Source organism: Dickeya dadantii NCPPB 898 (assembly GCF_000406145.1).
In the GTDB taxonomy this organism is placed as follows: Bacteria; Pseudomonadota; Gammaproteobacteria; order Enterobacterales; family Enterobacteriaceae; genus Dickeya; species Dickeya dadantii.
The window spans coordinates 4358891-4416561 of the sequence record NZ_CM001976.1 but is presented as its reverse complement, the minus strand read 5'-3'; the positions used below and the strand labels follow the sequence as shown (position 1 = coordinate 4416561).

Annotated in this window: 45 protein-coding genes and 2 pseudogenes (1 of these 47 cut by a window edge); 25 read left to right on the top strand and 22 right to left on the bottom strand. The window is 57.0% G+C overall.

The window, feature by feature from the left end:
• The first annotated feature begins 134 nt into the window (after positions 1-134).
• Positions 135-347, top strand: a complete 213-nt coding sequence (cspE, locus tag DDA898_RS19835; protein ID WP_013319797.1) for a transcription antiterminator/RNA stability regulator CspE — start codon at positions 135-137, stop codon at positions 345-347.
• Between the two features lie 229 nt (positions 348-576).
• Here the strand turns inward: cspE and DDA898_RS19830 are convergent, their stop codons facing one another.
• Positions 577-2262: a LytS/YhcK type 5TM receptor domain-containing protein gene (locus DDA898_RS19830; RefSeq protein ID WP_038912122.1), complete on the bottom strand. Its 1686-nt coding sequence runs from the start codon at positions 2260-2262 to the stop codon at positions 577-579.
• Between the two features lie 378 nt (positions 2263-2640).
• On the opposite strand from DDA898_RS19830, the gene glgB reads away from it, so the two are divergent.
• The 5 genes from glgB (at position 2641) to glgP (ending at position 12074) form a co-directional block, all read left to right on the top strand.
• Positions 2641-4824, top strand: a complete 2184-nt coding sequence (gene glgB / locus DDA898_RS19825; RefSeq protein WP_013319795.1) for a 1,4-alpha-glucan branching protein GlgB — start codon at positions 2641-2643, stop codon at positions 4822-4824.
• Positions 4824-6794: a glycogen debranching protein GlgX gene (glgX, locus tag DDA898_RS19820; protein WP_038912121.1), complete on the top strand. Its 1971-nt coding sequence runs from the start codon at positions 4824-4826 to the stop codon at positions 6792-6794. Before glgB ends, glgX begins: the two co-directional genes overlap by 1 nt.
• A gap of 13 nt (positions 6795-6807) precedes the next feature.
• Positions 6808-8094: a glucose-1-phosphate adenylyltransferase gene (glgC, locus tag DDA898_RS19815; RefSeq protein ID WP_013319793.1), complete on the top strand. Its 1287-nt coding sequence runs from the start codon at positions 6808-6810 to the stop codon at positions 8092-8094.
• A 76-nt stretch (positions 8095-8170) separates the two neighbouring features.
• Positions 8171-9604, top strand: a complete 1434-nt coding sequence (gene glgA / locus DDA898_RS19810; protein ID WP_038912120.1) for a glycogen synthase GlgA — start codon at positions 8171-8173, stop codon at positions 9602-9604.
• Positions 9605-9626: 22 nt separating this feature from the next.
• A complete protein-coding gene (gene glgP / locus DDA898_RS19805) occupies positions 9627-12074 on the top strand; it encodes a glycogen phosphorylase (RefSeq protein ID WP_038912118.1) in 2448 nt (815 codons plus the stop codon).
• Between the two features lie 442 nt (positions 12075-12516).
• Here glgP and glpD read toward each other — a convergent pair whose 3' ends face one another.
• Complete coding sequence (gene glpD, locus DDA898_RS19800) at positions 12517-14016, bottom strand: glycerol-3-phosphate dehydrogenase (RefSeq protein ID WP_013319790.1); 1500 nt, start codon at positions 14014-14016, stop codon at positions 12517-12519.
• 401 nt (positions 14017-14417) lie between these two features.
• On the opposite strand from glpD, the gene glpE reads away from it, so the two are divergent.
• Entirely contained in the window at positions 14418-14738 is a 321-nt protein-coding gene (gene glpE, locus DDA898_RS19795; RefSeq protein ID WP_013319789.1) for a thiosulfate sulfurtransferase GlpE, read from the top strand.
• Between the two features lie 49 nt (positions 14739-14787).
• On the opposite strand, the gene DDA898_RS19790 is transcribed toward glpE, so the two are convergent.
• From DDA898_RS19790 to rbsK, 7 genes are all read right to left on the bottom strand, one after another.
• The gene (locus DDA898_RS19790) at positions 14788-15096 is read right to left on the bottom strand and encodes a hypothetical protein (protein ID WP_033112120.1); all 309 of its coding nucleotides are present in this window, start codon (positions 15094-15096) and stop codon (positions 14788-14790) included.
• A gap of 136 nt (positions 15097-15232) precedes the next feature.
• On the bottom strand, positions 15233-15991 hold the full coding sequence (locus tag DDA898_RS19785; protein ID WP_236616686.1) for an EAL domain-containing protein: 759 nt from the start codon (positions 15989-15991) through the stop codon (positions 15233-15235).
• Positions 15992-16022: 31 nt separating this feature from the next.
• On the bottom strand, positions 16023-16724 hold the full coding sequence (locus DDA898_RS19780; RefSeq protein WP_236616685.1) for an EAL domain-containing protein: 702 nt from the start codon (positions 16722-16724) through the stop codon (positions 16023-16025).
• Between the two features lie 335 nt (positions 16725-17059).
• The gene (locus DDA898_RS19775; RefSeq protein WP_038912114.1) at positions 17060-18355 is read right to left on the bottom strand and encodes an MFS transporter; all 1296 of its coding nucleotides are present in this window, start codon (positions 18353-18355) and stop codon (positions 17060-17062) included.
• Positions 18356-18360: 5 nt separating this feature from the next.
• The gene (locus DDA898_RS19770; RefSeq protein ID WP_038912113.1) at positions 18361-18840 is read right to left on the bottom strand and encodes a NanQ anomerase/TabA/YiaL family protein; all 480 of its coding nucleotides are present in this window, start codon (positions 18838-18840) and stop codon (positions 18361-18363) included.
• Between the two features lie 103 nt (positions 18841-18943).
• Positions 18944-19870: a dihydrodipicolinate synthase family protein gene (locus DDA898_RS19765; RefSeq protein WP_038912112.1), complete on the bottom strand. Its 927-nt coding sequence runs from the start codon at positions 19868-19870 to the stop codon at positions 18944-18946.
• Between the two features lie 57 nt (positions 19871-19927).
• On the bottom strand, positions 19928-21139 hold the full coding sequence (rbsK, locus tag DDA898_RS19760) for a ribokinase (RefSeq protein WP_038912111.1): 1212 nt from the start codon (positions 21137-21139) through the stop codon (positions 19928-19930).
• Positions 21140-21417: 278 nt separating this feature from the next.
• On the opposite strand from rbsK, the gene glpG reads away from it, so the two are divergent.
• From glpG to malQ, 4 genes and pseudogenes are all read left to right on the top strand, one after another.
• Positions 21418-22242: a rhomboid family intramembrane serine protease GlpG gene (glpG, locus tag DDA898_RS19755; protein WP_038912110.1), complete on the top strand. Its 825-nt coding sequence runs from the start codon at positions 21418-21420 to the stop codon at positions 22240-22242.
• A gap of 157 nt (positions 22243-22399) precedes the next feature.
• The gene (locus DDA898_RS19750; protein WP_012768014.1) at positions 22400-23158 is read left to right on the top strand and encodes a DeoR/GlpR family transcriptional regulator; all 759 of its coding nucleotides are present in this window, start codon (positions 22400-22402) and stop codon (positions 23156-23158) included.
• Between the two features lie 44 nt (positions 23159-23202).
• Positions 23203-25620, top strand: coding sequence for a maltodextrin phosphorylase (malP, locus tag DDA898_RS19745; RefSeq protein ID WP_038912108.1), 2418 nt, complete (start codon positions 23203-23205; stop codon positions 25618-25620).
• Between the two features lie 12 nt (positions 25621-25632).
• Positions 25633-27802 (top strand): annotated as a pseudogene (gene malQ, locus DDA898_RS19740) (4-alpha-glucanotransferase); the annotation flags it as partial.
• A gap of 225 nt (positions 27803-28027) precedes the next feature.
• Here the strand turns inward: malQ and nfuA are convergent.
• A complete protein-coding gene (gene nfuA / locus DDA898_RS19735) occupies positions 28028-28603 on the bottom strand; it encodes a Fe-S biogenesis protein NfuA (protein ID WP_038912107.1) in 576 nt (191 codons plus the stop codon).
• Between the two features lie 56 nt (positions 28604-28659).
• Positions 28660-29364, bottom strand: a complete 705-nt coding sequence (gntX, locus tag DDA898_RS19730; protein WP_038912106.1) for a DNA utilization protein GntX — start codon at positions 29362-29364, stop codon at positions 28660-28662.
• A 78-nt stretch (positions 29365-29442) separates the two neighbouring features.
• Between gntX and bioH the strand changes: the two genes are divergently transcribed.
• Entirely contained in the window at positions 29443-30216 is a 774-nt protein-coding gene (gene bioH, locus DDA898_RS19725; RefSeq protein ID WP_038912105.1) for a pimeloyl-ACP methyl ester esterase BioH, read from the top strand.
• Positions 30217-30371: 155 nt separating this feature from the next.
• Positions 30372-30848: an Hcp family type VI secretion system effector gene (locus DDA898_RS22590; RefSeq protein WP_071604574.1), complete on the top strand. Its 477-nt coding sequence runs from the start codon at positions 30372-30374 to the stop codon at positions 30846-30848.
• 91 nt (positions 30849-30939) lie between these two features.
• Here DDA898_RS22590 and DDA898_RS19720 read toward each other — a convergent pair whose 3' ends face one another.
• The 5 genes and pseudogenes from DDA898_RS19720 to greB all read right to left on the bottom strand — a co-directional run bounded on the left by DDA898_RS19720 (position 30940) and on the right by greB (position 36856).
• Positions 30940-31275, bottom strand: coding sequence for a DUF1493 family protein (locus DDA898_RS19720; RefSeq protein ID WP_038912104.1), 336 nt, complete (start codon positions 31273-31275; stop codon positions 30940-30942).
• Positions 31265-31726 (bottom strand): STM2901 family protein, encoded by a 462-nt coding sequence (locus DDA898_RS19715; RefSeq protein WP_038912103.1) that lies wholly within the window; start codon positions 31724-31726, stop codon positions 31265-31267. Before DDA898_RS19715 ends, DDA898_RS19720 begins: the two co-directional genes overlap by 11 nt.
• Positions 31727-31885: 159 nt before the next feature.
• Positions 31886-34231, bottom strand: a complete 2346-nt coding sequence (locus DDA898_RS19710; RefSeq protein WP_038912102.1) for a Tex family protein — start codon at positions 34229-34231, stop codon at positions 31886-31888.
• Between the two features lie 201 nt (positions 34232-34432).
• Positions 34433-36140: pseudogene (olsF, locus tag DDA898_RS19705) on the bottom strand (bifunctional ornithine lipid synthase OlsF).
• 215 nt (positions 36141-36355) lie between these two features.
• Positions 36356-36856, bottom strand: coding sequence for a transcription elongation factor GreB (gene greB, locus DDA898_RS19700; RefSeq protein WP_013319772.1), 501 nt, complete (start codon positions 36854-36856; stop codon positions 36356-36358).
• A gap of 270 nt (positions 36857-37126) precedes the next feature.
• Between greB and ompR the strand changes: the two genes are divergently transcribed.
• Positions 37127-37846, top strand: a complete 720-nt coding sequence (ompR, locus tag DDA898_RS19695; RefSeq protein WP_005969424.1) for an osmolarity response regulator transcription factor OmpR — start codon at positions 37127-37129, stop codon at positions 37844-37846.
• Complete coding sequence (envZ, locus tag DDA898_RS19690) at positions 37843-39246, top strand: two-component system sensor histidine kinase EnvZ (protein WP_038912101.1); 1404 nt, start codon at positions 37843-37845, stop codon at positions 39244-39246. The genes ompR and envZ overlap by 4 nt, the downstream gene beginning before the upstream one ends.
• A gap of 113 nt (positions 39247-39359) precedes the next feature.
• On the opposite strand, the gene pckA is transcribed toward envZ, so the two are convergent.
• The 5 genes from pckA to DDA898_RS19665 all read right to left on the bottom strand — a co-directional run bounded on the left by pckA (position 39360) and on the right by DDA898_RS19665 (position 46295).
• Positions 39360-40979, bottom strand: coding sequence for a phosphoenolpyruvate carboxykinase (ATP) (pckA, locus tag DDA898_RS19685; protein WP_038902262.1), 1620 nt, complete (start codon positions 40977-40979; stop codon positions 39360-39362).
• Positions 40980-41740: 761 nt separating this feature from the next.
• Positions 41741-42613, bottom strand: a complete 873-nt coding sequence (gene hslO / locus DDA898_RS19680) for an Hsp33 family molecular chaperone HslO (protein WP_038912100.1) — start codon at positions 42611-42613, stop codon at positions 41741-41743.
• A 239-nt stretch (positions 42614-42852) separates the two neighbouring features.
• Positions 42853-43266, bottom strand: coding sequence for a ribosome-associated heat shock protein Hsp15 (gene hslR / locus DDA898_RS19675; RefSeq protein ID WP_038902260.1), 414 nt, complete (start codon positions 43264-43266; stop codon positions 42853-42855).
• Positions 43263-43967 (bottom strand): GMP/IMP nucleotidase, encoded by a 705-nt coding sequence (gene yrfG, locus DDA898_RS19670; RefSeq protein ID WP_038902259.1) that lies wholly within the window; start codon positions 43965-43967, stop codon positions 43263-43265. Before yrfG ends, hslR begins: the two co-directional genes overlap by 4 nt.
• A 198-nt stretch (positions 43968-44165) precedes the next feature.
• Positions 44166-46295 carry an intracellular growth attenuator family protein gene (locus tag DDA898_RS19665; RefSeq protein ID WP_038912099.1) on the bottom strand — a complete coding sequence of 710 codons (2130 nt, stop codon included), beginning with the start codon at positions 46293-46295 and terminating at the stop codon, positions 44166-44168.
• 422 nt (positions 46296-46717) lie between these two features.
• On the opposite strand from DDA898_RS19665, the gene nudE reads away from it, so the two are divergent.
• Positions 46718-47269 (top strand): ADP compounds hydrolase NudE, encoded by a 552-nt coding sequence (nudE, locus tag DDA898_RS19660; protein WP_013319763.1) that lies wholly within the window; start codon positions 46718-46720, stop codon positions 47267-47269.
• A gap of 139 nt (positions 47270-47408) precedes the next feature.
• Here the strand turns inward: nudE and mrcA are convergent, their stop codons facing one another.
• Positions 47409-49967: a peptidoglycan glycosyltransferase/peptidoglycan DD-transpeptidase MrcA gene (gene mrcA / locus DDA898_RS19655; RefSeq protein ID WP_038902257.1), complete on the bottom strand. Its 2559-nt coding sequence runs from the start codon at positions 49965-49967 to the stop codon at positions 47409-47411.
• Positions 49968-50283: 316 nt separating this feature from the next.
• Between mrcA and pilM the strand changes: the two genes are divergently transcribed.
• The 9 genes from pilM to dam all read left to right on the top strand — a co-directional run.
• On the top strand, positions 50284-51198 hold the full coding sequence (gene pilM / locus DDA898_RS19650) for a type IV pilus biogenesis protein PilM (RefSeq protein ID WP_038912098.1): 915 nt from the start codon (positions 50284-50286) through the stop codon (positions 51196-51198).
• The gene (locus DDA898_RS19645) at positions 51192-51752 is read left to right on the top strand and encodes a PilN domain-containing protein (RefSeq protein WP_038912096.1); all 561 of its coding nucleotides are present in this window, start codon (positions 51192-51194) and stop codon (positions 51750-51752) included. Before pilM ends, DDA898_RS19645 begins: the two co-directional genes overlap by 7 nt.
• A complete protein-coding gene (locus DDA898_RS19640) occupies positions 51749-52303 on the top strand; it encodes a hypothetical protein (protein WP_236616684.1) in 555 nt (184 codons plus the stop codon). Before DDA898_RS19645 ends, DDA898_RS19640 begins: the two co-directional genes overlap by 4 nt.
• Positions 52300-52671: a HofP DNA utilization family protein gene (locus DDA898_RS19635; RefSeq protein ID WP_038912095.1), complete on the top strand. Its 372-nt coding sequence runs from the start codon at positions 52300-52302 to the stop codon at positions 52669-52671. Before DDA898_RS19640 ends, DDA898_RS19635 begins: the two co-directional genes overlap by 4 nt.
• Positions 52672-52674: 3 nt before the next feature.
• Complete coding sequence (gene hofQ, locus DDA898_RS19630; RefSeq protein ID WP_050570293.1) at positions 52675-53979, top strand: DNA uptake porin HofQ; 1305 nt, start codon at positions 52675-52677, stop codon at positions 53977-53979.
• A 416-nt stretch (positions 53980-54395) separates the two neighbouring features.
• Entirely contained in the window at positions 54396-54917 is a 522-nt protein-coding gene (gene aroK / locus DDA898_RS19625; RefSeq protein ID WP_013319756.1) for a shikimate kinase AroK, read from the top strand.
• A gap of 53 nt (positions 54918-54970) precedes the next feature.
• A complete protein-coding gene (gene aroB / locus DDA898_RS19620; protein WP_038912094.1) occupies positions 54971-56056 on the top strand; it encodes a 3-dehydroquinate synthase in 1086 nt (361 codons plus the stop codon).
• Between the two features lie 134 nt (positions 56057-56190).
• A complete protein-coding gene (locus tag DDA898_RS19615; protein ID WP_038912092.1) occupies positions 56191-57243 on the top strand; it encodes an SPOR domain-containing protein in 1053 nt (350 codons plus the stop codon).
• A gap of 76 nt (positions 57244-57319) precedes the next feature.
• Positions 57320-57671 carry the beginning of an adenine-specific DNA-methyltransferase gene (dam, locus tag DDA898_RS19610; protein ID WP_013319753.1) on the top strand. It continues 476 nt past the right edge of the window, so the window shows 352 of its 828 coding nt (coding positions 1-352); its start codon is at positions 57320-57322; its stop codon lies beyond the right edge, outside the window.

Below are 57671 nucleotides of genomic sequence, written 5' to 3'. Positions count from 1 at the left end.
AAGCAGTCCTCAGTCCAAGCGTTATCCTCGATATCACTTCCCCTGAATCTCTTTTTTTCTTGCTCATAAGTATTTCCTGCGATGCATACCTATATCGCCCTCTAACGGGCTGGAAAAAATTACGAGGTAATATAATGTCTAATAAAATGACTGGTTCAGTAAAATGGTTTAACGAAACTAAAGGTTTTGGTTTCATCACTCCGGCTGACGGCAGCAAAGACGTGTTTGTTCATTTCTCTGCCATTCAGAGCGATAGCTTCAAGACTCTGTACGAAGGTCAGAAAGTTGAATTCGTTATCGGCAACGGTCCGAAAGGTCCTTCCGCTGAAAACGTAGTAGGGCTGTAATTTCCCGGGTAATCATCACTTCCGATAGCGAAGATGGCGTTAGCCGGAGCAGTGAAGTTGATGTAATACCCAGGTTTGCCTGAAATAAAAAACGGCTTCCCCACAAGGGAAGCCGTTTTTTATTGTCGCTATACCCGCCATACTTCACGTTGCAGGTGCGTTGGCTGCCATTTCATGGGGCTCGCCCAAACGCTACGCTATAGCCGCCGTCCCCCGTCCCTTTACGCGTTTACCCCACCCGTAGCGGCACCCGCACCCGTACGCGGGTAAAGCGTTCCGGTTCGCTGATGACGGTGATGCCGTAGTGATGGCCGTAACGCGCCTTGATGCGCCGGTCTACCAGATTCATACCCAGCCCGTCGCCGCCGTTGCACGGGTGATAGGCCCCGGCGTTGTCCTCCACCGTCAGTTCCAGCATGTTGGCGTGGGTGCGGGCGTCAATGCGCAGGTAGCCGTTGTCCAGCATTTGAGAAATGCCGTGCTTGATGGCGTTTTCCACCAGCGGTTGCAGGGAGAAAGCCGGTAGCCTGGCGGCTCTGAGCGAGGGCGGAATGGCGATGTCCACCGTCAGCAGGTTGGCGAAGCGCGCCTTCTCGATTTCAAGGTAGGCGTCGACATGCTCCAGTTCATCGCTGAGAGCCACCTCGTCGCTGCTGCGCTTGAGATTTTTGCGAAAGAAGGTGGACAGCGACAGCACCAACTGGCGCGCCTGATCCGGATTGCGGCGGATAATCGCCGACAAGGTATTGAGGGCGTTGAACAGGAAATGCGGGTTGACCTGCGCGTGCAGTAACTTGATTTCAGACTGCGCCAGCAATTGTTTTTGTTGCTCGAAGCGGCCGGCGAAAATCTGGGCCGACAGCAAGTGGCCGATGCCTTCCCCCAGCGTCCGGTTGATGCTGGAGAACAGCTTGTTTTTCGGTTCATACAACTTGATGGTGCCGATCACCCGCTGTTCTTCGCCGCGCAGCGGAATCACCAGCGTGGAGCCGAGTTTACAGTGCGGCGAGATGGAACAATCGAAAGGCGCTTCGTTGCCGTCGGCGTACACCACCTGATTGTGGTCGATGGCCTGATGGGTGAACGGAGAGGTGATCAGCGAACCGGCCGTGTGGTGATCGTCACCGGTGCCGATGAACGCCAGCAGTTTTTCCCGATCGGTAATGGCGACCGCGCCGACGCCCAGCTCTTCATACAGGATGCGCGCCACCCGCATACTGGTTCTCGAATTAAACCCTTCCCGCAGCGCCCCTTCGGCGCGAGCGGCAATCTGCAATGCGCGGGCGGAAAACGCCGAGGTGTATTTCTCGAACATCGCCCGGCGGTCCAGCAGGATACGCATGAACATCGCCGCGCCCACGCTGTTGGTGATTATCATCGGCAGCGCGATGCTTTTGACCAGCGCCAGCGCGTCGCCAAACGGCCGCGACAACAGCAGGATGATGCTCATCTGCAACACTTCCACCAGCAGGGTGGCGGCGGCGATGACCAGCGGCTGGAACAACAGGTCGATGCGATGGCGACGGGTCAGGTAGCGGTGCAGCAGGCCGCCGGCCAGCCCTTCCGCAATGGTGGAAACCATGCAGGCCAGCGCGGTCATGCCGCCGAGGGAGTAGCGATGCAGACCGCCGGTCAGCCCGACCAGAACACCCACCGACGGCCCGCCCAGCACGCCGCCCAGCAGCGCGCCGATGGCGCGGGTATTGGCGATGGAGTCGTCGATATGCAGGCCGAAATAGGTGCCGAGGATGCAGAACATCGAGAAGGTCAGGTAGCAGATCAGTTTATGCGGCAGGCGGATGGTGACCTGCGTCAGCGGAATAAACAGCGGAGTTTTGCTCAACAGATAGGCAATGACCAGATAGACGCATGTTTGTTGTAGCAATGACAGAATCAGATCGATTTGGCTTATCATAAGCAGTACACCTCCCTGTTGATGCTTCCGATTTTACCCGTCGCGGTCGAACAATCTCCGGACAGGATCAACATTCGCTAACACTATGATTAATTATTTTTTCTTATAAGTCCCGACCGCAAAAATTTATCCATAATCTCAAATGTTTTCTCTTTTCTTTACTAAGCTGAATCTTAGGCTCATCTGAATAATGCTTCGCAGCCTCACTGGTTGCCACGAGGTATTTTCCTTCAGATTAGTTCTCTTTTATGGGGTCAGGCTGGTTCCTTTTCTGTTATTGACGCAGGGCATTTCCACATCAATAAGAATGCCGAAGAAATGTTCTGTCTCTTTAACATGTTTAACTTATTCAGATGGTTAATTCAGAGGATGGATGCCATGTCAGGGTTTTCCGATCAGAACATTATTAATCTCCTTTTTTCCGGCCATTACGCCGATCCTTTTGCCGTACTGGGTATGCATGACACGGCATCGGGGCTGGAAGTACGTGCCCTGCTTCCCGATGCTAGCGATGTCTGGGTCGTGGACGCACACAGCGGACGTAAAGTGGCGAACCTGCAATGTCGGGACCCACGCGGTTTTTTCGCCTCGGCGATTCCCCGTCGCAAAAAGCCGTTCAGCTATCGTCTGGCGGTGACCTGGCCGCAGGATACGCAGGTCATTGATGACCCTTATCGTTTTGGCACCCTGCTGCAGGAGCTGGATATCTGGCTGCTGGCGGAAGGGCGCCATTTGCGGCCGTTTGAAACGCTGGGGGCGCATCCGTCCACGCTGGATGGCGTCGTCGGCACCTGTTTTGCCGTCTGGGCGCCGAATGCTCAGCGGGTGTCGGTGGTGGGCGATTTCAATTTTTGGGACGGCCGCCGCCATCCGATGCGGCGGCGGCGCGAAAACGGCGTATGGGAACTGTTCGTGCCGGGCGTCGGGCCGGGCCAATTGTACAAATTCGAAATCATCGACTGTTACGGCAACGTGCTGGTGAAGTCCGACCCGTATGCCTTCGAATCCCAGATGCGGCCGGACACCGCGTCGGTGGTCAGCCGTCTGCCGCCCGCGCTGCCGGTGGATGAAGCGCGGCAGCATGCCAACGATCTGCAGTCGCCGATTTCCATTTATGAGGTGCACCTGGGGTCATGGCGGCGTCACACCGACAATAATTTCTGGCTCAGTTACCGCGAACTGGCGGACCAACTGGTGCCGTACGTGAAAGAGATGGGGTTTACCCATGTTGAGCTGATGCCGGTGCACGAACACCCGTTTGACGGCAGTTGGGGCTATCAGCCGCTGGGGTTATACGCGCCGACCCGCCGTTTCGGTTCGCCGGACGACTTCCGCTATCTGGTGTCGGCTTTTCACGAGGCGGGCATCAATGTGCTGCTGGACTGGGTTTCCGGCCATTTCCCGGCGGATAGCTATGGGCTGGCGCGTTTCGACGGCACCGCGCTGTACGAATACGCCGATCCGAAAGAGGGCTACCATCAGGACTGGAACACGCTGATTTATAACTTTGACCGTCACGAAGTCCGTAACTATCTGGCGGGTAACGCACTGTACTGGACTGAGCGGTTTGGCGTCGATGGGCTGCGGGTAGACGCGGTAGCATCGATGATTTACCGCGATTACAGCCGCCGCGATGGGGAATGGGTGCCGAACTACTTCGGCGGCAAGGAGAATCTGGAGGCGATCGGCTTCCTGCGTTACACCAATCAGATGCTGGGGCAGCACCACGCCGGCGCGGTCACCATCGCCGAAGAGTCCACCGATTACGCCGGGGTGACGCTGCCGCCGGAGCATGGCGGGCTGGGTTTCCACTACAAATGGAACATGGGTTGGATGCATGACTCGCTGGCCTACATGCAACTGGACCCGGTGCACCGCAAATACCACCACGACCTGCTGACCTTCGGCATGCTGTACGCCTATAGCGAAAACTTTGTGCTGCCGCTGTCGCATGACGAGGTGGTGCACGGCAAACGCTCGCTGCTGGATCGGATGCCCGGCGACGTCTGGCAGAAGTTCGCCAACCTGCGCGCCTATTACGGCTTCATGTGGGCCTACCCCGGCAAGAAGCTGCTGTTCATGGGCGGCGAATTCGCACAGGGGCGGGAGTGGAACCACGACACCAGTCTGGACTGGCACCTGCTGGACGAGCCGGAGGGCTGGCATGCCGGGGTGCAGCAACTGGTGCGCGATCTCAACCACTGCTATCGCCAGCACCCGCCGCTCTATCAGTGCGACTACCTGCATCAGGGCTTTGAGTGGGTGGTGGTGGACGATCGGGAAAACTCGGTGTTCGCCTTTATCCGGCGCGATGCCGACGGCAACGAAATGCTGATTATCAGCAACTTTACGCCGGTGCCGCGCGACAGTTATCGCGTCGGCATCAATCAGCCGGGGGCCTGGCGCGAGGTGCTCAATACCGATTCCTGGCATTACCACGGCGGCAACCTGGGCAATAAGGGGCTGGTGTATAGCGAAACGGTGGGCAGCCATTCCCGGCCGCAGTCGTTGGTACTGACATTGCCGCCGCTCGCCACCCTGTATCTGGTGAAGGAGGCGTGATGGGTGAACTGTTGGCGGGGCGCCCGCGACCGTTAGGCTCTCATTTCGATGGCGAAGGCGTGAACTTCGCCTTGTTCTCATCCGGGGCGTCGCGGGTGGAATTGTGCATTTTCGACGGCCTGCGCGAGCAGCGTTTGCCGCTGACGGCCCGTACCGGCGATATCTGGCACGGCTACCTGCCGGATGCGCAGCCGGGTTTGTGTTACGGCTATCGCGTCGATGGTGTGTTCGACCCGTCGCGCGGGCAGCGTTTCAACGCCAATAAGCTGTTGCTTGACCCTTGCGCCCGGCAGATGGACGGCTGGGTGGTGGATGACGAACGGCTGCACGGCGGCTACCACCAGCCCGACCCGTCCGACAGCGCCGAGGTAATGCCGCGCAGCGTGGTGGTGGACGAACATTACGACTGGCAGGATGACCGGCTGCCGCGCACCCCCTGGAGCCAGACGGTGCTGTACGAAGCCCACGTGCGCGGATTGACCCGCCGACATCCGGGCATTCCGGCGGCGATACGCGGCACCTATGCCGCGCTGGCTCACCCGGTGATGCTGGATTATCTGACGCAACTGGGCGTGACCGCGCTGGAGCTGATGCCTGTCCAGCAGCATGCCGACGAGCCGCGCTTGCAATCAATGGGGCTGCGCAATTACTGGGGCTACAACACGCTGCTGCCGTTCGCGGTAGACAGCAGCCTGGCGGCGAGCGACGACCCGCTCAACGAGTTCCGCGACACGGTGCGGGCGCTGCATCAGGCCGGCATCGAGGTGATTCTGGATGTGGTTTTCAACCACAGCGCGGAGCTGGATGTGGATGGCCCGACCCTGACGCTGCGCGGTATCGATAACGCCAGTTACTACTGGCTGACGGAGAGCGGCGATTATCACAACTGGGCGGGGTGCGGCAACGTGTTGCGGCTTGAGCACCCGGCGGTGCTGCATTGGGTGATCGAGTGCCTGACGTTCTGGCACGAAGTCTGCCATGTGGATGGTTTCCGTTTTGATCTGGCGACGATTCTGGGGCGCCTGCCGGATTTCTCCTCTTCCGCCCCGTTCTTTACCGCCCTGCGCAACCACCGGTCGCTGCGCGACTGCAAACTGATTGCCGAACCCTGGGACATCGGCCCCGGCGGTTACCAACTGGGGCAATTTCCGGCGCCGTTCGCGGAGTGGAACGACCGTTTCCGCGACGACATGCGCCGTTTCTGGCTGCATGGCGATTTACCCATCGGGGTGCTGGCCCGCCGTTTCGCCGCCTCCAGCGAGGTGTTTGAGCGCGGCAGCCGGCAGCCCTGGGCGTCGGTCAATATGTTGACCTCTCATGACGGTTTTACCCTGCGCGATTTGGTGTGTTTCAACCACAAGCACAACGACGCCAACGGGGAGCAGAACCGGGACGGCACCAACAGCAACTTTAGTTTTAATCACGGCACCGAAGGGCTGGAGGCGGATGAGGCGACGCAGGCGCGGCGGCGCGTCAGTCAGCAGGCGCTGCTGACCACGCTGCTGCTGTCGCAGGGAACGCCGATGCTGCTGGCGGGCGATGAATTCGGCAACAGCCAGCAGGGCAACAACAACGCCTACTGTCAGGACAACGCGCTGGCCTGGCTGCACTGGGATCAGGCGGATGACGCGTTGCTTGCGTTTACTTCCGGGCTGATCCGCTTGCGCCGGTCTATCCCCGCGTTGCAGCGGGGACGCTGGTGGCGCGACGACGAGGACGATGTGCGGTGGCTGAATGCGCAGGGAGAAGCATTAACGCCGCACGAATGGGAACAGGGAGCACACCAGTTGCAAATCCAACTCTCCGAACGCTGGCTACTGTTGGTTAATGCCACGCCGCAGGTCAGTGATTTCTCCCTGCCGGAAGGGGAATGGCGGGTCGCGCCGCCGTTTAGCGCGGCTGACCATCTACTCGACGGTCAGACCTGGCGCGGGCAGGCGAATGCGGTGTGCGTACTGGTAAAACAATAATAAGGAGCCTGACATGGTGAGTACTGACAAACACGATCCTCTGATGCTGGCCAGACAATTGCCCCTGAAGTCCGTCGCGCTGATTCTGGCGGGCGGGCGTGGCACCCGACTGAAAGATTTGACCGCATACCGCGCCAAGCCGGCCGTACATTTTGGCGGTAAGTACCGGATTATCGATTTTGCCCTTTCCAACTGCCTGAACTCCGGCATCCGGCGGATTGGCGTCATCACCCAGTATCAGTCGCACACGCTGGTACAGCACATCCAGCGCGGCTGGTCGTTCCTGAATACCGAAATGAACGAATTCGTCGATTTACTGCCGGCGCAGCAACGGCACGATGAAAACGATCACTGGTATCGCGGCACCGCCGACGCCGTGTGCCACAACCTGGATATTATCCGGCGCTATCGGGCGGAGTACGTGGTGATTCTGGCCGGCGACCACATCTACAAGATGGATTATTCCCGCATGTTGCTGGACCACGTGGAGAACGGCGCCGAGTGCTCGGTGGCCTGTATCCCGGTTCCCATCAAGGAAGCGCACGCGTTTGGCGTGATGAGCGTGGATAAAGACAACCGGATTATCAGTTTCGATGAAAAACCGGCCAAGCCGACGCCGATGCCGGATAACCCGGACATGGCGCTGGCCAGCATGGGGATCTACGTGTTCAACGCCGACTATCTCTATCGGCGGCTGGAAGAAGACGTGTGCACTTCGGACTCCAGCCACGATTTCGGCAAAGATCTGATCCCGAAAATCGTGGCGCAGGGGCATGCCTGGGCGCACCCCTTTACGCTCTCCTGTGTCACCTCTTCGGACAACGCGCCGCCTTACTGGCGGGATGTGGGAACGCTGGAGGCTTACTGGCGCGCCAATCTCGACCTGGCGTCGGTGATGCCGGAGCTGGACATGTACGACCATAACTGGCCGATTCGTTCGGCGATGGCGGCGTTACCGCCCGCCAAATTCGTGCAGGACCGCTCCGGCAGCCACGGGCTGACCATGAACTCGCTGGTATCCGGCGGGAGCATTGTCTCCGGCTCGGTGGTGACGCACTCGGTGCTGTTCCCGCGGGTGCGCATCAACTCCTTTTGCAGCATCGATTCGTCGGTACTGTTGCCGGATGTCAACGTAGGGCGCTCATGCCGTCTGCATCGCTGCATTGTCGATCGCGCCTGCGAGATTCCGGAAGGCATGGTGATCGGCGAGAACGCCGAGGACGATAGCCGCCGCTTTTATCGTTCCGAAGAAGGCATCGTGCTGGTGACGCGCGCCATGCTGGCCAAACTCAAACCTTAGCCGCGATGCCCGGTCGAGAGCGGCCGGGGGATTGATGTCGCCGCGCCTGAGGCGAGGCGGCTGAACGGGAGACAAGATGCGGGTATTACATGTGTGTTCAGAGCTGTTCCCCCTGCTGAAAACCGGGGGACTGGCGGATGTGGTGGGGGCATTGCCCGGCGCGCAGATCGCCGCGGGAATGGATGTGCGGGTGCTGCTGCCGGCGTTCCCCGACCTGAAAAAAGGCATCCCGGATGCGCAAGTGGTGCGGGAACTGGATACGTTTGGCGGTCGCGTCACGCTGCGTTATGGTCATTACAACGGCGTGGGCATCTATCTGATCGATGTCCCTCACCTGTATGAACGGGCGGGCAGCCCGTATCACGACACCTCATTGTTTGCTTATTCGGATAATTTTTTGCGCTTCGCTCTGCTGGGCTGGATGGGGGCGGAAATGGCCAGCGGCGTCGATCCGTTCTGGCGGCCGGACATCGTGCACGCTCACGATTGGCACGCCGGGTTGGCCTGCGCTTACCTGGCGGCGAAAGGCCGACCGGCAAAATCGGTATTTACCGTCCATAATCTGGCTTATCAGGGATTATTTGATGCCCGTCACATATCGGAGCTGCGGTTGCCGCCGGAGTACTTCAGCATGTACGGGTTGGAGTTCTACGGCCAGATCTCGTACCTCAAGGCCGGGCTGTACTATGCGGATCACATCACCACCGTCAGCCCGACTTATGCGCATGAGATCACCCAGCCTGAATACGGCTACGGCCTGGAGGGGTTGCTGAAGTCGCGGGAAGACGCCGGTCGTCTGTCCGGCATCCTCAACGGCGTGGATGACGATATCTGGAACCCGGCGCACGATTCGCTGCTGACCGCTACCTACAGCCGCGATGAGCTGGCGCGCAAGGCGGATAACAAACGGCATCTGCAAACGGCGATGGGGCTGAAGGTGGATGACCGGGTGCCGGTGTTCGCCATCGTCAGCCGTCTTACCAGCCAGAAGGGGCTGGATATCGCGTTGCAGGCGGTGCCGGATTTGCTGGAGCAGGGCGGGCAACTGGTGGTGCTGGGAGCTGGCGACGCCACCCTGCAGGAAGGCTTTCTGGCGGCGGCGGCGGAGTATCACGGCCGCGTCGGCGTGCAGATCGGTTATCACGAAGCGTTCTCGCACCGCATTATTGGCGGCGCGGATGTGATTATGGTTCCTAGTCGGTTCGAACCCTGCGGTTTGACCCAGCTGTACGGCCTGAAATACGGCACGTTACCGCTGGTCAGGCGCACCGGCGGGCTGGCGGATACAGTGGCAGATTGCTCGCTGGAAAATCTGGCTGATGGCCTGGCGAGCGGTTTTGTGTTCAGCGATTGCAATACAGCGTCGCTGTCTCGGGCGATTCGTCGGGTCTTTGTGTTGTGGTCGCGCCCTTCGCTCTGGCGTTATGTACAGCGTCAGGCAATGGCAATGGATTTTAGTTGGCAGGTTGCTGCCCAGGCCTATCGTGCGCTTTATCAACGTCTGTGGTAGTACGCATCAGTGGGAATGACATATGAACTCTCCATTTATCTACAACTCACCTACGCTTAGCGTAGACGCGCTGAAACACTCCATCGCTTACAAGCTGATGTTTACCGTCGGCAAGGATCCCAGCATCGCCAGTAAACATGACTGGTTGAATGCCGCGGTGCTGGCCGTGCGGGATCGCATGGTCGAGCGCTGGCTGCGCTCTAACCGCGCGCAGTTATCGCAGGATGTCCGGCAGGTTTACTACCTGTCGATGGAATTCTTGCTGGGACGCACGCTGTCCAACGCGCTGCTGGCGATGGGCATGTTTGACGATCTGAGGGACGCGCTGGAAGCGATGGGCCTCGATCTGAACGAACTGCTGGAAGAAGAGGACGACCCGGCGTTGGGCAACGGCGGCCTTGGACGGCTGGCGGCCTGCTTCCTCGACTCGCTCGCCACCATGGCGCTACCGGGGCGCGGTTATGGCATCCGTTACGAGTACGGGATGTTCCGGCAGAACATCGTCGACGGCAGGCAGGCGGAGTCGCCGGATTACTGGCTGGAATACGGTAATCCGTGGGAATTCGTCCGCCACAGCACCCGCTACAAAGTGCGTTTTGGCGGCCGTATTCAGCAGGAAGGCAGTAAAACCCGCTGGCTGGAAACCGAGGAGATCATTGCCTGCGCCTACGATCAAATCATCCCCGGCTTTGATACCGATGCCACCAACACCCTGCGGCTGTGGGCGGCGCAGGCCAGTAACGAAATCAACCTCGGTAAATTTAATCAGGGCGACTATTTCGCGGCGGTGGAAGACAAAAACCACTCCGAGAACGTGTCGCGCGTGCTGTATCCCGATGACTCCACCTATTCCGGCCGTGAGCTGCGTTTGCGTCAGGAATACTTTCTGGTGTCCGCTACGGTGCAGGATATCCTCAGCCGCCATTGGATGATGCACAAAACCTACGCCAATCTGGCGGAAAAATTCGCTATCCACCTCAACGATACCCACCCGGTGCTGGCGATTCCGGAACTGATGCGCCTGTTGATCGACGAGCATAAGTTCAAGTGGGACGCCGCCTGGGGAGTGGTCACCAAGGTGTTCTCCTACACCAACCACACCCTGATGGGTGAGGCGCTGGAAACCTGGCCGGTTGACATGATGGGCAAAATTCTACCGCGCCATCTGCAACTGATCTTCGAAATCAACGATCGCTTCCTGGAAGAGGTGCAGGAGCGTTTTCCCAATGAGCACGACCTGCTCAAACGGGTATCCATCATTGATGAAGATCACGGGCGCAAAGTGCGCATGGCGTGGCTGGCGGTGATCTGCAGTCATCGGGTGAACGGGGTGTCCCAGTTGCATACCGACCTGATGGTACAGTCGCTGTTTGCTGATTTCGCCCGCATTTACCCGGACCGTTTCTGCAACAAAACCAACGGCGTGACGCCGCGGCGTTGGCTGGCGCTGGCGAACCCGTCGCTGTCGAAAGTGCTGGATGACACCATCGGCAAAACCTGGCGTACCGATCTGAGCCAACTGGCGGATCTGAAGCCGCACATTGATTTTCCGGTCTTCCTGCAGAAAGTGCGCAAGGCTAAACAGGAAAACAAAAAGCGGCTGGCTATCTACATCGCGCAGCATCTGGACATTGTGGTCGACCCCAACGCGCTGTTTGATGTACAGATCAAGCGTATCCACGAGTACAAACGCCAACTGCTCAACGTGCTGCACCTGATTACGCTTTATAACCGTATCAAGGATGACCCGGAGCTGGATCGCGTGCCGCGCGTCGCCATCTTTGCCGGCAAGGCGGCATCCGCTTACTACATGGCCAAGCACATCATTCACCTGATCAACGATGTGGCCAGCGTGGTGAACAACGATCCGGAGGTGAAAGACAAACTGAAGATCGTTTTCATCCCCAACTACGGCGTCAGCCTGGCGCAAATCATCATTCCGGCGGCCGACCTGTCGGAACAGATTTCGCTGGCGGGCACCGAGGCTTCCGGTACCAGCAACATGAAGTTTGCCCTGAACGGCGCGCTGACCATCGGCACGCTGGACGGCGCCAACGTCGAAATGCGCGAACGGGTGGGGGAAGAGAATATCTTCATTTTCGGCAACACCACGGAGCAGGTGGAAGAGCTGCGGCGCAACGGTTACAACCCGCGTGAATTTTACAATCAGGACGAGGAGTTGCATCGGGTGTTGACGCAGATCGCCACCGGCGTGTTCAGCCCGGACGATCCGCGCCGTTATGCCGATCTGTTCGACTCGCTGGTCAACTTTGGCGATCACTACCAGTTGCTGGCGGATTACCGCAGTTATGTGGATAGCCATGACAAGGTGGACGACGTGTACCGCGACGAGGACGAATGGACGCGCCGTACTTTGCACAACATCGCCAACATGGGTTATTTCTCCGCCGATCGCACCATTCAGGAATACGCCGACGATATCTGGCATATCAAGCCGATACGGTTGTAGTTGAGCTGACTGTGTAATGGGGGAATATCGTGAAATGCTTCCCTTACAGGGCCATCAGACCGGGGGCTAATCGGTTCAACACGACAGGGCTTTCTGGCGTCAAAACTGCGCTGAGGTGGGCGACTTCGTCGGGTGAGCCGCATGGACGCGGCGAAAGCCCGTGCCGCGTCTGGAACGCGTCACGGGCGGCCCGAATAACGAAGGCGAACGCCGAAGGGACCGCGGCAGCGGCGCAGTTTAGCCTTCAGCCAGTGGTCAAGGAGAGGCGGCGTTTGAGCCTCTCCTTGTCGTGCGTGCGATGATGCTGCAAAGGAATAACCGATGTTATCAAGCACGAAATTTTTCACTGTTCTGACATGAATCGCTAGTGAAAAAACGACATCGTAGCTGCGGCTTCCTAGCTACGGAAGCCTCACGGAAGCCTATTAACCAACTTTGAGTATTAACCGGCCTTGGCTAACTGGCTGCGGTAGTCCGCCAGCCATTCACTAATACGCTGCTGCTGGGCGTCGTCCAGCCACATGCCGAGCTTGGTGCGGCGCCAGATAGCGTCTGCCAGCGTGACAACCCACTCATGTTCTACCAGATAACGTAACTCGGCTTCGTACAGGTTATGGCCGAAATGTTCACCCAGATCGCTCAGCGCCTGCGCGTTACCGAGTATTTTCTCGCTCTGGGTGCCGTAAGTGCGGCTGTAGCGACGCGCCAGCGCTTCCGGCAGGTTGTAGCGGCGGCGCAAGGTTGCGGCGTAATCTTCGCGGCTGCCGCTGATATCGCCGCCGGGCAGGATGGCGCGGTTGGTCCAGGCCTGGCCCGCTTGCGGGTAGTACTTCGCCAGCTTATCCATGGCGTGTTCCGCCAGTTTCCGGTAGGTGGTCAGCTTGCCGCCGAACACCGACAGCAGCGGCGCTTTACCGCTTTCATCCGCCACCGACAGCGTATAATCGCGGGTGATGGCCTGCGGCGAATCCGATTCGTCGTCGCACAGCGGGCGCACGCCTGAGTAGGTCCAGACAATGTCGTCGCGCGTCAGCTGTTTTTTGAAGTGATCGTTGTATACGTCCAGCAGATAACGAATTTCGTTGTCGTCAATCTTCACCTGATGCGGATCGCCGTGGTACTCCACATCGGTGGTGCCGATGATGGAAAACTCATCCTGCCACGGAATCACAAACACGATGCGGTGGTCTTTATTCTGCAGAATGTAGGCCTGCTCTTCCTGATGCACGCGCGGAACCACGATATGGCTGCCTTTGATCAGCCGGATGCCGTACGGCGACGGCAGCGCCAGACTGTCGTCAAAGAACTGGCGTACCCACGGGCCGGTGGCGTTGACCAGCCCTTTCGCCTGCCAGCGATGGGTCTCGCCGCTCAGGGCATCTTCGGCTTCCACCACCCACAGGCCGTTTTCGCGGCGGGCGCGGGTGACGGTCATGCGCGTTTTCACCTCGCCGCCGCGGCGCACCACTTCCTGCGCGTTCAGCACCACCAGGCGGGCATCGTCCACCCAGCAGTCGGAATATTCGAAACCGCGCGTCAGTTCTGGTTTCAGCACCGATTCGCGGCCGAATCGCAGCCCGTGGCTGGGCGGCAGGCTGACGCGTTTGCCCAGATGGTCGTACATGAACAAACCGGCGCGAATCATCCAGGCCGGACGCAGATGCGGCTGGTGCGGCAGGCGAAAACGCATCGGAAAAATGATGTGCGGCGCCATTTTCAGCAGTACTTCGCGTTCGGACAGCGCTTCCCCCACCAGCCGGAACTCATAGTGTTCCAGGTAGCGCAGGCCGCCATGAATCAGTTTTGAGCTGGCGGAAGAGGTGGCGCAGGCCAAATCCTGCGCTTCCAGCAACAGAACGGACAGTCCGCGCCCGGCGGCATCCGCCGCTATGCCGGTACCGTTAATGCCTCCGCCGATCACGATCAGATCTTTGGTTTCCACGTTTTCTCCTCCGCCACGTCAAAAGCAGTCATATTCGTTAAAAGCGACAATTTTGCCCAAAGCCACATTTTTGTTTGCCAAAAGCAACACTTTCGCCAAAAGCCATAATGTTCGTTTTCGCTCACGATATTAATCGAAAACAAACATGTTAGCCAAGCGTTAACCAATTAAAAACATTTACGCGTGATGCAGCTAACAGTTTCGCGCCTGATTTACTTAAAGATAACCGCTTTGGTACGGCTGGAACGGGGTTTTCCCGGTGATGTTTGGCCTGTAATCCCCTATATCCCTGTGGTTTATCCGGTCTATCGGCGCGGTGAGTGGGTTACAATGCGCGCAATGCAGTGCAAGGCACACCATTCGATAATAACCACCATTCATTAAGAAACATGAGGCAGGCAATGGAGCAGTTCGAGGCAATCGATATTGAACAGGCGTATCAGCGCTGGCAGCAAGGCAATGTGCTGGTGGATATTCGCGATCCGCAGAGCTTCGGCGCCGCACATGTGCCCGGCTCGACCCATCTGACCAACGAAACCCTGGCGGATTTTGTACGCGGCGCCGATTTTGAGCAGCCGGTGATGGTGATGTGCTATCACGGCATCAGCAGCCGCAACGCGGCGAATTACCTGTTAAGCCTTGGTTTTGAAGCCGTATACAGCGTGGATGGCGGTTTCGACGCCTGGCAAACACGTTTTCCGCAGGATGTCGCGGCGGGATGACGGTGAACCGGTACGGCGCGCGCCTTCGTTGTTGGTTAGCGTGCCGCCATTAACCGGTAACGGCGGTGGAAGAACGCTCTGGCTGGCGGTCTTCGATGAACTGGATAATGTCATGACATGCTTTGCGCAGATGCGCCTTGTCGTCATCATTCAGCTCAGACAGTTGGTTTACGTCGATTTTTATACGTTTCAGCCGGGTGGTCAGGAAACGGAATTCCTGCGAGTTTAGCGTCCGTATGTTCTGCTTACGCACATACTGGTTCATGCTGGCGGCCAAACAAAGATAGTTGATGATAGTCAACTCGCTAAGCAATGAATCGATGACGTCTCTGAGTGTCGCCTCTGCTGGTATATACATATTTTCCCCGGTGCGATAAAAGTGGTGCGATAAAATTAAAGTCATGCGGTATTTTCAGAGCGTGGTTTCCGCTTTTATTCCCGCCATATTTCCAGTCGCCGTTTCGCTGAAACTGGAATTATTAGGCGCGGTTATATTACCGGCGATAAGCCTGTATAAATGTTGTCAACCGACTGGCCTCGATGGGGTTGGAAATGATAAAGCCCTGTATACGATCGCACTGCAATGTTTCCAGCATGCGCAGTTGCGCTTCGCTTTCCACGCCTTCCGCCGTAACGGAAATATCCATCTTGTGCAAAACCCGGATTAACGATTCAACCAGTAGATCGTTCTTTTTGTTTTTACCGAGCTGGGCGATGAGGCTTCTATCCATTTTCACCTTGTCGAATTCATACTGGTAAAGATAATGAATGTCTGCGTAGCCTGATCCAAAATCATCCAGAGCGACGGTAATACCCAGATCGCGTAATTGGCGAATATTCTTTCTGACGTGGTTGGTATTATTCAGTTGATGGTTTTCGGTGATTTCGATTTCAATTTTTCCACCGTTGCAACGGGCGTGCTCCAGCGTCATGGCGATGTTATCGGCAAACCCTTCCTGCTCCAGCTGCTGAGGGGAAACATTGATTGAAAGGCTGCAATTCGGGATTTCCCTGTGCTGTCGACAGACTTCGGTGAGTACCCAGTCTCCCAGTTTGTTCATCAGCCCGGCCTGTTCGGCCAGTGGAATGATCAGCACCGGAGAGACGAGCCCCTGCTCGTGATGACGCCAGCGCAGCAGCGCCTCAGCGCTGTCGATTCGTCGAGTGCCAACATTTAGAATAGGCTGGTAGCTGAGCGCCAACCCACGATTTTCCCTGATAGCCGCTTCGAGTTCGGCTGCGGTGATATTCATGTAACCCGCGTGCTCCCTGAATATGGTGTGATTATGGTCGAATGAGACCAGGCAAGGGGGTGCGCAACGCATGGTCGCCTATAGTCAGAATAATAGTGCTCCATAATTCTCCCTGCATGCCGTAAAACATCGTGGCGGAGAATTGGCGACGCAGTTCGTCACTGTCTATGCCGGTCAATATTGCGCCGTCGCTCCATGTATTGATATCGTCTAGCATTTTACGAAAGAAATTCATATTCCCGTATCGCAACATGAAATCTCTGTTGATTTTAATATGCTCAAATGTCCTCATTTTTAATGAAGTGACACTGGTGTTACCGGTGCCGAAGTCGTTTAGCCATATTTTTGATATCGCAGATAATTCTTTTATTAGTCGATAGTCATTACGGTTGTTGATAATGTCTATGCTGGCGTCAATAATAAACCTCACCTCTTTTATAGAGGCGATCTCTTCCTTTATGTTTTTATCATTTAGAATAAAAACCAAAAGATCCCGATCCAACCCGATGACTATTTTTCTGGAAGGGGACGATGAAAGTGTGGATGTCTCCCTGATATAGTTTAATTTGATAAGAAAGAGCTGAAATTTATTCGTTATCCATGATGAATGACCTGTGTTTCCCTTGTTGGTAGGATTGATGGATATTCTCTGGTTTAGGAAGAGCTCGAAAGCAAAAATTCTTTTTTCTTTCGTCAATACCGGAATCAGGCGTATCACGAATAGTTCATTCATTGCATAAATAATCACCGCTATTAGTGCTGTTATTTTCTACAAATTAATCTAGCGCTTATGTAACCAATATGAAAATCGTTTAAAACGATCATTAACCCTATTTTAATTTATATAATCTATCATTTTCCTAAAACCGATCGATAAAAGTAATACTGTGAATAAAGTATTTATGCTGAGGAATGTTGAGATGATGAAGTAAAACGCATTATTGATTTATAAATCAATAGTTTGACTTTTTATGGGCTGGGCTGACCGTTAAGGTTGGTTACTGATAATGCAGCGTAGGTTCTGTACGACGAAGGGCGCCGTAAGTCACCCTTCGTCGTAGCGGATGGTTATTTTTCAATAAGCGGCTTTTTGACGAACAGGCCGTAGCTCAACGCCCCGAGCATCAGCAAGCCCGCACCCAGAAAGAAAACATTGGTGAACACCCCGGTGGCATCCAGAATCACGCCGGTGATGATGGGCGCGCTGGCCGCCCCCAGAAAGCCGCCGAAGTTCTGAATAGCGCCGAGTGACGCGACCTGCTCTTTGGGCGCAATGTCGGTCGCCAGCGTCCAGATGACCCCGGAGGGCAACTGCGAGCAGAAATAGCCCAGCGATAACAGCAGAATGGACAGTGAGGTGTTGCTGACGAACGGAATCGGCGCCACAAAGCAGGCTGCCAGCGCCGCTCCCATTACGATGGGGATTTTACGGGCGGTGATGGTGTTGACGCCGCGGCGAATCAGACGATCGGAAATCGCCCCGCCGCACAGCACGCCGAGAATGCCGGCGAGGAACGGGATGGAGGCAATCCAACCGGTTTGTTTCAGCGTGAAGCCGAGGGATTTTTCCAGATAGCCCGGCAGCCAGGTCAGATAAACCCAGATGGTAAACATGATGGAGAAGTTACCCAGAATCATGAACCAGGTGGTTTTATGCCGGAACAGCGCGCCCCAGCCTGGCTGGCTTTTGGCCGTCTCGTCGCTGGATGTCGCCGCCGCTGCCTCGACGTGAATGTCGCGCTCTTCGGCCGCGGTCGGTTCGCGATAAAACTTCAGCCAGACCAGCAGCAGCGGTATGCCCGCCAGACCGATGGCGATGAACATGCCGCGCCAGCCCAGCGTCAGCAGCAGCACGGTCAGAATCGGCGGCGCAACGGCGTTGGCGATCTGCGAACCGGTATTGATGATGGCGGTCGGCAGGCCGCGTTCGCGGGCGGAAAACCAGCGATGGGTGATTTTAATGCCCGAGGTGAAAAAGGGCGACTCGGCGATACCCAGCAACATACGCAATCCATAGAACATGGAATAGCCGTTGATGAACCCGGCCAGCACGGTAAAGGTTGACCACAGCCCCACCGCGCCGGAAAACATTTTTTTCGGCCCCAGTTTGTCCACCAGCCAGCCGGCCGGCAGATTGGCGAGCGCGTAAGGCCACAGGAAGGCGGAAAGCAACATGCCCATCTGGGTAGCGCTGAAACCGAACTCTTTGGCGATGGTGGTATTGGCGATACTTAAGTTGGCGCGGTCCAGGTAATTGATGACTGCCGCCATTAACAGAATGAAAATGATTCCCCAACGTAAGCGGGTAATCGGCGAGGTGGTGATAACCGTATTATCTTGTAAGGTAGAGGTGGCGTTTTTCATAATAATCAGCAATCCGTAAATAAACTGATGTGAATTTTAATAACCGCTTTGCGAATAAAAGACTGGCCCTGGCTTTGACAGCATGGCCGGTGCAGATCTTCCGGAAAGAAAACGGCAAACATGCCTGGTGTTAATGAAATAAAACTTTCGTTTTGAATATCACGATAAAAGACAATATCGTGGTGCTCGCTTTTGTCTTCAATCACGGTATTGTTGCGGCTGCCGCGTGCGACGCCGATGGTTTCTTCCCCCTGTAATAAATATTGGATGTCGACAAACTGGAAATGTGATTCCGCCAGCCTTTCCTCCGCAGGCTCTGTCGTGAATTCCTGTAATAGGCAGAACATTTTTCCGGGAATAATGTCGTATTTCCCGGTCGGCATAGCAGTGAAGTCGGTCGTGGAAATATAATCGATAGCCTGATGAATAATCGGATGTAACGCGTATTTCTCCCGACCCCAATCTTGTTGATCGCAAATAATCATAGCGGGTTATTCCTGGTGAATGACAAGAGCATGCCATTAGCCGGCGGGCGGAAATAACGGTATTATTTCCACTCGCCGGACAATATACCTGACGGCAGTGACGTTATCGTTGCTGAATTTTTTTCTGGTAGTGTTCCGTTCCCTGATGAATCTGATCCAGGATCACCGTCAAGGCCCAGAATTTCTCCAGTACGTTGTCTTTGGTCACCCGACAGTTATCGTGTTCAAAGGTGCCGAGGCGCTGATGGTAGATTTTGGCGTTCTTGGGGTAACCCAGCGTTTCGGTGACCGCCGCCAGCGACAGAAAGGTCGCCAGTTCCTGCGCCAGTTCCGGCTGCTGCTGGCTGTGCGAATACAGCCACTGATACAACTCCGGGTGGAAGTTGGTGAACACGCCGCTAAAGCCTTTGGAGCCGGCGCGCATCGCCGGAAAAGCGATGGCGGCGTTGGCGTTGATGATATTCAGCGGCGTGCCGGCGGTGAGTTTGACCCGGCGTTCTACCGTTGGCAGGTCGCAGCTCACGTCTTTGAGCACCACGAAGCGGCCGCTGTTGGCGCAGTGCATCAGTTCGTCATCCGTCAGCAGGCGGCGATACGGCGCCGGACATTCGTACAGGCCGAGCGGCAGCGTTGCCGGCAGCGCCGCCAGCAAGGTGTCCAGCGTGCTGAAAAACGTCGCTGAACCTTGGTTTTTCGGGTCCAGATGATTGGTGACCAGCACCAGCGCGTCGATGCCGGTTTCCGCCATCGCTGTCAGTTCGGCAATCTGGTCGTCGATAGCGTCGCTGATGTGGCCGGACGCGATCACCGGTATGCGCCCCGCGACGCGCTCCACCACGAAACGCGCCAGATCCACACGCTCCTGCAGGCTGAGAAACAGCATTTCACTGGACTGGCAGACGGCGAACAGCGCGTCCACCCCCTTGTCCAGATACCAGTCGATCAGCTTCGCCAGACCGGGGTAGTCGATGTCGTTTCTGGTGTTAAACGGGGTCAGCATGACGGGAACGATACCTTCGATGCTCTTCATTATTTTTCTCCTTGCCCGACAATCTGTTCGGGGTGTTTAAAATAAGGTGTGGGTAAATCAGCGCTGCGCCAGCCGGTTCGTTACCTGCTGCTGGGTTGGCATATTGGCGGCGCCTTCCCGTTCGACCGCCAGAGAGGCGAACGCATTGGCATAGGTGGCGGCCTGCGCCACGCTTTGTCCGCCGGCTACGGCGGCGGCGAACGCGCCGTTGAAGGCATCGCCGGCGCCGGTGGTATCCACGCTGACGGCGGGAAAGGCCGGGATGTGCTGGAATTGCTGGCCGTCGAACAGCAGTGCGCCGTTGGCGCCCATGGTGATGATGACCCGCGCGGCGCCAAGCGCGTGGATTTTCTGCGCGGCTTGTCTGGCGCTGTCCAGATTGTTGATCTCAATGCCGGACAGCAATGAAGCTTCGGTTTCATTCGGGGTGATGATATCCACATAATCGAGGCAGGATAAAACATCGTCGGAATACGGGGCCGGGTTGAGGATAATTTGCGTGTCGAGCGCCTTTGCCAGTTTCATGGCGCTCAGCGTGGCCGGGAAATTATTTTCCATTTGCAGCAGTAATACGTCCGCGTCTTCCAGCTCGGGCATAATTTCGGCAATTTCTTCGTCGGTCAGCGTTTTATTGGCGCCGGAATAAATGGCAATCATATTTTCGCCATTCTGTAGCGAGACATAAATAATGGCGTTGCCGGTTGGTTCCGTGTCGGACTGATATAATTTAAATGAATGAATGGCGGATTTTGATAAATGCTCGTAAGCGAAATGGCTGAATTGATCTTTCCCGACTTTGGAAACGAAATGCACTTTCGCGCCGGCCATGCTGGCGGCCATGGCCTGATTCGCGCCTTTCCCTCCCGGACCCAGCGCGCTGCCTTGCGCCAGCAACGATTCCCCGCCTTTGGGAAAACGCGCGACCCTGGCGACAATATCCACATTAAACGAGCCAAGAATACAGACTTTACCCTTCATGGTTTTATCCTTTTTTCCTACGCTTTTATTTCTGACCTGATTTTTTATTTTCTTTAACAGGACCTCGAAATCTTTTCCGGTTTCGGTAATCAGCTGAGATTGCAGGCTGCGGCGAATAATAACGGCGCCGCCGTGGCAACGCTGAATCAGCCGTTGCCGGGCCAGGGCGTTCAGGTCGCTGCGTATGGTTTCTCTGGTGACAGAGAAAATAGCGGCCAGATATTCCACGCTGACGCGATCGTATTGATCCAGATATTCCAGAATCTTGTTTCTGCGTTCTTCAAGAAACATACCCTTAACACCTCTTGAATGAGAGTAATGGAGCCACCCTGGTTGAAAAGTGACCGCGATCATAGGATGTCGGACAAAACGGAAGTAAACAAAAATTCGCCGCACTCCCGCCGGGCGGCAAGGGAGCCTGTCACGACGAATGCCTGATAGATGTGAAAGCCATCACATCCAAACGGAAATAGCAGAGGTTATGAACGGTTATTGCGCTGCGCTCCGGGCGGTAAATGTTTTAGAATCGAAGACATAAATTCATTGGCGGGAAGCGTTGGGCTATTGTCATGATCCGAATTGTTGCGTTATCCAATCCGCGTCTGGCGCAGGCGTTTGTCGACTATATGCACACGCATCAGGTGCGGCTGGTTGTCCGCATCAACGGGAGCGAAGTGGATATCTGGCTGCCGGACGAAAGCCAGCAGGAGCGGGTGAAGCAGGAACTGGCGCGCTTCCTGCAAGAGCCCTGGCATGAGCGTTATCAGGCGGCCAGCTGGCAGAACGGCACCACCGACAGCGGGCTGCGTTACCCGTCGTTTTCCTACCTGCAGACGCTGCGCCAGCGCGCGGGACCGTTGACGCTGGGGGTGCTGGTGGTCGCCATCGCCGTCTACCTGTTGATGCAGGCCTACGGCGTAGAGCGCATGATGGTGCTGTTAGCCTTTCCGGACAGCACGCAGACCCTGCAGCTCTGGCGCTGGTTCAGCCACGCGCTGCTGCATTTCTCGCTGCTGCATCTGCTGTTCAACCTGATGTGGTGGTGGTATCTCGGCGGCCCGGTGGAGCGCGTGCTCGGCACCCGGCGGCTGTGCGTGATTCTGTTATTGTCGTCTGCGCTCAGCGGGTGGGTGCAGTCCTGGTTCAGCGGCGTCTATTTCGGCGGCCTGTCCGGCGTGGTGTACGCCCTGATGGGGTACGTCTGGCTGCGCGGCGAGCGTGAGCCGGATGGCTCGCTGCATCTTCAGCGTGGTTTGATGGCGTTCGCGCTGGTGTGGCTGGTGGCGGGTTATTTCGATATTTTGGGCATGTCGATCGCCAATGCGGCGCATGTCGCGGGGCTGGTCATTGGCTTGCTGATGGCATGGTGGGATACACGCAACAGACACCGTTAATGGCATCATACCGTTTACCGAAATCCGAATGAGTGGCAGAAGGGCGCGCAGTGGCTACTGCATGGCCGTGCGTTGTTTTGCCTGCGAGGCGCGGTTTCTTAATTGGCCGGCATGACGGCATGTCGGTGTTTGAAGGGATCTGTTTGAGGGGATCAATGTGAAGCAAACACAGCGGCATGACGCCATTATCGACCTGGTGCGTCGGCAGGGATACGTCAGTACCGAGGAGCTGGTGGAGCATTTTGCGGTCAGCCCGCAGACCATTCGCCGCGATCTGAACGATCTGGCGGAGCAGAACAAGATCCATCGTCATCATGGTGGGGCGGCGTTGCCCTCCAGTTCAGTCAATACCGCCTATCACGATCGCAAAATGATGTGGTCTGATGAAAAAGCCAGGATTGCGAGGCAAGTCGCCAGCCAGATTCCGGATGGTGCTACGCTTTTTATTGATATCGGCACTACGCCGGAGGCGGTGGCCCACGCGCTGATGAACCATAAAGATTTGCGGGTGGTCACCAACAACCTGAATGTGGCGACGTTGCTGACCGCCAAAGAAGATTTTCGCCTGATTCTGGCGGGAGGCGAGGTGCGCAGCCGGGACGGCGGCATCATCGGCGAGGCCACGCTGGATTTTATTTCTCAGTTCCGGCTCGATTTCGGCATTTTGGGAATCAGCGGTATTGATATGGACGGCTCGCTGCTGGAGTTTGATTACCACGAGGTACGCACCAAACGGGCGATTATCGAAAACTCCCGCTGCGTGATGCTGGTGACGGACCATTCGAAGTTTGGCCGTAACGCTATGGTCAATTTGGGTAACATGGATTTGATCGACTATCTTTTTACCGATCAGTTACCACCGCCCAGTGTGCTGAAAATCATCGAACAACATAAGGTACAGTTGGAGTTGTGCTGATCCCGACGTGCCTTTTTCCATCACTGACAGAGGAGAGAGGCACGATGTCACCATCATTCAATCCTTCCCGGTTCGCCGCCGACCTGCAGCGTCAGTTGCAGGCGTGCGCTCAACCGTCCTTGCAGGCGCTGTCGTTGCGTCAGTGCTGGCAACTGGTGAGCGCTGCGCTGACGGAGCAACTGGATGTGTTGACGTCTGCCGACCTGCTCCCGCCCGACGCCGCGCCTGCGGCGGCGCGGCATGTCAATTATCTGTCGATGGAATTCCTGCCCGGCCGCCTGACCGGCAACAATCTGCTCAATCTGGGCTGGTATGACGCGGTGGCGGAGGCGCTGGCGCAGCAGGGGCTGGCGCTGAGCGACGTGCTGGAGCAGGAAACCGACCCGGCGCTCGGCAACGGCGGGTTAGGGCGGCTGGCGTCCTGTTATCTGGACGCGATGGCGACGGTCGGCCAGCCGGCGATCGGTTATGGTCTGCATTATCAGTACGGTTTATTCCGCCAGCATTTTGACGCCGGCTTTCAGCGGGAAACGCCGGACGACTGGCTGCGCGACAGCTACCCCTGGGCGCGTCCGCGTCCGGAGCTGGCGGTGGAGGTTGGTTTCGGCGGCGAACTGGTGAAACAGGCGGACGGCAGCGAACGCTGGATACCGGAGCAGGTTATCGTCGGCGAGGCCACCGATATCCCGGTTATCGGTTATCGCAATGGCAGGGTGCAACCGCTGCGATTGTGGCAGGCCACCCATAGCGACCCGTTTGATCTTGAGCAGTTCAACGCCGGCCATTACCTGAAAGCCGAACAGCAAGGCATCGCCGCCGCCAGTCTGACTAAGGTGCTTTACCCGAACGACAATCATGCGGCAGGTAAAAAACTGCGCCTGATGCAGCAGTATTTTCAGTGCGCCTGCGCCGTGTCGGACATCTTCCGGCGGCATGAGCGCGCAGGAAGGCCGCTGGAGACGTTGCCCGAGTATGAAGTGGTGCAGTTGAACGATACCCACCCGACGCTGGCGATCCCCGAAACCCTGCGCCTGTTGCTGGACGAGCACGAAATGCCGTGGGAACAGGCCTGGCGGCTGACTAGGCGCCTGTTCGCCTACACCAATCATACCCTGATGCCGGAGGCGCTGGAGTGCTGGGACGAACGGCTGTTCGGCCGGCTGCTGCCGCGTCATCTGTCGATTATCAAAACGATTAATGAGCGCCTGCATCAGCAGGTGGAGGCGCGCTGGCCGGGCGATCGGCAGGTTTGGGCGCGGCTGGCGGTGGTGCATCGCCGTCAGGTGAGAATGGCGAACCTGTGCGTGGTGGCCTGTTTTGCGGTCAATGGCGTGGCGCAGATGCACTCCGATCTGGTGGTGCGCGACCTGTTTCCGGAATATTACCAGCTGTGGCCGACAAAATTTCACAATGTCACCAACGGCATTACGCCGCGGCGCTGGCTGAAACAGTGCAATCCGGCGCTCTCTTCGCTGATTGACGATACTCTGTGCACCGAATGGGGCAACCGGCTGACGCTGCTGGGCGGGCTGGCGCCCTACGCGCAGGACAGCGCGTTCCGGGCGCGTTACCGCCACATCAAGCAGGACAACAAAACGCAACTGACGCAATTTTTGCAGCGCGAATACGGCATCCGTGTCGACCCTGCCTCGCTGTTTGATGTGCAAATCAAACGGTTGCATGAATACAAGCGGCAGCATCTGAATTTGCTGCATATTTTATCGCTGTATAAGCGATTGCTTGCCGACCCCGGATTGGATATCGTGCCGCGCCTTTTTCTGTTTGGCGCCAAGGCGGCGCCGGGGTACGTGCTGGCAAAAAACATTATTTACGCCATCAACTGCGTGGCGGAGCACATTAACCGGGACAAGCGGGTGAATGACCGCCTGAAAGTGGTCTTTTTGCCGGATTACCGTGTGTCGCTGGCGGAGCGGATTATTCCGGCCGCTGACGTGTCGGAGCAGATTTCCACGGCGGGCAAGGAGGCGTCCGGTACCGGCAACATGAAGCTGGCGTTGAACGGCGCGCTGACGGTGGGCACCCTGGACGGCGCCAATGTGGAGATGGCGCAGGAAGTGGGCGCGGAGAATCTGTTTATCTTCGGGCATACCGTCGAACAGGTGAAAAAACTCACCGCCGGCGGCTATAAACCCGCTCGCTACATTGCCGCGCATCCATTGCTCAAGGAAATCCTCGACGAGCTGGCCGACGGAACCTTCAGCCATGGGGATAAAACGGCGTTCGCCCCTCTGCTGGATAGCCTGCTGAAACTGGGGGACCCCTATCTGGTGCTGGCCGATTTCGCACCTTACTGCCAGGCTCAACAGCGTGTGGATGAGCTGTATCGTGAACCTGATGAATGGACGCGTCGCTGCATTTTGAATACCGCCCGTATGGGGATGTTCAGTGCCGATCGGGCAATTCATGATTATCAGAAACGCATCTGGACGATGCGTGATTAAGGAATCAATACCATGGCGTTGAAAGCAAAAAAATCTGTACCCCAACATCCGGGGATCGCTGATACCTATAAAGATGCTTACGGTAATGAACAGGCGATAGACCAGGAAACCCGCGATAAACTGCTGCAACTGCTTGATGTGGCGGATCCGGCGGTAGCGCCGTTGCCTTCGGTGTGCGTGTTCCGTCAGGGGCAACAGAATAAGTTGCCGCTGCGCGACGAGGGCGAGTATGGCTGGACGCTCACCTATGAAAAAGGCGGCATCATCGAAGGGCGATCGACCGGGCAGGCGGAGCTGGCGTTGCCGGACAACCTGCCGCTCGGCTATCACCAGTTGATACTGACGCAGGGCGAACAGCAGTGGCCGTGCCGGGTGATTGTGGCGCCGGCGCGGTGTTACGAACCGGACCCGCTGACGCAGGGCAAACGCTGGTGGGGCGTCATGGTGCAGCTTTATACCCTGCGCTCGTCGGATAACTGGGGGATCGGCGATTTCGGCGACCTGAAAACGCTGGTGGAACAGGTGGCGCGCCGGGGAGGCGCGTTTGTCGGCCTTAACCCGTTGCACGCGCTTTATCCGGCAGAGCCGGAGGCCGCCAGCCCGTACAGCCCGTCATCGCGCAACTGGCTGAATGTTATCTATATCGATGTGAATCAGGTGGATGATTTTCATCAGAGCGATGCCGCCGGCGAGTGGTGGAAACAGGACGACGTTCAGCGGCGGCTGACCGCCGCCCGTGCCAGCCGCTGGGTGGATTACGCCGCGGTCACCAGCCTGAAACTGACGGCGCTGCGGCTGGCGTTCAATCACTTCAATCGCCGCAACGCACTGGACCCGCGCAAGACCGCCTTCCAGCAATTTCTGAAAACCCACGATGAAAGCCTGTTGCAGCAGGCGACTTACGACGCGTTGCAGGCGTGGCTGAAGACGCAGGGCCAACCGGCCGCCGACTGGTTGCAGTGGCCGCGGGAATACCACGACGCGCGCAGCGACGCCTCGCTGCGATTCCGCCAGGAGCACGCCGACGACGTGCGGTTTTATTGCTGGCTACAGTGGCTGGCGCATGAACAGCTGGCGGCCTGTTTTTCCCACAGCAAACAACTGGGCATGCCTATCGGCCTGTACCGCGATCTGGCGGTGGGGGTGGCGCAGGGCGGCGTGGATACCTGGGGCGATCAGCAATTGCACTGCATGTCGGTGACGCTTGGCGCGCCGCCGGACCCGCTGGGGCCGGGCGGACAGAACTGGAACCTGACGCCGATGCACCCGATTCTGCTGCGCCAGCGCGGCTATCAGCCGTTTATCGACCTGCTGCGCAGTAATATGGCGCACAGCGGCGCGCTGCGTATCGACCATGTGATGGGGCTGCTGCGGCTGTGGTGGATTCTGAACGGCCACACCGCTACCCACGGCGCCTATGTGCGGTATCCGGTGGATGACCTGCTGGGGATCCTGGCGCTGGAAAGCCATCGTCATCGCTGTCTGGTGATCGGCGAGGATCTGGGGACGGTGCCGGAGGAGATCGTCAATAAACTGCCTGACAACAGTATTTATTCCTATAAGGTGCTTGTTTTTTGAAAAGGATCAGCACGATCGTTTTCGCGCGCCGGACGCGTATCCGCCCCGCTCAATGGCGACCATCACCACCCATGATCTGGCGACGCTGCGTGGCTACTGGCAGGGCGTCGACCTGACGCTGGGCAAGGATCTTGGGCTGTATCCCACCGACGCATTATTGCAACAGCAGCACGACGCGCGGGAAAGCGCCAAGCAGGGGCTGCTTGACGCCCTGCATGAGCAAGGCTTGCTGCCGCAGCGGGTCGGGCGTAATGCCTCGCTCACGACCATGAGCGCCCAGCTTAACCGTGGGGTGCAGCGCTATCTGGCCGACAGCGCCAGCGCGCTGCTGGGATTGCAGCTTGAGGACTGGCTGGACATGGCGACGCCGGTGAATGTGCCGGGCACTCATCAGGAATATCCCAACTGGCGGCGCAAGCTGAGCCGTTCGCTGGATTCCATTTTTACCGACCGCTATCTGGAGCGGCTGATTCGGGATATCGATTTGCGCCGTGGCGGACCGGTGCCGTCGCGGACCCGGAAAACGGTGAAAACGGCAGGTGATGAGAAGCCAGAAGAGACGAAGAAAGAAGACAAAAAAAAGAAACGAAAAAAGAAACGAAAAAAGCCTGAGTGGCGAGTGAGCGTCGCCGGGAAAAACGACGGGCGGTCAGGTGACTGGCCGCCCGTGATAATCAAAACCGGCTCGACGGAACCTATCGTCAGCTTCGCATCAGGTAAGCGCCGTACCGCATCATGGCATCCGAGCGGTATGACGTCCTATCAATTATCGGCATGACGTTCTATCGATATTGGCGTGACGTCCTATCAATATCGGCGTGACGCCCTATCAATAATAGGAGTGCTCGCCGCGCTGATGCTCGGTGAGGTCACGCACCCCGTTCAGCTCCGGGAATTTCTGCAACAGCTCTTTTTCGATGCCTTCCTTCAGGGTGTAATCCACCATGGAACAGCCGTTGCAGCCGCCGCCGAACTGCAGAATGGCGTAACCTTCCTCAGTGATTTCCATCAGCGTTACGCGGCCGCCGTGACCGGCCAGCTGCGGGTTGATCTGAGATTGCAGCACATACTCCACGCGCTCCATCAGCGGAGCGTCGTCGCCGACTTTGCGCATCTTGGCGTTCGGCGCTTTTAACGTCAGCTGAGAACCTAACTGGTCGGTCACGAAGTCGATCTCGGCGTCTTCCAGATACGGCGTGCTGAGTTCGTCCACGTAGGCAGACAGTTTCTCAAACTTTAGCTCGGTATCGTTCGGTTCGACGGCATCGGGCGGGCAGTAAGACACCCCGCACTCGGCGTTCGGGGTACCGGGATTGATGACGAAGACACGGATCTGGGTGCCTTCTTCCTGTTTGGTCAGCAGCTTGGCAAAGTGCTCCTGAGCAGCGTCGGTAATACGAATCATAATGTTAACTCAATAGTTGACTACGCCAGTTGGTTATAATACGCCCATCCCGGCGGTTACGACAAGGTGCGGCATAGACACCACACCTGAACCTGCCGCGCGCCGGCGTGGCGTAAGGCCCGGCTGACTTCCGCCGCCGTGCTGCCGGTGGTCACCACATCGTCCAGCAACACTAACCGTTTGCCATTGACGTCATACCGACACTCGAACGCGCCGCGCAGGTTGCGGCGACGGGAACGGGCGCCCAGCGTCTGCTGGGGAACGGTAGGACGCACGCGGACCAGCGCGGCGGGGTGATACGCGCAGCCCAGCCAGCGCGCCAGCAGACGCGCGAGCAGGTCGGTCTGGTTGAAGCCGCGCCGCCAGTGGCGCCGTCGGTGCAGAGGAACGGTGACGATGGCGTCAGGCCGCGGATACGCGGCGGGCAGGCTCAGGGCGGTATCCCGGCGGCGTGCCAGCCATTGCAGCAGCATCAGCCGCGCCAGCGCCGGCGCCAGTTCGGTGCGCCCCTGAAATTTGACGCGTTTGAGCAGCGTGCTCAGCGGCGGCCGATAATCGCTGACAAACAGCAACGACTGCCACGGCGGCGGCTGTTGTAGGCACCGTCCGCACGGCAGGGTGCCGGACGCCGAAGGCAGGCCGCAGCGCGGACAGCAGGCGACCGGCTGCGGCAGATGACGGCGACAGTGACTGCAAATCCCGTGATGACTATGATAGAGCGGCTGCTGGCAGAGCCAGCACTGTGCCATGATCGTCAACATCGCATTTCCCTGAGTCATCAGGCATGCCGGGCGGCGTGGCCTGAATCATTCCATTTCTGACGGAGGACAACATAACCCATGGAAGCACTGCACTGGCAAACGGAAGGGGAAGGAACATGCGAACTTGTGATGCTGCACGGTTGGGGAATGAATTCGCAGGTGTGGAACAGCATCGTCATGCGGCTGGCCCCGCATTTCAGGCTGCACCGGGTGGACCTGCCGGGTTATGGGCAGAGTCAGGGATTCGGGGTGATGTCGCTTGCCGATATGGCGCAGCAGGTACTGTCGCAGGCGCCGGAGCGGGCGGTGTGGTTAGGCTGGTCGCTGGGCGGGCTGGTGGCCAGCCAGGCGGCGCTGAGCGCGCCGGAACGGGTCAATGCGCTGATCACGCTGGCGTCGTCCCCTTGCTTTGAAGCGCGCGATAGCTGGCCGGGCATCCGCCCGCAGGTGTTATCCGGTTTCCAGCAAATGCTGAGCGACGATTTCCTCGGCACCATCGAGCGCTTTCTGGCGTTGCAGACGCTGGGTACCGAAAACGCCAGAAAAGACGCCCGCTTGCTGAAAGTGGCGCTGTCCGGCCAACCGGCGCCTACTACCGACGTGCTGAACGCCGGGCTGGGGATTCTGCGCGATACCGACCTGCGTGAACCGTTGACCACACTGACGATGCCGTTCCTGCGCCTTTACGGCGCGCTGGACGGGCTGGTGCCGCGCAAAGTCGCCGCGCTGATGGACGAACAGTACCCGCACTCTACTTCCGTGGTAATACCAAAAGCCGCCCACGCGCCGTTTATCTCCCATCCGGAAGCGTTTGTGGAGCATGTGGTGGGGTTTGTGGGGGAAAGTCTATAGATGCGGTAGATTAATGAGAATGGTTTATCAAAATGCGGGGATTGTAATACAAGGATCTCTGCGATTCGGTTGCTGTATTTAAATCAGTTCGATGTAATGCTAGTTTTAAAAGAAAGTATTACACGTGGATGATTGAATAGAAAAAAGGATGTCAAATGTCATATCTTATTTACCTAACTTTGGAAGGTGATCAGCAGGGATTAATTTCTTCTGGCTGTTCTACTATAGATTCTATCGGTAATCGTTATCAGTCTGGACATGAAGATCAGATACAGGTATTAGGATTGAACCATACTATAACACGAGATGATAATGTAGCTCATCATCCGATACAATTAGTAAAGCCTATCGATAAATCCTCTCCGCTCTTAGGGGTTTCCATTACCTCAAATGAAAAACTAACGGCACATTTTTTCTTCTATAGAACGAATTCTGCTGGGAAGTTGGAAGTTTTTTATGAATTAACATTGGCTGATGCCAGAGTAGTATCTGTATCTTCATCGTATCCACACTCTATAAATAATACAGAATCAATCCCGTATGAAGAGATTATGCTTAAATATAAGAGCATATCTTGGTCGCATAAAGCTGCAGGTACTTCTGGTTATAGTATCTGGCATGATGGGATATAACGAATAGATTAATATTATTTCTAATGGCCTCCGAAACATATACCCTAAACTGAAATTTGAAACATGATGGGTATAGTATGCACTTCGGAGGTTAGTCGTAAAGCCAGCACCCTAATCTTGCAGATTCTATAAGCATTGCTACAGATAATATTTTTAATTCTGGTTTTTCTATCTTTTTAAAAGGGTTTAAAAGAGATAGAAAGCTATAATCTGAATAATCATAATAATAATTTTTCACATTAAAATTATCTGGAGTGACGTCGAATTCTTTAAAGAAATCAGACATCAATGCCTGTATCTCATCATCATCAAAATCAAAATCTGAGTTTATTATACTTTCCTCTGTTATTTCTTTTTGATATGGGGTTATTGACACTCCAGCGTGTCTCTTTACCAAGTTTATTATTTCCTTCTTGTTAATTTCCATATAGTTTATCCTCTCCTCTGGCTATCTGATTGTAGTGTCGTACAGTATTATAGGATATGGTGCTTACATCGCAAATTAATATTGCCCAACCTAAGACAGGTATTGTCCTGCCAACAAATGTCCCTAGGTTCCTAACAAATCTTATCTTTAATCCTTGGATTGGACCACCAATAATCGTTGGTAATGATATTCCCAGTGGGATTTTTGTTTTTTTGAATATTCGCCTGGAGTATATGCTAGATAATGACGTTCCTTTTATTGCACCGGACGGTTTTCTTCTTGTCTCTTGATCATTTCGCCCTAAAAGAATCATGCTCATAGCGAGGGCATCATCAATGCCAAAGTGTTTCATGGTTTCATCAACCATGACCCAGAAGAATAATTCTCCTGCGCTTAAATTTATCATCCCATTATAAAAATATGTTCCACCTATTTCTTCCACTGTATCCATGTGTAATTTCCTTTTGAGTTATTTAAAATAATTTTCATACAGCTAGCCTTGATAAAAATTGTTGTTCTTTAGCATACGCACATCATTCGGACATGATACGCCGGTCACCGTTCCTGAATACAGGGTTCAGGCTCGATAGCCTGAACCCTGACAGAGATATCACCGCTTCTTAAACGCCGCCGCCAGCGCGTCGCTCATGGCGCTGTTGCCGCTTGCCGGGGCGTTGCTCTGGCGCGGACGAGCCTTGTTCCCCGCTTGCGATGGGCGCGATGCATTATTATTGCCGTTGTCGCGCTCGCGTCCGCCGCTGCCGCGACGGCTGTTGCCCTCGCCCGGCTGTTCGTCCAGCCGCATGGTCAGCGCAATGCGCTTACGCTGCAGATCCACTTCCAGCACTTTCACCTTAACGATGTCACCGGCTTTCACCACCTGATGCGGGTCTTCCACGAAGCGATCCGACAAGGAGGAGATGTGCACCAGTCCGTCCTGATGGACGCCGATATCCACAAACGCGCCGAAGTTGGTGACGTTGGTGACGGCGCCTTCCAGAATCATGCCCGGCAGCAGGTCGTTGAGGGTTTCCACCCCGTCGGCGAAGCTGGCGGTCTTGAATTCCGGCCGCGGGTCGCGCCCCGGTTTTTCCAGCTCTTTGATGATGTCGGTGACGGTGGGCACCCCGAAACGATCGTCGGTAAAGCTGGCTGGTTTCAGGCTGCGCAGCGCGCTGGCATTGCCCATCAGATCCTGCAGTTTCTGCTCGGTGGCGGCTAGAATACGCTCCACCACCGGGTAGGCTTCCGGGTGGACGGTGGAGGCATCGAGCGGGTTGTCGCCGTGGTTGATGCGCAGGAAGCCGGCGCACTGCTCAAAGGCCTTCGGGCCGAGGCGGCTGACTTTCAGCAACTGGTCGCGGTTGTTGAAGCGCCCGTTTTCGTCACGCCAGCTCACGATGTTCTGCGCCATCAGCCGGGTAAGGCCGGCTACGCGGGTCAGTAGCGGCACCGAGGCGGTATTGAGGTCGACGCCGACGCCGTTCACGCAGTCTTCTACCACCGCCTCCAGTTTTTTCGCCAGTTGGGTCTGGCTGACGTCATGCTGGTACTGGCCGACGCCGATGGATTTCGGGTCGATCTTGACCAGTTCTGACAGCGGGTCCTGCAAGCGGCGGGCGATGGATACCGCGCCGCGCAGCGACACGTCCAGATCCGGGAACTCCAGCGCCGCCAGCTCGGAGGCGGAATACACCGACGCGCCCGCTTCGCTGACGATGACTTTCTGCGCTTTTACGTCCGGGAACTGTTTCTGGGTGTCGAGGAAGAAACGCTCGGTTTCGCGCGAAGCGGTGCCGTTGCCGATGGCGACCAGTTCCACCTGATGCTTGATGCATAGCGCCGCGACCACGGTGGCCGCTTTGGCGGCCTGACCGGTGTGCGGATAAATAGTATCGGTCGCCACCAGCTTGCCGGTGGCGTCCACCACCGCCACTTTCACGCCGGTGCGCAGGCCGGGGTCCAGCCCCATCGTCGCGCGCATGCCGGCGGGCGCCGCCATCAGCAGGTCGTGCAGGTTGCGGGCAAATACGTTGATGGCTTCGTCTTCGGCTTTTTCGCGCACGCTGCCCATCAGTTCGGTTTCCAGATGCAGCAGCACCTTGATGCGCCAGGTCCAGTTCACCACCGCGCGCCGCCAGCCGTCCGCCGGTGCGTTGCCGAGACGTAATCCCAGATGCTCGATGATGATGTGCTCGCAGTGGCTCTCTTTCGGCGGTTCGTCAAACTGCGGATCGGCGTTAAGCGACAGTTGCAACACGCCTTCGTTACGGCCGCGGAACATCGCCAGCGCCCGGTGTGACGGCACCTGCGACAGCGGTTCGTGGTGGTCGAAGTAGTCGCGGAATTTCGCGCCGTCTTCCTCTTTGCCTTCCACCACGCGGGACACCAGATGGGCGTTTTTCCACAGGTAATCACGCACCTTGGCCAGCAGCGCGGCGTCTTCGGCAAAGCGCTCCATCAGAATATAGCGCGCGCCGTCCAGTGCGGCTTTGACGTCGGCCACGCCGTTATCGGCGTTAATGTAAGCCTCGGCGACGAGTTCCGGCGTCTGGCTCGGGTCGTTCCACAGGCTGTCCGCCAGCGGCTCCAGTCCGGCTTCGATGGCGATTTGCCCACGCGTGCGGCGTTTGGGTTTGTAAGGCAGGTAGAGGTCTTCCAGCTCGGTTTTGCTGAGGGTGGTGTTGATCGACGTCGCCAGCGCGTCGGTCAGCTTGCCCTGTTCCTCAATCGATTTGAGGATGGTCTGGCGGCGCTCTTCCAGCTCGCGCAGGTAAGACAAGCGAGTTTCCAACTGACGCAGTTGGGTGTCGTCCAGCCCGCCGGTGACTTCTTTACGGTAACGGGCGATAAAAGGAACCGTGTTGCCCTCGTCCAGCAGTTGGATGGCCGCACTGACCTGTTCGTTACGTGCCTGCAGTTCGCTGGCAATAATCTGGCTTAATGCATTCGTCATAGTGTTATCAGCAAGATAGTTTTATTAGCGAGATAATGAATGTTGAAAGGATAAATGACTGGGGGACAGTTATACGGATTGACGGCGCAAAATGCCAGTCAGACAAACGGAGGGTTTGAGGCGGCCCGACTGGTGCCGGTGCCGCCGAGCGCTATACCTCGTTACTGAGCACTATGTCTAGTTACTGACCACTATGTCTAGTTACTGAACATTTTCCTCGTTGCAGAACGGCGCGATGTAGCGCTGATGGCGAGAGGCTTTCAGTTGCTGTAAATCCACCAGTACCAGGCCATCGACGCAGTTGTTGAAGTCCGGATCGAGGCCGAAGTCGATAAACTGCACGCCGCCCGGTTCACACAGCTCCGAGTACTGCTTATACAGCGTGGGAATGGAGCACCCCATATTGCTGAGCATACTTTTCAGGCGCGTCAAATCCTGTTGATAGTCGTCGCCCTCGAATTGTCTCAGGACTTCCGGCAGCGAGGCCGGGTAGGGCCGGCGTGAACGGGCCAGCGCCTGACTGGGCGCGAAGTGCAACCGGTAGAAGGCGATCAGCAGATCCCGCGCCGGCGACGGCAATGAGCCGGATAAGGATACCGGGCCGAACAGATAGCGGTATTCCGGATAACGCGCCAGATAGGCGCCGATACACAGCCACAGGTAGTCCAGGCCGCGTTTGCCCCTGGATAAAGCTGCGGCCCAACTCGATTCCGCTGGCCAGCACCGGGGCCATCTCTTCGCCGTATTGAAACAGGCTATGACTGTACAGACCGCTGATGTCTTTTTCCGCCAGCAGGCGCGCCGTCGGCGCAAACCGATAGGCGCCGACGATTTCCAGTTCACGGTCGTCCCATAGCACCAGATGCAGATAATCGTCGTCGAAGCTGTCGAGGTCGCGGCGTTTGCCGGAGCCTTCGCCGACGGCGCAAAACGCGATTTCCCGCAGACGTCCCAGCTCACGCAAGATGGGGACGTAATCTTCGCTGCCGCGGCGATAGAGATAAATTTTCTTGCCGTCCGGCGTGGTACCGAGTGCTTCGCACGTTTCCAATGCCCGTTTCAGCAGCGTGCGTTCTTCCGGTAACGCAATCGGCTTGTCGCCGTTAAAACAGCCAGGTTTGCCTTGTCCTAAACGGTAGACATGGCGGCGAAAGCGGGCGGCCAGATCGTTGGGTTGCCACTCGCCCTGGCTCCAGGTTGGATAGGGGATTTGTGCGCCGATGCGAAAACGCAGCCGGTTGCCGCGCTGACGAAACATTTCCCGCACCAGCAACAGGGTGGACAGCGGGCGATAGATCAACGACGACAGGTAGAACAGGTTGCTGTTACGACCGCTGATATGAATCGGCACAATCGGCGCGCGCGCTTTGGCGGCCATGCGGATAAAACCGCTATGCCAGTGGCCGTCCCGTATGCCTTTCAGGCTCATGCGGGAGACTTCGCCGGCAGGGAACATGATGATCGCGCCATCGCCGGCCAGGTGTTCCTGAATGGCGGCGAGCTGGTGGCGCCGGGTGCGGTTGCTAAAGTTATCTACCGAAAAAAACAGGTTTTTCAGTGGTTCGATATAGGAAAGTAATTGGCTGGCGACGACACGCACATCCGGACGTACGCTGGCGACGGTGCGCAGCAGCGCCAGTCCATCCAGCGAACCGATCGGATGGTTGGCGACCAGCACCACCGGCCCCCGGCTGGGAATGTTTTCCAGATCGCCTTCCACCATTTCACAATTAAGGCTGAAGTGATCCAGAACCTGTTCCACCAAGTCCAGTCCTTTGAGATGAGGGTAACGCTGGGCGAATTGCTGAAATTCATTCTCGAATAACAAGCTACGCAGCAATGAACGCTGCCAGGTCGGAGTGGAACGATGTGGAGCAAGTTCTTGTAATAGGTTATCCAGGCTAAACATAAACGGCCCTCCGTAATCATCGAGGCCACGGTAAGGGAGGGAAATGACATCTTTATGTCAAAGTAAGAATAAATATGTAAAATAGAGAATTTATATATCATAAAAAGAATAAATATTACTAATTGAAACACGATTTGATATATGGCATCTGGGAAAGGCGAACGCAGCAGGCGCTACCGGGAGTGCGCCCGCCGGTATAACGGGCGTCGGGGAGGTCAGTCGATAGGGTTGCGATAGCCGATGGGGTTGCGATAGTCGATTTTATTGACGTACCAGACCTTTGGACCGGTTGGCGTATTGACCACCGCTTCTTCATCCACCGCTTTTTTCAGCAGCGCGCGCGCCATCGGGGCGTCAATCGAGATGTAATCCTTGCGGCCGTAAATTTCATCCGGCCCGACGATCCGAAATCGTTTCACATCGCCGTCTTCGTTTTCCACCTCGACCCAGGCGCCGAAAAATACCTTGCCGTCCTGCTGGGGAGAGTAATCCACCACCCGCACCACTTGCAGGCGTTTACGCAGATAGCGCACCCGGCGGTCGATTTCACGCAGCAGGCGCTTATTGTAGAGGTAATCGGCGTTTTCGCTGCGATCGCCCAGGCTGGCGGCCCAGGCCACCTTCTCGGTGATTTCCGGGCGGCGTTCCTTCCACAGATAATTGAGTTCCTGATGCAGGGCTTCATAGCCTTCGCGCGTGATCAGATCGGTTTTCATACGCTTTTCTGAAATGTAAGGATCATAAAATCGTTATAATCGTTGGCTGTGAGATAACATAGCGGATAAATCGTCATTTGTGGCGTGATTTGCAGTACTCAGCGACAGGAACGGTTTGATTACACCGTATTTTTATATCCTTTGTAACAATTTTGCCTAGAATATATACCAGAAACGACTGTCAGTTCATTGCCGGTTTCTGAACAATATCAGATTGTGCTTCGTAATAAAGCCAAGCGCTGGCGGCTATCACGTCTTTGGAGAAGAGAGATGCAAGAGAATTATAAAATTCTGGTTGTGGATGACGATATGCGCCTGCGTGCGTTGCTGGAACGCTATCTGACCGAGCAGGGTTTTCAGGTCCGTAGCGTCGCCAACGCCGAACAGATGGATCGCCTGCTGACGCGCGAATCCTTCCATCTGATGGTGCTGGATCTGATGTTGCCGGGGGAGGATGGTCTGTCCATCTGTCGCCGTCTGCGCAGTCAAAGTAACCCGATGCCGATCATTATGGTGACGGCGAAAGGTGAAGAGGTGGACAGGATCGTGGGTCTGGAAATCGGTGCGGACGACTATATTCCCAAACCGTTTAACCCGCGCGAACTGTTGGCCCGTATCCGTGCGGTGCTGCGTCGTCAGGCCAACGAATTGCCGGGCGCACCGTCGCAGGAAGAGGCGATCATCGCGTTCGGCAAGTTCAAACTGAATCTGGGCACGCGCGAAATGTTCCGCGACGACGAGCCGATGCCGCTGACCAGCGGTGAGTTCGCCGTACTCAAGGCGCTGGTTAGCCATCCGCGCGAGCCGTTGTCTCGCGATAAGCTGATGAACCTGGCCCGCGGACGTGAGTACAGTGCCATGGAACGCTCGATTGATGTGCAGATTTCCCGTCTGCGCCGCATGGTAGAAGAAGATCCGGCGCACCCGCGTTATATCCAGACCGTATGGGGGCTGGGCTACGTCTTTGTGCCGGACGGCAGTAAAGCATGATTCGATGGCGCTTCTCTCCGCGCAGCGCCTTCGCTCGTACGCTGTTGCTGATTGTCACTCTGCTGTTCGTCAGTCTTGTCACCACCTATCTGGTGGTGCTTAACTTCGCGATTCTGCCCAGCCTGCAGCAGTTCAACAAGGTTCTGGCCTACGAGGTCAGAATGTTGATGACGGATAAGCTGCAACTGGAAGATGGTTCCACGCTGGACGTGCCTCCCGCGTTCCGGCGCGAGATTTACCGTGAACTGGGCATCTCGCTCTACACCAACGCCGCGGCGGAGGAGAGCGGGCTGCGCTGGGCGCAGCACTACAAGTTTCTGAGTCAGCAGATGGCGCAGCAATTGGGCGGGCCGACCGAAGTGCGGGTGGAAGTGAGCAAGAATACCCCGGTGGTGTGGCTGAAAACCTGGTTGTCGCCGGATATTTGGGTGCGGGTGCCGCTGACGGAGATCCATCAGGGCGATTTCTCGCCGCTGTTCCGTTATACCCTGGCGATTATGCTGCTGGTGATCGGCGGCGCCTGGTTGTTTATCCGGGTGCAGAACCGGCCGCTGGTGGAGCTGGAGCATGCCGCCATTCAGGTGGGGAAAGGTATTATTCCGCCGCCGTTGCGCGAGTACGGCGCGTCGGAGGTGCGTTCGGTGACGCGCGCGTTCAATCAGATGGCGTCCGGGGTCAAGCTGCTGGCGGATGACCGTACGCTGCTGATGGCCGGCGTCAGCCACGATCTGCGCACGCCGCTGACCCGTATTCGTCTGGCGACGGAGATGATGGGTCAGGAAGATGAATACCTGGCGGAGTCGATCAATAAGGATATCGAAGAGTGCAACGCCATCATTGAACAGTTCATCGACTATCTGCGCACCGGTCAGGAAATGCAGATGGAAGTGGCCGACCTCAACGCGATTCTGGGCGAAGTGGTGGCGTCGGAAAGCGGCTACGAGCGCGAGATCGAAAGTGAGCTTGCCTGGGGTGAGTTGCCAATGAAAGTCAGCCCGTTATCCATCAAGCGGGCGGTGGCGAATCTGGTGGTGAACGCGGCCCGTTACGGCAACGGCTGGATTCGCGTTAGCAGCGGTCGTGAATTGCAGCGCGCTTGGTTCCAGGTGGAGGACGACGGCCCCGGTATCGACCCGTCGCAGTTGACGCACCTGTTCCAGCCGTTTGTGCGTGGCGATAGCGCCCGCAGTACCAGCGGCACCGGGCTGGGGCTGGCGATTGTGCAGCGCATCATTGACGCGCATAACGGATCGCTGGACGTCGGCGCCAGCGAACGCGGTGGGTTACGGGTGCGGGCTTACCTGCCGCTGGCATTCCCGAATCAATCCGGCGCGATGCCGGCGCGCGATAGCAACCGACGAACGTCGGTTCCGGCAAACAGCAGAAAGAGAGAAAAGTAGCGGCGTGCGCCGCCGGCAACACGGCAAAAAAATAGCAAAGAAAAAGGCGCGTTCATCGCGCCTTTTTGCTGTCGGTCGGGCGCTGCCGGGGGAATGGCAGCGCGTTGCCGTCATTATTGTTTCGGACCGGCGGAAACCAGCGCCGCACCGGCAGGGGTGTCGGTGTACTTGTCGAAATTGGTGATAAAGCGCTGCGCCAGATCGTGCGCCTTCTCTTCCCACTGCGCCGGATCGGCGTAGGTGTCGCGCGGATCCAGAATCGCCGGATCCACGCCCGGCAGCGCGGTCGGGATCGACAGATCGAAGATCGGCAGCGTCTGGGTTTCGGCGTCGTCAATGCTGCCATTGAGGATCGCGTCGATAATGCCGCGCGTGTCCTTGATGGAGATACGCTTGCCGGTGCCGTTCCAGCCGGTGTTGACCAGATAGGCTTTGGCGCCCGCCGCCTGCATGCGCTTCACCAGCACTTCGGCGTACTGCGTCGGGTGCAGCGTCAGGAACGCCGCGCCGAAGCAGGCGGAGAAGGTTGGCGTCGGTTCGGTCACGCCGCGTTCGGTGCCCGCCAGTTTGGCGGTAAAGCCGGACAGGAAGTGGTACTGGGTCTGGTCTGCGGTCAGGCGGGACACCGGCGGCAGCACGCCGAAGGCATCGGCGGTCAGGAAAATCACCTTGGTGGCGTGCCCGGCTTTGGAAACCGGCTTGACGATGTTATCGATGTGATAGATCGGGTAGGACACGCGGGTGTTTTCGGTTTTGGAGCCGTCGCTGAAATCCACGCGGCCATCCGCCAGCACAGTCACGTTTTCCAGCAGCGCGTCGCGGCGGATAGCGTGATAAATATCCGGCTCCGCTTCAGCGGACAGATTGATGGTTTTCGCGTAGCAGCCGCCTTCAAAGTTGAACACGCCGTCGTCGTCCCAGCCGTGTTCGTCATCGCCGATCAACTGCCGTTTCGGGTCGGTGGACAGCGTGGTTTTGCCGGTGCCGGACAGGCCGAAGAACACCGCCACATCACCTTTTTCGCCCACGTTGGCCGAGCAGTGCATGGACGCGATGCCCTTGAGCGGCAGCAGGTAGTTCATGATGGAGAACAGACCTTTCTTCATTTCGCCGCCGTACCAGGTGCCGCCGATGAGCTGGATGCGCTCAGTCAGGTTGAAGGCCACGAAGTTTTCCGAGTTCAGTCCTTGTTCCTGCCACTGCGGGTTGGTGCATTTCGCGCCGTTCATCACGATGAAATCCGGCTCGAAACCCTGTAACTCCTCATCGCTGGGGCGGATAAACATGTTTTTCACGAAGTGCGCCTGCCAGGCGACTTCGGTGATGAAACGAACCTTCAGACGTGTGTCGGCGTTGGCGCCGCAGAAAGCATCAACGACAAACACGCGTTTACCTGATAACTGGCGGGTGACCAGCTGTTTCAGGTGTTGCCAGGTTTCCTGGCTGAGCGGATGGTTGTCGTTTTTGCCTTTGCCCTGATCGGACCACCACACGGTGTCGCGGGTCACATCGTCGCGGACGATGTACTTATCCTTCGGGGAGCGGCCGGTGAAAATGCCGGTATCAACGGAAACGGCGCCCAACTGGGTTTCGATACCGCGTTCATAGCCTTGTAGGGTAGGGGATGTTTCTTCAGTAAAAAGTAAATCGTAGCTTGGGTTGTAGACAATTTCGCGGACATCATGAATGCCATAAGCCGTCAGTGCTTCTGGCGTAATGCCTTTTATCTGCATGTTGCTACTCCTAGATCGTTATAGTCGTACTGGTAGTAAGTCTAGAAGGTGAGCTTATTTTAACCGCGATAACAATCAAAAAATTAAATAAATTCATTAATAACTTTGCTTATACATGTGAATAAAAAGTAAGCAAATGGTTGTTATGTAAGCGAAATAATCCGGTGAGAGAACGGGCGGTTGCTTGTGGTTCAATCGCTCTGAAAAACGAGAATCGGCCCGCAGGCGGGCCGCTCAGATTGCTGACAAACCCTATAAGTGCAAAATGAAGGTTTTTTCCGGCGTTAAAACTGTGCTGAGGTGAGCGACTTCGCCGGGTGAGCGGCATGGATGCTGCGAAAGCCCGTGCCGTGCCGGACAAAAACGCCGGGAGCGTTTTTGAACAGCGTTTACGCTGGCCCGTAGGGCGAGCCCCAGGGATGGGGCGAGTAATCACGTCACGAGCGGCCCGAACAGCGAAGGCGAACGCCGAAGGGACCGCGTCAGCGGCACACCATTTTGCAACGCAAAATGGAACAGCGCTTGCGCTGGCCCGCAAGGGTGAACCCGTCAGGGTTCATAATTTAGCCACCAGCCAGTGGTCAAGGAGAGGTGGCGTTTGAACCTCTCCTTGTCGTGCGTGCGATGGAAAGGCAGAGAAACGACACCGTTTATCCCGCACGAAACTATTCACTGACCAGACAAAATTCATCGTTCGTAAGACAACATGGCTGTTTGTCAACAGCCTCAACAGCCCGCAGGCGAGCCGCTAAAACGAGGAATCAGTGCAGGGTCGGTTCGGCGCCGGACTGACGAAGGTCGGCAATGTCCTGCACGCTGAACAGATAATGGCTGCCGCAATAGTCGCAGTGCATATCGATTTGCCCGTCCTGCCCCAGAATGTCGCTGACCTCGTCCGCCGGCAGGGTCATCAGCGCGTCAGCGCAGCGTTCCCGCGAGCAGTGGCACTGGAACGCCACCGGCTGCGGTTCATACAGCGTGACGTTTTCCTGATGGTACAGACGATAAAGCACCTCGTCGGCCGGCAGACCGAACAGCTCTTCGCCCTTGACGGTGGCGGTCAACTGGGTCAGGTGGTCGAAGTCCTCGCGGTTGCCGTGCTGCGCGGGCAGCACCTGCAGCAGCATCCCGGCGGCGCACTGGCGGCCGTCATGTTCGCCGGTGCGGATGAACAGGCGCGTCGGCAACTGCTCGGACTGCTGGAAATAGTTTTCCAGACAGGCGGCCACATTGTCGCCGTCCAGCCCCACCACGCCCTGATAGCGCTCGCCCTCGGTCGGGGTAATGGTGATCACCAGATAGCCGTTGCCCACCATGTCGTGCAGCGAACTGTCGGCGGCGATGTCGCCCTGCAGGCGGGCGACGCCGCGCATCTGCTGTTGATGGTTGCCGTTAATCACCGCCAGTTTCAGCGGGCCGTCGCCTTGCAACTGCACGGTGATGTCGCCGCTGAATTTCAGCGTGGCGGTTAACAGGCTGGTGGCGACCAGCATTTCACCCAGCAGGTTTTTTACCGGCACGGGGTAGTCGTGGTTGGTCAGCATCTGCTGGAAGGTGTCGCTTACCGTTACCAGTTCGCCGCGAACGGCGTGGTTTTCGAACAGATAACGGTGCAATTGGTCATGGTTGGCCATAATGTTCTCTCGTGGTGAGGGCGGCTTAGAGCCTGGCCCGCCAAGGCTATTTTACTTGCCATTTTGGACCTGGGCAGTGCTCGAAATCCTCACGTACTCCGTGTACGCTCCGGGTTACTCGCTGCGCTCGCCCGTTGGGCCGGACAAAGTGCTTTGTCCGTTCAACATGCGTTGCATGTTGTCTGCGCGCTGTCCGTGTCCAAACTGGCTGCGCCAATTACGCTTGGTGGGCCAGGCTCTCATTCCGCGTCACTGTATTTAAATTTGATTAAATCCCGGCGCTCTTTTTTATCCGGCCGCCGGTCCGGGTGAGGCATCGACAGGGCGTTCAGTTTTCTGGCTTGCGCCAGTTTTTCGCGCTTTTCAATGCTCTGCTGCGTCTCTTCATACAGCGCCTGGGCCTGTGCGGCCGGGCGCCGTTGTGCGCTGAGGGCGCGGACAATCACCGTGCGCGCGTCATTGCCCTGACGCAGCGTGATTTCGGCATCCAGCTCTACCAGCTTGCCGGGCTTGCTGCGCTGGCCGTTATAGTGCACTTTGCCGCCGTCGATCATCTCGCGCGCCAGTGCGCGGGTTTTGTAAAAACGCGCCGCCCATAGCCACTTGTCCAACCGGACCGCATTGTCATCGTCATGCTGGCTGTCTTTGCTCATGAACACTCCTGATTGCCGACGGGAACCGACTGGTGGATGCCCGGGAGCAACGCCAGATAGTCGTTCATCGACGGGTGCTGCCGGAAGCGGGTTTCCTGCCGGCAGGTCGAATCAGGATTACTGACGCCCAGACAATAACGAATGCCAAACGTTCTGGCGGCATCCAGTATGGGCTCGTTGTCATCCACAAACAGCGTACGCGCCGGGTTAAACCCGGTTTCCGCCTGAACGGACCGCCATAGTCGCTGATCTTCTTTGGGATACCCATAAGTATGGGTGGAAAGTAATAAATCAAGGTGCCGATCAAGCCCGGTGTGAGCTACCTTGACCGACAGGCTGTGCGGATGGGCGTTGGTTAGTAAAATAGTTCGGCGGCCGCTTGCGCGCAGCGCATGCAGAAACGGCGTAGTATCGTCCCGCAGGCGGGCGCGGTGGCCGATATCGCTAGTCATCTGGTAGATATCCAGTCCCAACCGGTCGCTCCAGTAATCAAAGCAATACCAGTTCAGGGTATGGCGCACCGCCTGATATTCCGTGGTGATCAATTGCTGAGCCTGATCCAGGCTGATATTGCGCTGACGGCTCAGGGATTCCGGCACCAGTTGCAGCCAAAAATAGCTGTCGAACGCCAGGTCAAGCAGCGTGCCGTCCATATCCAGCAGGACGGTATCGATCTCATTCCAGTTCAGTTCGGGATTCATGCACACTCCAGGACATATGCCCCGTTTCCGGTTAGGCCGGAAGCGGGACCGTCAATGTTATCAGCGTAGCATAACCGCTAAACGCGGCCGATCGCACTCGCCGTTTGAGGTAACCGGCCGTTCATGCCGGCCGGTTACCTTATCTGGGAGTGGAGTACTGAGCCGGGAGCGACGTCCGCCGATCCGAGCGCAACGACATTATCCGTACATGGCGGTGGCGACGGGCGTTTCCGGCACCAGATGGCGAGCGTAGTATTGCTGGATATTGGCGATACGCTGCTGACTGCGGCGGCGTTTCACCAGCAGCAACACCAGATTCAGTATCAGAATGACGCTGAAGGCCAGCAACAGCAGGCAGGCGCCCAGCGAGCGCCACATGGTGACCGCATCAGGTTCGCTGTGCAGCGAAATATGGCGGGTGCCGTTGGCATCGATGCTCAGTTGGGTAATCACGCCATTGGCTTCGAACGGCGTGTGCAGCAGCATTGATGACAGACGTTGCAGTTCCTGCCATTGCTCCTGCGGCGGGAAATCGCGCAGCGGCGTGGCGGGCATTTGATGATTGACGAACTGGCGGCCTTCGTCGCTGCGAATCAGAAAACCGCCCGGCGGCGGACTGTTCAGCGAATTGGACGCGGTGATGATTTCGCGGCTGTAGAACTCGTCGGTCGCGTTTTTCACCAGCGAATCCAGTGACTCGGCGCTCACCGGGCGCAGCACCACGCTCATGCCTTTCAGCGCGCCGGAACGCGCCCGTTTGACCAGCAGCTCCCAGTTCTTGGCGTTGCCCAGATTGATCAACGCGTTTTTGAGCCGGGTGCAATCTTCTTCTTTTTCACACAGTGCATCGGTTTTCAGTACGATATCCGAGAAATTATTCAGCAGAATCATGCCGGATTTCTGGATGGCGTCCGCCAGTTGCGAACTGACCTGATTGTCGCTGGCGGCCGGGTGTAACTGCTCGTTGACCGTCTTTTGCAGCGCGGTGGTTTTCTCAATGGTGTCCGACTCGGGCAGCGGCAGAGGCGCGGCCTTGTTCCAGTAAATGGCGGCGCAATCAAACGGCGCAAACGCGGAAGCTCGGGAGGACGTCGGGTTAAGGTTGATCGGCGGCACGTAGCACATGCCGGCTCCGCGCACCTGCAATTTGTCGCCGATATGCAGCGGCATACGTTCCAGGTCTTCTACCTGAGTCACCTTAACGCTACTTGTGCCCTGCACCCAGGCCAGGCTGAGCTTCAGCGGCAGATCAAGCGGCACCGAGGTCAACAGCAGAATCAGGCTCAACAGCGCGCCAACCGCCAGTACGGCGTTTTTGCCCCATTGCTGTAGCGGGAAGAATTTGACTTCATTGTGTAATGACAGGTAATGGCCCTGGCGCACGACCTGACGGGTCAGGTAGATATCTACATCGGTTTTTCTGCCGAGATCGTAGCCGATATAAGGCTGCCAGTGAGGGGGATAGATGAGGTCAATATTGCCGAGAGAGACATTGCCGATCTGGCTTTGACTGGCGTCGCTGAACAACCCCATGCATTGTGGCGTGCCGTGCAGACAATGCACTTCGCGGAGTTCTTTCTGCGAAGGTGGGCGGAACAGTTGCCAGCATCCCCAGCCAGCCATGAGGCAGGCGGCGCCAGCCAGCCAGGGCAACATGGCCAGCGGGCTGGTCAGACTGAACACCAGCAGTAAAAACGCCAGACTCAGCACCCCGGTTTCGCGCAGGCCGCGTGAGCGGTGTACGGCGTGTTCTTCCAGCGTTTCCCGACGAATCGCCACCAGTTCGGTGTGCTCATGGACTTCCGGCCGAATCGACGCCTGCTCGCCGGGGATGTCGACACCGGCGCTGGAATCCATCTCATTGATGAATTCCGTCAGCGAATGACCGTTCAGTGAAACCACCAGTGGGATCGAGCGGGTTTTGATCAGCTCGATCTCATTGTTCTGGGTGATGTATTGCTCCCAGCGCGCGGGCAGGTGAATCTCCTGAGTGTCGATGTAGTAGCGCCATTTGTTGGGCGCATCGGTACTCAACCCATAGCGGGTAATGCTATGAGTTATGGGGTAAACCCGGTTGCCCGGCAGCAGACGGGGCAGACGCGGCGACGCGACCGAAACGGATGACGAAACCGGGCCGTCCAGATGGGACATGGCCAGATAGCGTTCAATGGCAATACGTTCCGACGCCGTCAGCTGACGATGTCCCGACGGTGTTACTGGCAAACGCTTGGCGAATAGAAGACGACGATACATGAGATAGCCAATGATCCCCCCTACCGCAATCAGACAGGCAAACAATACAGCCAATATGATGAGTATTGTGCGCATATTATCTCCAGCCAACAGCGTAAGGTTCCCTCTGTTATTTCCGGATAGTAACAAAACTACACGAACAATGTTAACCCGCGTCGCATGGTTAATGACTGAATTAACCGACTATTAGTTGTTTAACAGCGTATGGTAGCAAGCGGGAGATATTGTCGAAATGAGGAAATTCTGAATTTTTTCTGATGAATTATTAATAATTGATCGTGAGCAAGTCGTGATTTTTGTATAAAAAAAATTAATGTGTATGTGGTGTTGCTAATATGTAAATTCACGATGATAGAGTTGCAGCTACTGTTAATGTTAACGCAAAATGTGACTCACTGAATATTCTGTAGGAAACTGTGGCTCTACCGGTTTTTTGTTCCGTGCCGAGATTGGCCTGAACAGGGAAAGCCTGTTGATGTTTCCTTATAGAGGCCACGATGAATAATAACCTGCAAAAACCCAAAATCCTCAAGGTTGAGACCGTAGCCCGTTCACGTCTGTTCAATGTGGAATCCGTTGATCTGGAGTTTAGCAACGGCGAGCGCCGCGTTTACGAACGTATGCGTCCATCGGGCCGTGAAGCGGTGATGATTGTACCGGTGAGCGGTGATGAGCTGCTGTTGATTCGTGAGTACGCGGTAGGGATTGAGCAGTATGAGCTGGGATTTCCCAAGGGCTTGATAGACCCGGGTGAGACGGTGTTTGAAGCGGCTAACCGTGAACTGATGGAAGAGGCCGGGTTTGGCGCGGAACAGTTTGAATTGTTATCCACCCTGACGATGGCGCCGGCCTATTTTTCCAGTTGCATGAATGTGGTGGTGGCGAACGGGCTGTACCCGCAACGTCTGCAAGGCGACGAACCGGAACCGCTGCAACTGGTGCGCTGGCCGCTGGCGGACATGATGTCGTTGCTGAAAGAGCCGGATTTCCGTGAAGCCCGCAACGTCAGCGCGCTGTTTTTGGCGCAACAGTGGTTGGGTCGGCAATAACCGATAGCGACGTCCAGGCTTGAGCCAGAGCACTGATAACCAAAGAAAAAGGCGCGATATTCGCGCCTTTTTGTTATCTCGATCAGAAATGCATCTCGATCAGAAATGTATCTCGATCGTAAGCGTATCGCCGCCGGGATCAGAACAGCTCTTCCGCCTGACCGCTGCTGGTATTGAACAGCGTGGTGCCGGCGTCATGCACTGCCCGTTCGGTCGGCTGGGTGCCATCGATAAAGTATTCCTGACGGCTGTTCGCGCCGCCATCCGACAGTTTGCCGCTGCTGCGATCGATGGTTACGGTCACGATGCCTTGCGGCGGCGGTGTTTTCTGCTCCGGTACGCCCGCCAGCGCCACCTTCATAAAGTCATCCCAGGCGGGTTCGGCGCTCTTCGCGCCGCCTTCGTAACCGGAAATCTGGTCGCGAATCACGCCGGATGCCGACGTCCGGCCAAGGTCGCGGCGGTGATCGTCAAAACCAATCCACACGGAAGCGACGATATTGGGGCCATAACCTGAGAACCAGGCATCCTTCGAGTTGTTGGTGGTACCGGTTTTACCGCCGATATCGCGGCGTTGCAGCACCTTGCCCGCGCGCCAGCCGGTTCCCATCCAACCCGGCTCGCCGAACACATTACTGTTCAGCGCATCCTTGATCAGGAAGGACAGCGGCGTGCTGATGACATGCGGCGCGTAAGGCTGCGTCGCCGCTTGTCTGGCGACTTCCGACGGCGTGGCCGGGTCGGCCTGCGGGGCGGCCTGCACCGGGTTTTCCTGCGAGGTCGCCACGTTTTCCATGCTGTCGTCCGACAAAACGGCGGAACGTTGGGTATCCCCGTAGATCACCGGCAGATTGCAGGTATCGCACACCACTTTCGGGATGGCGGTGAAGACGGTGCTGCCGCTGGCGTTGTCGATTTTGGTGATGAAGTACGGGTCGACCAGATAACCGCCGTTGGTCATCACCGCATAGCCGCGCACCACCTGCAGCGGCGTAAAGGAAGCCGAGCCCAGCGCCAGCGATTCGGTATGTACGATATTCTGTTCCGGGAAGCCGAAGCGCTCCAGATAATCGGCGGCGTAATCCACGCCCATGGCGCGCATCGCACGAACCATCACCACGTTTTTAGACTGCCCCAGCCCCTGACGCAGACGGATCGGGCCGTCATACTCCGGCGGCGAGTTTTTCGGACTCCAGTCGGAACCGGCGCCTGGATCCCAGCGCGTAATCGGGGCGTCGTTGAGAATGGTGGCCAGTGTCAGCCCCTTGTCCATTGCCGCGGTATACAGGAACGGCTTGATGTTCGAACCGACCTGACGCAGTGCCTGCGTAGCACGATTGAACTTGCTCTGGTTGAAGTCGAACCCCCCGACCAGCGCCAGCACGGCGCCGTCTTGCGGATTGAGCGACACCAGCGCGGAGTTGACGTCCGGCACTTGCGCCAGCCACCAGTCGTTGTCGACTTTGCGCACCCAGATTTGCTGGCCGGCTTCCAGCACGTCCGTCACGCGTTTTGGCGTGGGGCCTTGCTGGTCATCCGAACGGTAGGCGCGCGCCCAGCGTACCCCCGCCAGCGGTAGTTCGATTTTATCGCCGCTGGCCATCATGGCATGGGCTTTGTCGGCGCTGGCGTCGGTCACCACCGCCGGAAACAGCGGCCCGTAAACCGGCAGCTTTTTCAATGCCTCGACGATTTTATCCTGGGTCAGAGCCGGGGTGCCCACTTTCCACAACACCTGCTCCGGCCCGCGGTAGCCGTGGCGCATGTCATAAGCGATGACGTTGTTATGCACCGCGTCTTCCGCCGCCAGTTGCAACTTGCGGGTGATGGTGGTGTAGACCTGATAACCGTCGTTATACGCATCCTCACCGTAACGCTTCACCATTTCCTGACGAACCATTTCGGCCAGATAAGGCGCGGAGAAGGCGATTTCCGGCGCGTGATAATCCGCCACCAGTTTTTCGCTGCGGGCCTGATCGTATTGCGCCTGCGTAATGTAATTTTCGTCCAGCATGCGGGACAGCACCACATTGCGGCGAGCGACGGCGCGATCGTAGGAATAGAGCGGGTTGAAGGTGGACGGCGCTTTTGGCAGACCGGCGATCATCGCCATCTGCGCCAGCGTCAACTGGTCCACCGGGCGGCCGAAATAGACCTGCGCCGCCGCACCGACGCCGTAGGCGCGATAGCCCAGATAAATCTTGTTCAGGTACAGCTCAAGAATTTCTTCTTTGGTCAGCGTTTGCTCGATGCGAATCGCCAGAAACACTTCCTTGATTTTACGCAGCAACGTGCGCTCAGGACTCAGAAAGAAATTTCGCGCCAACTGCTGGGTGATGGTGCTCGCCCCCTGCGAGGCATGGCCGGACGTCAGGGCGATCACCGCCGCACGGATAATCCCCTGCGGGTCAACGCCATGATGTTCGAAGAAACGGCTGTCTTCGGTGGCGATAAACGCGTTCACCAGCGTGGGGGGAACTTGATCCAGCTTCAACGGGATACGACGCTTTTCGCCAAACTGGGCGATCAGTTCGCCATCGGCGCTGTAAACCTGCATCGGAGTCTGCAGGCGGACGTCCTTCAGCGTGGCGACATCGGGTAACTGTGGCTCGATATAGCGATAGAGGCCATAGAGCGAAGCGGCTCCCAGCAGAATGCAACTCACTGCAAGGATGAATAAGTACTTTACGAACTTCACCGGAGATTTTCCATTCAGTAGCAATTGAATAGTTTATAAACAGACGGGCGCTAGTATAAAGGGAAGCCAGCAAGGTGGATATACCCGTCATCTTTCAGGTTACAGACGCGTTGGTCGCCCTCTGCCACGGCCCTTCTCTGGACCTCGCCCCGTCAGGATCGCTGCAAACCGGGGCGAATCAGCCCGGCAGATTGGTCACCCTGCCGTGACCGGGTTCCGTTCCCAGTGGTTCACCCAGTCGGTGGCCGCCTTATCTGTACCTCGACATCCATCGGGCATCTGTTCTGTTATGAAACGATAAGGAGATCGAACACTCATGGCTTATCCCATCTGGCAGGTTGGACTGGATATCCAGAATGGTTTTATGCGTGCTCTGGCCGTACAGCGCCGCAGGCATGGCTGGCAATTGCGTCACTGGTGGCAGTTGCCGTTGCCGGGCGGCACATTAAGCGGCGGTAGTCTACATCATCCCGCCGCGCTTTGTACGGTTCTTCGTCAATGGCGGCAGGAATTGCCACGATTTGTTTCATTACGGTTGGGATTTCCCGCCTCGCGGGTACTGCAACAACGGCTGGCGCTGCCTGACCACCGTTTGCGTGAGCCGCGGCGCGGCGAATATATCGGAAAGATGGCGGCAAAAGCGTTGCCGGTCAGCGGCGACGATCTGGCGCTGGATTATCGCCCCGACCCGCAAACGCCGAATACGCTGCTGGTCACTGCGGCGCGCCAAACTGAATTGAATGTCTGGCTGGATTGCCTGCGCGATGCCGGCCTGCAACCCGACGCCGTCGATATTACCCCCTGCGCGTTGCGTTGCATGGCCGCTCAGGCCGGGTTGGCGACCGATCGCCTGTTGTTGCATCGTTTCGACGATCATTGGCTATGGGTTGCCCCGCTGGGGGAGCCGCTGACATTCGGGACTTTTTATCCGGATGACATACATCCAGATGGCATGACGGGTCACCCGGATGACATGACGAGCCGCTCGGATGGCGTTGCGAATATGCCTGACGTACTGAAGTATGTAAGTACCTGCTATCAAAATAACGCTTATCATCAGGCCTATCTCAGCGCCTCTTCGCCGGAGTATCTGCAGCAGGTTTCCACTATGTTGATTCCCTGGTCGCCCCTGAGCGCGTTTGATCGGCAACAGCCTCCGCTACCGGCGTTTCCCGCCGCCTTTGCCATTGCCGGTGGTCTGGCTGTGCGCCCGGAGGACACGCCATGCTGACGGTGAATCTTCTGGCATGGCGCCAGCGTCTGTTGTATCGACGTCTGCGGCTGAGCCTGCTGGCGCTGGGTTTGTCGCTGCTTGCTATCGGCTGTGTCGCGGTTATGGCCGGTTGGTACTGGCAGCAACAGCTGACGGGGCTGCGGCAGCGACTCGATCACACGCAGTCGCAACAGGCGCGATATGAACAGCTCTACCGTCAGACGCGGGATGCCTTGCAGGCGCGGGAAGAGCGGCTGGCACAGCAGGCGGCGCAGGAGCGGGGGCGGCGGCAGAACCAGCGTTATCAGGCGTTGCTTGAACAGTTGCCGACGCTGGTGCCCGATTCGCTCTGGCTGACGGAAATCGGCGATAACGGCGCGCATCTTCAGATATTCGGAGTGAGCAATCACTATTCAGCCATCGTAGCGCTGGCGAAGGCGATGGCAACGTTACCGCAGGTAGCGCACGCCAGCTTACAACAGACGCAGCGCGACGCGCAGGACAGTACGAGGCTGAATTTCTCGTTGCGCCTGTATTGGCAGGCGTTGGCCGAGCCGGGAGCCAGAGGATGATGACATGGCTGTATCCTCTGGCCGCCCGCTGGCTGGCGACGCCGCTGTGGCTGCTGTTGCTGGCGCCGTCGGCGATGGTGATGCTTGTGGCGCTTATCGTCGGCGGGGTATGGATTTCGGCAGAACGGCAGTTGCTGTTGCAGCTTGAGCAGCAGTGTCGAGGCAGCGCGCAAGCCATTGAGCAGTGGAGGGAGAAAATTACTCGAATGCCAGCCTTAAACGCGCTGCAGCGCTGGCTGGCTGACCAGCCGCCGCTGGCGACGGATTGGCCGTCGGATCGCGTGGCATCGTTGCTGGAAGCGCCGTTGCGTGATAGCGGCGCTCATCTGGTGGCGTGGCGTCCGGTGCAGGCGGAAGGCGTGAACACGACATCCCCTGTCTGGCTGCTGGTTTTTAGCGCGGAGTATGCCGCGACCCTGAATTTTTTGACGCGTGTCAGGGCGCTTCCGGTAGTGCTGCGCATCGATCATATGACGATCCGAAAAGCGCCGGACGGGCTGCGCATCGAACTGCGGCTGTCGTTGCCACTGTCAGCGGAGGCAGCGCAATGAGCGGATGGCGAAGCGTCGCGCTGTGGCTCGGTTTGCTGTCGGGAATGGTGATGGCGGAGACGATGCGCGATCCATTTCAACCGCGGCAGGACGTTTCGTGTGAAAGCCGAGCGTTACCGGATGAATGGCGATTAAAAGGTATGGTCGGGTCGTCATCGCGGTGGGTCGGATGGCTGGCGCAGACGCAAAGCGGCTGGCTGCGCGTTCGCGATGGCGACGTCATCCCGCCCGGCGACTTTCGGGTTACGCGGCTGGATCGCACTGGCGCCACGCTGCGCCCGGCAGACGAGACGACGCGCTGTGGGGCGGCGGAGTTTCATCTTGGCTCGCCCTTTCGTCACAAAAGGAATAACGCATTTAAGGAATGACGCATGAAGACAGGATGTTTTTCCGGCAGATGGTTGTATCGATACGGCGGGCTGATGATGCTGTTGTTTAGCTGCATGCTGGCCGAAGCCCGAGGCGACGAGCCGGTTTCGCTGGCGTTCGACGATGTACCGGTTCAGCGAGTCTTGCAGGCGCTGGCCGATCACCAGCAGCTTAATCTGGTAGTGGCGCCGGGCGTGACCGGCAACGTCAGCCTGAATTTGCAGCAGGTTCCCTGGCAGCAGGCGCTGGATATTATTCTGCGCATGGGACAATTGACGATTGAACGGCAGGATAGCGTCATGATGGTCTATCCCGATACCTATATGAAAGACCGGCAGCGGCAGCAGGAGGAACTGGCGGCCAAACAGCGCCAGCAACTGCCGTTGCAGAATCTGTCCGTCACCCTGCAGTACGCGGAAGCCGCCGAGGTGGCAACAAGCTTGCAGAGTCAGCGCGGCACCCTACTGACCGAGCGTGGCAGCGTCACGGTGGACAAGCGCACTAATACGCTGTTGGTAAGGGATGTCGTTTCGGCGCTGGAGCAAATCCGTCCCTGGCTCGGGGAACTGGACAAACCGCTGGCGCAGGTGCAACTGGCGGCGCATATCGTGACCATCAGCAGCGAACATTTGAAGGCGCTGGGCGTTAACTGGGGACTGGGCGATGCCACGACGACGGGGCAGGCGCTGCAAATGAACAATTTCAGCGTCAGCCTGCCGGTGGAATCGCCCGCCGTTAATGCCGGGTTTCATCTGGCGAAGTTGAACGGGCGATTGCTGGATCTGGAATTGATGGCGCTGGAACAGGAAAATGAAGTGGAGATCATCGCCAGCCCGCGCCTGTTTACCGCACACCAGCAGACGGCCAGCATCAAGCAGGGCACGGAAATCCCGTATCAGGTGTCTAGCGGCGCCAGCGGTTCAACGTCGATTGAGTTCAAGGAAGCGGTGCTGGGAATGGAAGTCACGCCCAGGATTCTGCATGGCGGGCAGATTACGCTCAATTTGTTGATTAGCCAGAATATGCCGGGGCGTGCCATCAAACAGGGAGAAGGGAGCGAGATACTGGCGATCGATAAACAGGAAATCCAGACTCAGGTGACGGTTCTGGATGGCGAAACCATTGTGCTGGGCGGCATTTTCCAGCAACAGAAGAATCAGGGGGAACGGCAGGTTCCGGGATTGAGTGCGCTGCCGGGCATCGGGCAATGGTTTCGCAGCGGCAATCAGCAGCACACGCGCCGCGAGCTGGTTATTTTTATTACCCCGACGCTGATTCAGTCGGCCAGACGCGCTCCGGCGACCTGAAGGCGACAGAAAAACGGGTAGGGCTGCCTGTCTTGTGGGCCCGCTTTGTTAAATAGTGTCCTTCATCGTTTGACGATCCCCGCGTTTTAGCATACAAGGATAGCGGCTTGAGCACGGGAAGTGGTGTTACATCAGCGGTGTATACCCAGAATAATTCAAGTTGCAGGACAAAACGCTCGCGTTTTGAACAATGTAACGACCTGCAACTTGAAGTATGACGGGCGTAGATAAAACGCACGGTTTATCGCTGCCTGATTCGTGTGGCATTTTATTCGGTTGCCAAACTACCCTGAGTATTGAGATAATTTTTTGTCTGATTCTCGCACTATCGCTCATGAGGTTTCAGTTTAGGTTCCGCCGCAGGTTACATGGCGGGGCGGGTTATCATTAACGAATTTCTTAGTAATACCAAAAAAATGGCAGAGAAACGCAATATCTTTCTGGTTGGGCCTATGGGTGCCGGCAAAAGCACTATTGGCCGTCAGTTAGCTCAGCAGCTCAATATGGAATTTTTCGACTCCGATCAAGAAATTGAGCGACGTACCGGGGCTGATGTGGGCTGGGTATTTGATGTGGAAGGCGAGGAAGGCTTCCGCGAGCGCGAAGAGAAAGTCATTAATGAATTGACGGAAAAGCAGGGCATTGTACTGGCGACGGGCGGCGGTTCGGTGAAATCACGCGAAACCCGCAATCGTCTGTCTGCACGTGGCGTGGTGGTGTATCTGGAAACCACCATCGAAAAACAGTTGGCCCGTACTCAACGAGATAAAAAACGTCCGTTGCTTCAGGTTGAAACCCCACCACGCGAAGTGCTGGAGGCATTGGCGAAAGAGCGTAATCCGCTGTATGAAGAGATCGCCGATGTCACGATTCGCACTGATGAACAAAGCGCCAAGGTCGTTGCCAACCAGATTATCAGCATGCTGGAAAGCAACTGATTTTGTGTAATCCCCTGCACGCCGCAGGCTTCTGACAGATCAATGGAACGCGCATGGAAAGAGTCACCGTAACCCTAGGGGAACGCAGTTACCCCATTACGATAGCCGCCGGTCTTTTCAACGACGCGGCTTCTTTTATGCCGCTGAAGGCTGGCGATCAGGCCATGCTGGTGACCAATGAAACGCTGGCGCCGCTTTATCTGGATGCGTTGCGTGATCTGCTGGAAAAAAGCGGCGTACGGGTTGATCAGGTGATTCTGCCTGATGGCGAGCAGTTCAAGTCTTTAGCCGTGCTGGAGCAGGTGTTTTCCGCTTTGCTGGCCCGGCCGCATGGGCGCGACACCACGCTGGTCGCGTTGGGTGGCGGCGTTATCGGCGACCTGACCGGCTTTGCCGCCGCCTGTTATCAGCGCGGCGTTCGCTTCATTCAGGTTCCGACTACGTTGCTGTCGCAGGTCGATTCTTCCGTCGGCGGGAAAACCGCCGTCAACCATCCGTTAGGCAAAAATATGATTGGCGCGTTCTACCAGCCTGCTTCGGTGGTGGTCGATCTGGATTGCCTTAAAACGCTGCCCGCACGCGAGCTTTCCTCCGGTCTGGCTGAAGTGATCAAGTATGGCATCATCCTTGACCGTGCGTTTTTCGAATGGCTGGAAGACCATATTGACGCTGTGCGCAGCCTGCAGGATGACGCGCTGGCTTACTGTATCCGCCGTTGTTGCGAACTGAAGGCGGAAGTGGTGGCGGCGGATGAACGCGAATCCGGAGTGCGCGCCTTGCTGAATTTGGGCCACACTTATGGACATGCCATTGAAGCGGAAATGGGTTACGGCAACTGGCTGCATGGTGAAGCCGTAGCGGCGGGTATGGTGATGGCGGCCGAGGCCGCACGTCGTCTCGGGCAGTTTAGCGCCGACGATGTCAAGCGCATCAGGGCGTTGTTGCTGCGGGCCGGATTGCCTGTTACCGGACCGCGAGAAATGGCTCCGCAAGCGTATCTGCCGCACATGATGCGGGACAAGAAGGTGCTGGCGGGAGAGCTGCGTCTGGTTCTGCCCACGGCGATAGGTCAGTCGGAAGTCCGAGCTGGCGTATCGCACGAACTGGTGCTGGCATCCATTGCCGACTGCCTTCCCTGAACGCGTTCGTCTGCTGTCTGAATAGCAAGCAGACGGAGTTGCTGTAGTTTACGTTTAAAATACAATGCCTTATGATTTAGACTTTCGCAGTGTCAGATGTCCGCGGAAGCTAGCCTTTCAGTTGGAGGGTATAAATGGATGAGTTCAATCCGGAAGAAGAATTGAAGCCGGATACCAGCGATCGACGCCCTGCGCGCCAGCAGAGACGCAGCAAAGGCTTCTCTGCCCCCAGTGTTTCGCTATCCAGACAACACACCATGATTGGTATCGGTATTGTGGTACTGGTGCTGCTGATCATCGGCATTGGTTCTGCTCTGCAATCTCCCGGCCAGAATACGTCTTCGGCTCCGTCGCAATCAGCCGGTTCTGGCAGGAATATCGATCTGTCATCAGCCATGTCTTCCAGTCAGGAACCGGAAACACCGCCACCGGCGGCGTCTCAGCCATCTTCTCCGGCGCCGGTCGCCGCTCAGAGTGCGGGCACTGGCTCTGCGCAGACGCTGAGCGGTCAGCCTGTTTCCGGTACGCCCACTCAGGCGCCGTTGCCTTCGCAGAATAACAACCAGCAGCGTATTGAATTGCCGGGTAATATTACCGATGCGCTGTCGCAGCCTCAGCAACAGGACCGGGTGAACGCGCTGTCTTCCGGGTTGCCGACCGAACCAGCGACTGTGCTGGCGCCGGCAACCAAAGGCGGACGCGCTCAGCCTGCGGAGAAATCGCCTGCCCATGTTCAGGCGGAAAAACAGCCTTCTCCGGCATCTCATAAAAACGCCGCTGAGGCGAAAGAGAGCGCCAAACCTGCTGCGAATGCGCATCGTGCACCCACGACGGCGGTAACGCCCGCACCAGCCAGCAAGCCGGCGGCGGCGGTCAAACCGGCGGCGTCAGCCGCAAGCCAGAGCGCTACGGCTATCCAGAGTGCGCCGGCCAGCCACTTTACTTTGCAACTCAGCAGCGCGTCCCGCGAAGATTCCCTCAAGGCGTATGCCCGGGAGCAGCGGTTGGCGAATTACTGGGTATATGAAACGAAACGTGACGGGCGGCCCTGGTATGTTCTGGTGAATGGTGTTTACGCCTCGCCGGAAGATGCCAAACGCGCCATTGCGTCCTTGCCTGCTGATGTTCAGGCGAAAAAACCATGGGTCAGGCCGATCCGTCAGGTGAAGCAGGACTTGACCAAGTAAGACCAATTGGCCCTGATGTGCTGTCTTAACAGAGTACAATCCGTGGCTCTGAACTGTGTGAGTAATTAACGACGGCATGAAGAAAAACCGCGCGTTCTTAAAATGGGCCGGTGGGAAGTATCCGCTGGTGGAGGAGATTCGCCGATATCTGCCAGCGGGAGAGCGATTAATCGAGCCTTTCGTGGGCGCGGGTTCCGTATTTCTCAATACCGACTACGACAGCTATATTCTGGCGGATATCAACAGCGATCTGATTAATCTCTATAAAATTGTCAAAACCGAAACCGATGCCTTCATTCGCGATGCCCGCGAGCTGTTTATCGATGAAGTGAATACTTCGGATGTTTTTTACCGGTTGAGAGAGGAGTTCAATCTCTGTACCGATGATTATCGTCGGGCACTGCTGTTTCTGTATCTGAACCGTCATT

What these genes read in the sequence shown, in the direction of transcription:
- DDA898_RS19775 (WP_038912114.1), bottom strand. Translation starts at nt 18,355, where the DNA reads ATGAAAAACGCCACCTCTACCTTACAAGATAATACGGTTATCACCACC.
- malP (WP_038912108.1), top strand. Translation starts at nt 23,203, where the DNA reads ATGTCACCATCATTCAATCCTTCCCGGTTCGCCGCCGACCTGCAGCGT.
- DDA898_RS19635 (WP_038912095.1), top strand. Translation starts at nt 52,300, where the DNA reads ATGAGCGGATGGCGAAGCGTCGCGCTGTGGCTCGGTTTGCTGTCGGGA.
- pckA (WP_038902262.1), bottom strand. Translation starts at nt 40,979, where the DNA reads ATGCAGATAAAAGGCATTACGCCAGAAGCACTGACGGCTTATGGCATT.
- rbsK (WP_038912111.1), bottom strand. Translation starts at nt 21,139, where the DNA reads ATGTTTCTTGAAGAACGCAGAAACAAGATTCTGGAATATCTGGATCAA.
- DDA898_RS19780 (WP_236616685.1), bottom strand. Translation starts at nt 16,724, where the DNA reads ATGAATGAACTATTCGTGATACGCCTGATTCCGGTATTGACGAAAGAA.
- nfuA (WP_038912107.1), bottom strand. Translation starts at nt 28,603, where the DNA reads ATGATTCGTATTACCGACGCTGCTCAGGAGCACTTTGCCAAGCTGCTG.
- envZ (WP_038912101.1), top strand. Translation starts at nt 37,843, where the DNA reads ATGATTCGATGGCGCTTCTCTCCGCGCAGCGCCTTCGCTCGTACGCTG.
- glpE (WP_013319789.1), top strand. Translation starts at nt 14,418, where the DNA reads ATGGAGCAGTTCGAGGCAATCGATATTGAACAGGCGTATCAGCGCTGG.
- cspE (WP_013319797.1), top strand. Translation starts at nt 135, where the DNA reads ATGTCTAATAAAATGACTGGTTCAGTAAAATGGTTTAACGAAACTAAA.
- glgA (WP_038912120.1), top strand. Translation starts at nt 8,171, where the DNA reads ATGCGGGTATTACATGTGTGTTCAGAGCTGTTCCCCCTGCTGAAAACC.
- bioH (WP_038912105.1), top strand. Translation starts at nt 29,443, where the DNA reads ATGGAAGCACTGCACTGGCAAACGGAAGGGGAAGGAACATGCGAACTT.
- ompR (WP_005969424.1), top strand. Translation starts at nt 37,127, where the DNA reads ATGCAAGAGAATTATAAAATTCTGGTTGTGGATGACGATATGCGCCTG.
- yrfG (WP_038902259.1), bottom strand. Translation starts at nt 43,967, where the DNA reads ATGAATCCCGAACTGAACTGGAATGAGATCGATACCGTCCTGCTGGAT.
- DDA898_RS19830 (WP_038912122.1), bottom strand. Translation starts at nt 2,262, where the DNA reads ATGATAAGCCAAATCGATCTGATTCTGTCATTGCTACAACAAACATGC.
- hofQ (WP_050570293.1), top strand. Translation starts at nt 52,675, where the DNA reads ATGAAGACAGGATGTTTTTCCGGCAGATGGTTGTATCGATACGGCGGG.
- DDA898_RS19785 (WP_236616686.1), bottom strand. Translation starts at nt 15,991, where the DNA reads ATGAATATCACCGCAGCCGAACTCGAAGCGGCTATCAGGGAAAATCGT.
- hslR (WP_038902260.1), bottom strand. Translation starts at nt 43,266, where the DNA reads ATGAGCAAAGACAGCCAGCATGACGATGACAATGCGGTCCGGTTGGAC.
- aroB (WP_038912094.1), top strand. Translation starts at nt 54,971, where the DNA reads ATGGAAAGAGTCACCGTAACCCTAGGGGAACGCAGTTACCCCATTACG.
- nudE (WP_013319763.1), top strand. Translation starts at nt 46,718, where the DNA reads ATGAATAATAACCTGCAAAAACCCAAAATCCTCAAGGTTGAGACCGTA.
- DDA898_RS19765 (WP_038912112.1), bottom strand. Translation starts at nt 19,870, where the DNA reads ATGAAGAGCATCGAAGGTATCGTTCCCGTCATGCTGACCCCGTTTAAC.
- DDA898_RS19790 (WP_033112120.1), bottom strand. Translation starts at nt 15,096, where the DNA reads ATGTATATACCAGCAGAGGCGACACTCAGAGACGTCATCGATTCATTG.
- DDA898_RS19645 (WP_038912096.1), top strand. Translation starts at nt 51,192, where the DNA reads ATGCTGACGGTGAATCTTCTGGCATGGCGCCAGCGTCTGTTGTATCGA.
- glpG (WP_038912110.1), top strand. Translation starts at nt 21,418, where the DNA reads ATGATCCGAATTGTTGCGTTATCCAATCCGCGTCTGGCGCAGGCGTTT.
- hslO (WP_038912100.1), bottom strand. Translation starts at nt 42,613, where the DNA reads ATGGCCAACCATGACCAATTGCACCGTTATCTGTTCGAAAACCACGCC.
- DDA898_RS19770 (WP_038912113.1), bottom strand. Translation starts at nt 18,840, where the DNA reads ATGATTATTTGCGATCAACAAGATTGGGGTCGGGAGAAATACGCGTTA.
- glgC (WP_013319793.1), top strand. Translation starts at nt 6,808, where the DNA reads ATGGTGAGTACTGACAAACACGATCCTCTGATGCTGGCCAGACAATTG.
- glgX (WP_038912121.1), top strand. Translation starts at nt 4,824, where the DNA reads ATGGGTGAACTGTTGGCGGGGCGCCCGCGACCGTTAGGCTCTCATTTC.
- greB (WP_013319772.1), bottom strand. Translation starts at nt 36,856, where the DNA reads ATGAAAACCGATCTGATCACGCGCGAAGGCTATGAAGCCCTGCATCAG.
- glgB (WP_013319795.1), top strand. Translation starts at nt 2,641, where the DNA reads ATGTCAGGGTTTTCCGATCAGAACATTATTAATCTCCTTTTTTCCGGC.
- DDA898_RS19710 (WP_038912102.1), bottom strand. Translation starts at nt 34,231, where the DNA reads ATGACGAATGCATTAAGCCAGATTATTGCCAGCGAACTGCAGGCACGT.
- glgP (WP_038912118.1), top strand. Translation starts at nt 9,627, where the DNA reads ATGAACTCTCCATTTATCTACAACTCACCTACGCTTAGCGTAGACGCG.
- DDA898_RS19640 (WP_236616684.1), top strand. Translation starts at nt 51,749, where the DNA reads ATGATGACATGGCTGTATCCTCTGGCCGCCCGCTGGCTGGCGACGCCG.
- gntX (WP_038912106.1), bottom strand. Translation starts at nt 29,364, where the DNA reads ATGTTGACGATCATGGCACAGTGCTGGCTCTGCCAGCAGCCGCTCTAT.
- DDA898_RS19615 (WP_038912092.1), top strand. Translation starts at nt 56,191, where the DNA reads ATGGATGAGTTCAATCCGGAAGAAGAATTGAAGCCGGATACCAGCGAT.
- DDA898_RS19665 (WP_038912099.1), bottom strand. Translation starts at nt 46,295, where the DNA reads ATGCGCACAATACTCATCATATTGGCTGTATTGTTTGCCTGTCTGATT.
- DDA898_RS19720 (WP_038912104.1), bottom strand. Translation starts at nt 31,275, where the DNA reads ATGGAAATTAACAAGAAGGAAATAATAAACTTGGTAAAGAGACACGCT.
- DDA898_RS19715 (WP_038912103.1), bottom strand. Translation starts at nt 31,726, where the DNA reads ATGGATACAGTGGAAGAAATAGGTGGAACATATTTTTATAATGGGATG.
- pilM (WP_038912098.1), top strand. Translation starts at nt 50,284, where the DNA reads ATGGCTTATCCCATCTGGCAGGTTGGACTGGATATCCAGAATGGTTTT.
- aroK (WP_013319756.1), top strand. Translation starts at nt 54,396, where the DNA reads ATGGCAGAGAAACGCAATATCTTTCTGGTTGGGCCTATGGGTGCCGGC.
- DDA898_RS22590 (WP_071604574.1), top strand. Translation starts at nt 30,372, where the DNA reads ATGTCATATCTTATTTACCTAACTTTGGAAGGTGATCAGCAGGGATTA.